This window comes from Pseudomonas sp. EL_65y_Pfl1_R83 (assembly GCF_963970695.1).
GTDB classification, from domain to species: domain Bacteria; phylum Pseudomonadota; class Gammaproteobacteria; order Pseudomonadales; family Pseudomonadaceae; genus Aquipseudomonas; species Aquipseudomonas tritici.
The window spans coordinates 111,576-167,154 of record NZ_CAXAQI010000014.1 but is presented as its reverse complement, the minus strand read 5'-3'; the positions used below and the strand labels follow the sequence as shown (position 1 = coordinate 167,154).

General features: G+C 61.6%; 52 protein-coding genes and 1 pseudogene (2 of these 53 only partly in view). 26 read left to right on the top strand and 27 right to left on the bottom strand.

Going from position 1 to position 55,579, the window contains the following annotated elements; genetic code table 11:
* From AACY08_RS20110 to tssA, 4 genes are all read right to left on the bottom strand, one after another.
* Positions 1 to 391 carry the 5' portion of an Hcp family type VI secretion system effector gene (locus tag AACY08_RS20110; protein ID WP_005792512.1) on the bottom strand. Its footprint begins 98 nt before the window's first position, so 391 of the gene's 489 nt are visible here — the first part of the coding sequence; the start codon lies at positions 389 to 391; its stop codon lies beyond the left edge, outside the window.
* Positions 392 to 577: 186 nt separating this feature from the next.
* The gene (gene tssC, locus AACY08_RS20105; protein ID WP_339415066.1) at positions 578 to 2,074 is read right to left on the bottom strand and encodes a type VI secretion system contractile sheath large subunit; all 1,497 of its coding nucleotides are present in this window, start codon (positions 2,072 to 2,074) and stop codon (positions 578 to 580) included.
* A 2-nt stretch (positions 2,075 to 2,076) separates the two neighbouring features.
* Positions 2,077 to 2,583 (bottom strand): type VI secretion system contractile sheath small subunit, encoded by a 507-nt coding sequence (tssB, locus tag AACY08_RS20100; RefSeq protein WP_003231688.1) that lies wholly within the window; start codon positions 2,581 to 2,583, stop codon positions 2,077 to 2,079.
* A gap of 54 nt (positions 2,584 to 2,637) precedes the next feature.
* Positions 2,638 to 3,657 carry a type VI secretion system protein TssA gene (gene tssA / locus AACY08_RS20095; protein ID WP_339471091.1) on the bottom strand — a complete coding sequence of 340 codons (1,020 nt, stop codon included), beginning with the start codon at positions 3,655 to 3,657 and terminating at the stop codon, positions 2,638 to 2,640.
* A gap of 393 nt (positions 3,658 to 4,050) precedes the next feature.
* Here tssA and tagH point away from each other — a divergent pair, with 393 nt between their 5' ends.
* The 13 genes from tagH (at position 4,051) to AACY08_RS20030 (ending at position 21,560) form a co-directional block, all read left to right on the top strand.
* A complete protein-coding gene (gene tagH, locus AACY08_RS20090) occupies positions 4,051 to 5,397 on the top strand; it encodes a type VI secretion system-associated FHA domain protein TagH (protein ID WP_339471090.1) in 1,347 nt (448 codons plus the stop codon).
* Positions 5,398 to 5,453: 56 nt separating this feature from the next.
* Positions 5,454 to 5,963 carry a type VI secretion system lipoprotein TssJ gene (gene tssJ / locus AACY08_RS20085; protein ID WP_339415069.1) on the top strand — a complete coding sequence of 170 codons (510 nt, stop codon included), beginning with the start codon at positions 5,454 to 5,456 and terminating at the stop codon, positions 5,961 to 5,963.
* 18 nt (positions 5,964 to 5,981) lie between these two features.
* Positions 5,982 to 7,316 (top strand): type VI secretion system baseplate subunit TssK, encoded by a 1,335-nt coding sequence (gene tssK, locus AACY08_RS20080; protein ID WP_339436645.1) that lies wholly within the window; start codon positions 5,982 to 5,984, stop codon positions 7,314 to 7,316.
* 6 nt (positions 7,317 to 7,322) lie between these two features.
* Positions 7,323 to 8,612: a DotU family type VI secretion system protein gene (locus AACY08_RS20075; protein ID WP_339428290.1), complete on the top strand. Its 1,290-nt coding sequence runs from the start codon at positions 7,323 to 7,325 to the stop codon at positions 8,610 to 8,612.
* Positions 8,609 to 12,109, top strand: coding sequence for a type VI secretion system membrane subunit TssM (gene tssM, locus AACY08_RS20070; protein WP_339471089.1), 3,501 nt, complete (start codon positions 8,609 to 8,611; stop codon positions 12,107 to 12,109). Before AACY08_RS20075 ends, tssM begins: the two co-directional genes overlap by 4 nt.
* Positions 12,106 to 12,759, top strand: a complete 654-nt coding sequence (gene tagF, locus AACY08_RS20065; protein ID WP_339471088.1) for a type VI secretion system-associated protein TagF — start codon at positions 12,106 to 12,108, stop codon at positions 12,757 to 12,759. The genes tssM and tagF overlap by 4 nt, the downstream gene beginning before the upstream one ends.
* Complete coding sequence (locus AACY08_RS20060) at positions 12,760 to 13,479, top strand: PP2C family protein-serine/threonine phosphatase (RefSeq protein ID WP_339415074.1); 720 nt, start codon at positions 12,760 to 12,762, stop codon at positions 13,477 to 13,479. It abuts the gene before it with no gap.
* Positions 13,476 to 16,454 carry a serine/threonine-protein kinase gene (locus tag AACY08_RS20055; RefSeq protein ID WP_339471087.1) on the top strand — a complete coding sequence of 993 codons (2,979 nt, stop codon included), beginning with the start codon at positions 13,476 to 13,478 and terminating at the stop codon, positions 16,452 to 16,454. The genes AACY08_RS20060 and AACY08_RS20055 overlap by 4 nt, the downstream gene beginning before the upstream one ends.
* On the top strand, positions 16,454 to 17,158 hold the full coding sequence (locus AACY08_RS20050) for an ABC transporter ATP-binding protein (protein ID WP_339471114.1): 705 nt from the start codon (positions 16,454 to 16,456) through the stop codon (positions 17,156 to 17,158). The genes AACY08_RS20055 and AACY08_RS20050 overlap by 1 nt, the downstream gene beginning before the upstream one ends.
* Positions 17,158 to 18,342: an ABC transporter permease gene (locus tag AACY08_RS20045; RefSeq protein ID WP_339471086.1), complete on the top strand. Its 1,185-nt coding sequence runs from the start codon at positions 17,158 to 17,160 to the stop codon at positions 18,340 to 18,342. Before AACY08_RS20050 ends, AACY08_RS20045 begins: the two co-directional genes overlap by 1 nt.
* On the top strand, positions 18,335 to 20,044 hold the full coding sequence (locus AACY08_RS20040; RefSeq protein ID WP_339471084.1) for a formylglycine-generating enzyme family protein: 1,710 nt from the start codon (positions 18,335 to 18,337) through the stop codon (positions 20,042 to 20,044). Before AACY08_RS20045 ends, AACY08_RS20040 begins: the two co-directional genes overlap by 8 nt.
* Positions 20,045 to 20,128: 84 nt before the next feature.
* Positions 20,129 to 21,055: a type VI secretion system-associated lipoprotein TagQ gene (tagQ, locus tag AACY08_RS20035; RefSeq protein WP_339471082.1), complete on the top strand. Its 927-nt coding sequence runs from the start codon at positions 20,129 to 20,131 to the stop codon at positions 21,053 to 21,055.
* Between the two features lie 124 nt (positions 21,056 to 21,179).
* Positions 21,180 to 21,560 carry a helicase gene (locus tag AACY08_RS20030; RefSeq protein WP_065948786.1) on the top strand — a complete coding sequence of 127 codons (381 nt, stop codon included), beginning with the start codon at positions 21,180 to 21,182 and terminating at the stop codon, positions 21,558 to 21,560.
* Between the two features lie 49 nt (positions 21,561 to 21,609).
* On the opposite strand, the gene AACY08_RS20025 is transcribed toward AACY08_RS20030, so the two are convergent.
* The 6 genes from AACY08_RS20025 to exbB form a co-directional block, all read right to left on the bottom strand.
* Positions 21,610 to 23,010, bottom strand: coding sequence for an aminoacyl-tRNA deacylase and HDOD domain-containing protein (locus AACY08_RS20025; RefSeq protein ID WP_339471080.1), 1,401 nt, complete (start codon positions 23,008 to 23,010; stop codon positions 21,610 to 21,612).
* 145 nt (positions 23,011 to 23,155) lie between these two features.
* Positions 23,156 to 25,231 (bottom strand): ATP-dependent DNA helicase RecG, encoded by a 2,076-nt coding sequence (gene recG / locus AACY08_RS20020; protein WP_339415080.1) that lies wholly within the window; start codon positions 25,229 to 25,231, stop codon positions 23,156 to 23,158.
* 8 nt (positions 25,232 to 25,239) lie between these two features.
* Positions 25,240 to 26,160, bottom strand: coding sequence for a hydrogen peroxide-inducible genes activator (locus tag AACY08_RS20015; RefSeq protein WP_003213305.1), 921 nt, complete (start codon positions 26,158 to 26,160; stop codon positions 25,240 to 25,242).
* 246 nt (positions 26,161 to 26,406) lie between these two features.
* On the bottom strand, positions 26,407 to 27,156 hold the full coding sequence (locus tag AACY08_RS20010; RefSeq protein ID WP_339415081.1) for an energy transducer TonB: 750 nt from the start codon (positions 27,154 to 27,156) through the stop codon (positions 26,407 to 26,409).
* Positions 27,153 to 27,578, bottom strand: a complete 426-nt coding sequence (gene exbD / locus AACY08_RS20005; RefSeq protein WP_017526806.1) for a TonB system transport protein ExbD — start codon at positions 27,576 to 27,578, stop codon at positions 27,153 to 27,155. Before exbD ends, AACY08_RS20010 begins: the two co-directional genes overlap by 4 nt.
* Positions 27,579 to 27,584: 6 nt before the next feature.
* Entirely contained in the window at positions 27,585 to 28,562 is a 978-nt protein-coding gene (gene exbB, locus AACY08_RS20000; RefSeq protein ID WP_339471078.1) for a tonB-system energizer ExbB, read from the bottom strand.
* A 187-nt stretch (positions 28,563 to 28,749) separates the two neighbouring features.
* Between exbB and AACY08_RS19995 the strand changes: the two genes are divergently transcribed.
* The gene (locus AACY08_RS19995; protein ID WP_339471076.1) at positions 28,750 to 29,601 is read left to right on the top strand and encodes an SDR family oxidoreductase; all 852 of its coding nucleotides are present in this window, start codon (positions 28,750 to 28,752) and stop codon (positions 29,599 to 29,601) included.
* A gap of 69 nt (positions 29,602 to 29,670) precedes the next feature.
* Here AACY08_RS19995 and AACY08_RS19990 read toward each other — a convergent pair whose 3' ends face one another.
* The 6 genes from AACY08_RS19990 to AACY08_RS19965 all read right to left on the bottom strand — a co-directional run bounded on the left by AACY08_RS19990 (position 29,671) and on the right by AACY08_RS19965 (position 34,981).
* Positions 29,671 to 30,411 (bottom strand): hypothetical protein, encoded by a 741-nt coding sequence (locus AACY08_RS19990; protein ID WP_339471074.1) that lies wholly within the window; start codon positions 30,409 to 30,411, stop codon positions 29,671 to 29,673.
* 58 nt (positions 30,412 to 30,469) lie between these two features.
* Positions 30,470 to 30,850 carry a RidA family protein gene (locus tag AACY08_RS19985; RefSeq protein WP_339471072.1) on the bottom strand — a complete coding sequence of 127 codons (381 nt, stop codon included), beginning with the start codon at positions 30,848 to 30,850 and terminating at the stop codon, positions 30,470 to 30,472.
* 39 nt (positions 30,851 to 30,889) lie between these two features.
* On the bottom strand, positions 30,890 to 32,995 hold the full coding sequence (gene spoT / locus AACY08_RS19980; RefSeq protein WP_339415086.1) for a bifunctional GTP diphosphokinase/guanosine-3',5'-bis pyrophosphate 3'-pyrophosphohydrolase: 2,106 nt from the start codon (positions 32,993 to 32,995) through the stop codon (positions 30,890 to 30,892).
* 60 nt (positions 32,996 to 33,055) lie between these two features.
* Entirely contained in the window at positions 33,056 to 33,319 is a 264-nt protein-coding gene (gene rpoZ / locus AACY08_RS19975; protein WP_003176920.1) for a DNA-directed RNA polymerase subunit omega, read from the bottom strand.
* Positions 33,320 to 33,486: 167 nt separating this feature from the next.
* Complete coding sequence (gmk, locus tag AACY08_RS19970; RefSeq protein WP_065875477.1) at positions 33,487 to 34,107, bottom strand: guanylate kinase; 621 nt, start codon at positions 34,105 to 34,107, stop codon at positions 33,487 to 33,489.
* 10 nt (positions 34,108 to 34,117) lie between these two features.
* Entirely contained in the window at positions 34,118 to 34,981 is an 864-nt protein-coding gene (locus AACY08_RS19965; protein ID WP_339471071.1) for a YicC/YloC family endoribonuclease, read from the bottom strand.
* Positions 34,982 to 35,167: 186 nt separating this feature from the next.
* Between AACY08_RS19965 and rph the strand changes: the two genes are divergently transcribed.
* Positions 35,168 to 35,890 carry a ribonuclease PH gene (gene rph / locus AACY08_RS19960; protein ID WP_003213280.1) on the top strand — a complete coding sequence of 241 codons (723 nt, stop codon included), beginning with the start codon at positions 35,168 to 35,170 and terminating at the stop codon, positions 35,888 to 35,890.
* 22 nt (positions 35,891 to 35,912) lie between these two features.
* A complete protein-coding gene (locus AACY08_RS19955) occupies positions 35,913 to 36,281 on the top strand; it encodes a DUF4870 domain-containing protein (protein WP_065875476.1) in 369 nt (122 codons plus the stop codon).
* 58 nt (positions 36,282 to 36,339) lie between these two features.
* On the opposite strand, the gene AACY08_RS19950 is transcribed toward AACY08_RS19955, so the two are convergent.
* Entirely contained in the window at positions 36,340 to 37,119 is a 780-nt protein-coding gene (locus tag AACY08_RS19950; protein WP_003195493.1) for an exodeoxyribonuclease III, read from the bottom strand.
* Positions 37,120 to 37,201: 82 nt separating this feature from the next.
* Between AACY08_RS19950 and pyrE the strand changes: the two genes are divergently transcribed.
* A complete protein-coding gene (gene pyrE / locus AACY08_RS19945) occupies positions 37,202 to 37,846 on the top strand; it encodes an orotate phosphoribosyltransferase (protein ID WP_339471070.1) in 645 nt (214 codons plus the stop codon).
* A 197-nt stretch (positions 37,847 to 38,043) separates the two neighbouring features.
* Here pyrE and argB read toward each other — a convergent pair whose 3' ends face one another.
* A complete protein-coding gene (gene argB / locus AACY08_RS19940; RefSeq protein WP_339471068.1) occupies positions 38,044 to 38,949 on the bottom strand; it encodes an acetylglutamate kinase in 906 nt (301 codons plus the stop codon).
* Positions 38,950 to 38,968: 19 nt separating this feature from the next.
* Positions 38,969 to 40,375: pseudogene (locus AACY08_RS19935) on the bottom strand (phosphomannomutase/phosphoglucomutase); the annotation flags it as partial.
* A gap of 33 nt (positions 40,376 to 40,408) precedes the next feature.
* On the opposite strand from AACY08_RS19935, the gene AACY08_RS19930 reads away from it, so the two are divergent.
* Complete coding sequence (locus AACY08_RS19930) at positions 40,409 to 40,549, top strand: hypothetical protein (RefSeq protein WP_339471066.1); 141 nt, start codon at positions 40,409 to 40,411, stop codon at positions 40,547 to 40,549.
* A gap of 80 nt (positions 40,550 to 40,629) precedes the next feature.
* Here the strand turns inward: AACY08_RS19930 and dut are convergent, their stop codons facing one another.
* Entirely contained in the window at positions 40,630 to 41,085 is a 456-nt protein-coding gene (gene dut, locus AACY08_RS19925) for a dUTP diphosphatase (RefSeq protein ID WP_003213270.1), read from the bottom strand.
* 5 nt (positions 41,086 to 41,090) lie between these two features.
* Positions 41,091 to 42,299: a bifunctional phosphopantothenoylcysteine decarboxylase/phosphopantothenate--cysteine ligase CoaBC gene (gene coaBC / locus AACY08_RS19920; RefSeq protein ID WP_043048060.1), complete on the bottom strand. Its 1,209-nt coding sequence runs from the start codon at positions 42,297 to 42,299 to the stop codon at positions 41,091 to 41,093.
* A gap of 160 nt (positions 42,300 to 42,459) precedes the next feature.
* Here coaBC and radC point away from each other — a divergent pair, with 160 nt between their 5' ends.
* The gene (gene radC / locus AACY08_RS19915; RefSeq protein WP_339415090.1) at positions 42,460 to 43,134 is read left to right on the top strand and encodes a RadC family protein; all 675 of its coding nucleotides are present in this window, start codon (positions 42,460 to 42,462) and stop codon (positions 43,132 to 43,134) included.
* Between the two features lie 27 nt (positions 43,135 to 43,161).
* On the opposite strand, the gene AACY08_RS19910 is transcribed toward radC, so the two are convergent.
* Positions 43,162 to 44,754 (bottom strand): ABC transporter substrate-binding protein, encoded by a 1,593-nt coding sequence (locus AACY08_RS19910; protein WP_339436652.1) that lies wholly within the window; start codon positions 44,752 to 44,754, stop codon positions 43,162 to 43,164.
* 458 nt (positions 44,755 to 45,212) lie between these two features.
* On the opposite strand from AACY08_RS19910, the gene rpmB reads away from it, so the two are divergent.
* Entirely contained in the window at positions 45,213 to 45,446 is a 234-nt protein-coding gene (rpmB, locus tag AACY08_RS19905; protein ID WP_003176907.1) for a 50S ribosomal protein L28, read from the top strand.
* An 11-nt stretch (positions 45,447 to 45,457) separates the two neighbouring features.
* A complete protein-coding gene (rpmG, locus tag AACY08_RS19900; RefSeq protein WP_003176906.1) occupies positions 45,458 to 45,613 on the top strand; it encodes a 50S ribosomal protein L33 in 156 nt (51 codons plus the stop codon).
* 71 nt (positions 45,614 to 45,684) lie between these two features.
* Here the strand turns inward: rpmG and AACY08_RS19895 are convergent, their stop codons facing one another.
* Positions 45,685 to 46,047 (bottom strand): cupin domain-containing protein, encoded by a 363-nt coding sequence (locus tag AACY08_RS19895; protein ID WP_339415092.1) that lies wholly within the window; start codon positions 46,045 to 46,047, stop codon positions 45,685 to 45,687.
* 230 nt (positions 46,048 to 46,277) lie between these two features.
* Between AACY08_RS19895 and AACY08_RS19890 the strand changes: the two genes are divergently transcribed.
* Positions 46,278 to 47,771, top strand: a complete 1,494-nt coding sequence (locus tag AACY08_RS19890) for an aldehyde dehydrogenase (protein WP_339471064.1) — start codon at positions 46,278 to 46,280, stop codon at positions 47,769 to 47,771.
* Between the two features lie 182 nt (positions 47,772 to 47,953).
* Complete coding sequence (locus tag AACY08_RS19885) at positions 47,954 to 49,096, top strand: MFS transporter (RefSeq protein ID WP_339471062.1); 1,143 nt, start codon at positions 47,954 to 47,956, stop codon at positions 49,094 to 49,096.
* A gap of 47 nt (positions 49,097 to 49,143) precedes the next feature.
* Here AACY08_RS19885 and AACY08_RS19880 read toward each other — a convergent pair whose 3' ends face one another.
* Together AACY08_RS19880 and AACY08_RS19875 are read right to left on the bottom strand one after the other, a co-directional pair.
* A complete protein-coding gene (locus AACY08_RS19880) occupies positions 49,144 to 50,712 on the bottom strand; it encodes a phospholipase D family protein (RefSeq protein ID WP_339471060.1) in 1,569 nt (522 codons plus the stop codon).
* A gap of 62 nt (positions 50,713 to 50,774) precedes the next feature.
* Positions 50,775 to 52,199 (bottom strand): aminotransferase-like domain-containing protein, encoded by a 1,425-nt coding sequence (locus AACY08_RS19875; protein ID WP_339471058.1) that lies wholly within the window; start codon positions 52,197 to 52,199, stop codon positions 50,775 to 50,777.
* A 167-nt stretch (positions 52,200 to 52,366) separates the two neighbouring features.
* Here AACY08_RS19875 and AACY08_RS19870 point away from each other — a divergent pair, with 167 nt between their 5' ends.
* Positions 52,367 to 52,591, top strand: coding sequence for a DUF1127 domain-containing protein (locus AACY08_RS19870; protein ID WP_339471056.1), 225 nt, complete (start codon positions 52,367 to 52,369; stop codon positions 52,589 to 52,591).
* 1 nt (position 52,592) lies between these two features.
* Here the strand turns inward: AACY08_RS19870 and AACY08_RS19865 are convergent, their stop codons facing one another.
* Positions 52,593 to 53,885 (bottom strand): NAD(P)/FAD-dependent oxidoreductase, encoded by a 1,293-nt coding sequence (locus AACY08_RS19865; RefSeq protein ID WP_339471054.1) that lies wholly within the window; start codon positions 53,883 to 53,885, stop codon positions 52,593 to 52,595.
* 114 nt (positions 53,886 to 53,999) lie between these two features.
* Between AACY08_RS19865 and AACY08_RS19860 the strand changes: the two genes are divergently transcribed.
* Complete coding sequence (locus AACY08_RS19860; protein ID WP_314564404.1) at positions 54,000 to 54,353, top strand: YkgJ family cysteine cluster protein; 354 nt, start codon at positions 54,000 to 54,002, stop codon at positions 54,351 to 54,353.
* A 43-nt stretch (positions 54,354 to 54,396) separates the two neighbouring features.
* Here AACY08_RS19860 and AACY08_RS19855 read toward each other — a convergent pair whose 3' ends face one another.
* Positions 54,397 to 54,885, bottom strand: a complete 489-nt coding sequence (locus AACY08_RS19855; protein WP_003176896.1) for an Lrp/AsnC ligand binding domain-containing protein — start codon at positions 54,883 to 54,885, stop codon at positions 54,397 to 54,399.
* Between the two features lie 156 nt (positions 54,886 to 55,041).
* On the opposite strand from AACY08_RS19855, the gene dadA reads away from it, so the two are divergent.
* On the top strand, positions 55,042 to 55,579 hold the beginning of the coding sequence (gene dadA / locus AACY08_RS19850; RefSeq protein ID WP_339471052.1) for a D-amino acid dehydrogenase. The gene runs 764 nt beyond the window's last position; only the first 538 of its 1,302 coding nucleotides appear in the window; the start codon lies at positions 55,042 to 55,044; its stop codon lies off the right edge, out of view.

Sequence of the window (55,579 nt, the reverse complement as noted above, 5' to 3'; positions counted from 1 at the left end):
GGGCGAAGTTCAGGGTCACGTTCTCGGTCAGGCGATCATCGGTGCCCGAACCGCCGGTGCTCAGCGAGGTGACGAGCACTTCTTCCAGGTTGATCACCATGTACTCGACTTGGCTTTCGCCACCGGCCTTGCGCACGGTCAGCTTGACCTTGTCGATGTGCTTGCCGCTGGCGCAGTGCATCATCAGGTTCGGCGAAGCCTTGTCGACGTACTTGGTCAGCGACAAGTCCTGGATATTAACCTTGCCCGCGCCGCCGCCACCGCCAACGTGCATGTTGCCGGACTGGGCCATGCCCCAGCTCCAGTTCAATACGTCGATTTCGTCCTTGTGGGCTTTGTCCATGGACTCGCCCTTGATGTCGCCGATCTTGATGAAAATATCAACAGCCATGTTTTCTCCCTGTGTGGCCCAAGCCACGAAATTTGGTTAAGCCCAATGGGCTTTGCTTTTCTGTAGAAGCTGGCTTGCCTGCGATTGCATCACCGCGGTCTGACTGGCAGACCGCGTCGCCTGCATCGCGGGCAAGTCGAAGCGTCGAACCGCCGGCTCCCACAGTAGAGCCGGTTCAACCGTTACTTATGCGCTTTTTGCCGAAGGCAGCTTCGATACCAGGCGCAGCGACACGGTCAGCCCTTCGAGCTGGTAGTGCGGGCGCAGGTAGAACTTGGAGTTGTAGTACCCCGGGTTGCCTTCCACTTCTTCCACGATCACTTCGGCGGCAGCCAATGGGTGCTGGGCTTTGGTGGTTTCGGTGGAGTGCGCCGGGTCACCGTCCACGTAGTTGAGGATCCAGTCCTGCAACCAGCGCTGCATTTCGTCCTTCTCTTTGAAGGAACCGATCTTGTCGCGCACGATGCACTTCAAGTAGTGAGCGAAACGGCAGGTGGCGAACAGGTACGGCAGGCGCGCGGCCAGGTTGGCGTTGGCGGTGGCGTCCGGGTCGTCGTATTCGGCCGGTTTCTGCAACGACTGCGCACCAATGAACGCGGCGAAGTCGGTGTTTTTCTTGTGCAGCAGCGGCATGAAACCGTTCTTCGCCAGTTCCGCTTCACGGCGGTCGCTGATGGCGATTTCGGTTGGGCACTTCATGTCCACGCCACCGTCATCGGTCGGGAACGTGTGGGCCGGCAGGTTTTCCACTTCGCCGCCGGACTCGATGCCACGGATGCGCGAGCACCAGCCGTAGTGTTTGAACGAACGGTTGATGTTCACCGCCATCGCGTACGCGGCGTTGGCCCAGGTGTACTTGGAGCTGTCGGCACCGTCGGTGTTTTCTTCGAAAGCGAAGGCTTCCACCGGGTCGGTCTTGGCGCCGTACGGCAGGCGTGCCAGGAAGCGCGGCATGGTCAGGCCGATGTAGCGCGAGTCTTCCGATTCACGCAGCGAGCGCCAGCCCGCGTATTCCGGGGTGGTGAAGATCTTGGTCAGGTCGCGCGGGTTCGACAGTTCCTGCCACGAGCCCATGCCCATCACGGTCGGCGAGGCCGCAGCGATGAACGGGGAGTGCATGGCGGCGCAGACTTTCGACAGCTCGCCCAGCAGCTCTACGTCGGGAGGCGACTGGTCGAAGTAGTAGTCGCCCACCAGGCAACCGTACGGTTCGCCGCCGAACTGGCCGTATTCTTCTTCGTACATCTTCTTGAAGATCGGGCTCTGGTCCCACGCGGTACCCTTGAATTTCTTCAGGGTCTTGTGCAGGTCCGGCTTGGAGATGTTGAGCACGCGGATCTTCAGCTGCTCATCGCTCTCGGTGTTGTTGACCAGGTAATGCAGGCCACGCCAGGCGCTTTCCAGCTGCTGGAAATCCGGGTGATGGATGACCTGGTTGACCTGGGCGGTCAGCTTGGCGTCGATAGCGGCGATGATCGACTCGATCGACTTGATCGCGTCATTGGACACCAGGTCGGTTTGCGCCAGAGCCTGTTCGGCCAGGGTGCGCACGGCCGTTTCGACGGCTTCGCGGGCACGCTCGGTCTTTGGCTTGAACTCTTGCAGCAGCAGGTTCGCGAACTCGCTGGCTTCTTCGGTGGCACCCAGGATCTGGGAGCCTTCGCGGGCGGTATTGTCAGTCATGATTACTGGTCCCCTGCAGGCTTAGGCGCGCTGGCAAGTGCCTGAAGCAATGCCGGGTCCTTGATCGCCTTCATGATGATTTCTTCAGCGCCGGTCTTGCCGTCCATGTAGGTCAGCAAGTTGGCCAGCTGGGTGCGGGCTTCAAGCAGTTGGTTCAGCGAATCGACTTTGCGCGCCACGGCAGCCGGGCTGAAGTCGTCCATGCTTTCGAAGGTGATGTCCAGGCTCAGGTTGCCTTCGCCGGTCAGCTCGTTCGGTACGTGGAAGGCCACGCGCGGCTGCATGGCCTTGAGGCGCGAGTCGAAGTTGTCGACGTCTACTTCAAGGAACTTGCGGTCAGCCACCGCCGCCAAGGGCTCGGCAGGCTTGCCGGCGAGGTCGGCCATCACACCCATTACGAAGGGCAGTTGGACCTTTTTCTCGGCGCCGTAAAGCTCGACGTCGTACTCGATCTGCACTCGAGGCGCGCGGTTGCGCGCGATGAATTTCTGAGAACTTTGCTTCGCCACGTTGCTGCTCCTGGTCGCTTGAGCGACGGTGTTGTTACTGGACTGCCGGGCGACTTACTCGCCGTCCGGGCCGCGCAGGTTTTCAAATTGGGACATGCCGTCGGGAATCAGATTGCGCACGATGGCCGCGAAGTCGGCGTGCACCAGATTCTTCGCGCGGTTCAACAGCACCGGCAGCGGGCTCGAAGGCTCGTGCCGGGTGTAGTACGCAAGGATCTTGTCGAGGCTGCGCAACACGTCGTCGCGATTGGCGATATCGCCAGCGGGGCGCGGTGCTGCGGGGGCGGCGGCGAAGTCGACCGAGGGGGCATTGTCGTCACTGACGGCCTCGGGTTCGCTGCTGCTGTCGGTGCCGGGCACCGCTTGATTGAGTATCTGCAACGCTTGTTTAAGCGGTTGCTTCAAGGCACTGAGGTCCACGCCCTGGGCGGAACCGACCTGATCATTGACGTGCTGTTCGATGGCTTCGCAGGCCGCGCGGGCAGTACTCAGGGCGTCGCGGGTGGCTTGCAGTTGCTCGGGGTCGCTGTCGAGGAACGCGGCATTGAGTTGCTGGGCGCCGAGTTGTTCATCGGGGAAACTCAGCAGGCCGCTGGCGTTGAGCGCGGCGCGCAGGCTCACGGGGCCGAAAGTGCGTGAGCGCGTGAGGATGCTTTCGCGCAGCAGGCGAATGTTCGTGTCACAGGTCAAGCCGGTGAGGGCGTTGATGCGTACGGTGGGATCGTTATCGTCGTCGGCATCCAGGCGCGGGTGCAGGTCGGCCCAGTAGTCGCGCAGCAACGCGTTGATCAGTGTCAGGGCTTCGGCTAAACCAGCCACGCCCTGCAGGGCGAGGGAGCTTTGCAGCAGGAAATGGGTGATGCGCAGGTCTTTGCTGCGCGCCAGCAAGTCGAGGCTTTGCTGCTGGATGCTGCGCCATTCCGGCGGTTCAGCGGGCAGGATCGAGTCGCCCATTCTGCGCTCGGGTTGGCCCTTGGCATCACGCTCCAATTGCAAAAATTGCGCGTCATATTCCATGTCTTCGCCACAAGGCGAAGTGGCAGAAACGGCGGTGAGCAGCAACGGCACATCCACTGAAATCGATCTCCCTATCAGCCCGTTAGATGGCGGGCAATTCATGCATTAGTTGTGCGAGGAACTTTGCATGTTTTCTTGGTTATATAGGTGCAATGCCATTAATGTGCCATTACTGGTGTTCAAGAAGTTGTGCATTTTTGGTGTAGTACTTATGGCTTGTCAAGGTAAGCTATTCGCCCTCTGTGACAGATGTGCGGTGCTTAACAACCTGCGCGACTGGTGGGTCGAGTGATGCACCGGGGCAGAATTTTTGTCATAGAACCCAGTTAAGATCAGCGATCATGCTGGCATTGGCAGGTTTTAGAGGGCCGATTGCTCGACCTGATGGGGATATCCCGGCGGCGCAGTTCCGGGAATCGACCGCGAGCGAAGTATCAGCAAGGAGGCAAGATGTCGCTGTGTTTGACTATCACTAGTTATCACAAGATTACCCCTGGGCAATGCTCCGAAAAGTCCATGAATCAGGGCGCGCTGGCTATCGGCCGCAGCGCTGAGAATGACTGGATATTGCCTGACCCTGAGCGGCTGGTTTCCTCGCAACACTGCGTTATTCAATACAAAGACGGCCGTTACTACCTAACCGATAACAGCACTAATGGTGTGGAGTTGGTTAAAGCGGGTGTTCGTATGCGTCGGGGTAACAGCGAGCCGCTGCAAGATGGTGAGTTGATCCGTATCGGCGATTACGAGATCCAGGCGCGTATCGATTTCAACGTGCAGGCCGTCGATAGCCAGCCGTTTGCCGGTGACTCACCGAATAGCTTTGAAGCGCTGATGGGCGCCGTGGTGAGCACACCCACGCCAATCCCAACACCCTCGATTGCACCCCAGTACCAGGGCGCCTCGTCGATGGACACCCTGCCGGACCTGTTCGACTTCCTCAGCCCCTCCGCCGTGCCGCCGCCGACCGTGGCGGATCACGTGCCTTCTGAACAACATGACTTTCGCCCGCCGACGCCCGTCGCCGTGCCCGCGCCTGTGGTTGAAACGCCTGGGTTGTCGGGCTCGGTGATTCCCGAGGATTGGGACCTGTTCGGCGACGCGCCGGCGCCAGTGACCAGCGCACCACCACCGCCTCCACCACCTGCTCCGGTGATCCAACCGCCACCGGTGGTCGAGCCCCCGGTCCCTGTTGCCGATACCCAGCAGCAACCCGACCTCCTGCAAGCCTTCCTGCGCGGCGCTGGTCTCGATCAGCTACGCCTCGACAAGGCCCAAGCGCAAGCCCAGATGGAAAGCATCGGCCGCAGCTACCGCCTGATGGTCGAGGGCCTGATCGACGTGTTGCGTGCCCGCGCCAGCCTCAAGGGCGAGTTCCGCATGCAGCAAACGATGATCCAGCCTGCTGAAAACAATCCGTTGAAATTCGCCCCGAATGCCGACGAAGCATTACTGCTTTTGCTACGCCACGGAAACCAAGCGTTTATGGCGCCGGACCTCGCCGTGCGCGACAGTTTCAACGATCTGCGCGCCCACCAGTTGGCGGTAATGGCCGGCGTGGAAGCGGCGATCAAGCACCTGCTCAGCCGTTTCGAGCCGGCGCAATTGGAAGAGCGCATGGGCAAGCCCGGCGGGTTGTCGAGCATTTTCAACGGCTCGCGCCAGGCCCAGTACTGGCAGCAGTTCACCGAGCTCTACAGCAATATTTCCCGCGAGGCCCAGGAAGATTTCCAGGACCTGTTCGGCCGCGAATTCAGCCGGGCCTACGAAGAACACAGCGCACGACAGCGTCGCTAAACCCGCGCGCAACACATGAATTAACGGATAGCTAAGTACGTCATTGAGGACGCAGGATGATTCCCAGGTTTTTACTCGCAGTCGCCACCGTGCTACTGCTGACGGCGTGTGCCAAAGACGCCGCGAAACCCGAAGCGGTGGCAGAAGCAGAGGCCGATACAGCTGCTGTCGAGCTGCACTTCCACGCGATCAACGGGCTTAACCCCGGCGCCAGCGGCCAGGCCGCTCCGGTGCGGGTGCGTATTTTCGAGCTGAAAAACGCCGCCACCTTTGCACGCGCCGATTACTTCGCCTTGGCTGACCGCGCGCAATCCACCCTCGGCCTGGACCTGTTGGACCAGGACGAAGTGACGGTGCAGCCCGGCGAGCAACTGAGCATTCAGCGCGACCTCGACCCGTCCACGCGCCAGATCGGGCTGTTGGTGGGCTATCGAGAGTTGGACCGCGCGCAATGGCGCACAGTGATCAAAGTGCCCGCGCGCCAATACACCGAATACCAGATCAGCCTCGATGTACGCGCCGTGCGCGCCGACCTCGTGGTCTCACCATCCAGCCCTGCCCAATAAGAAGCAATCGGAGCTCCCATGTCCTGGAACAATCGCGTGGTCTGGTCGGAAGGCATGTTCATCGGAACGCAGCACTTCCAACAGCATGACCGTTACCTGGAAAACCTGATCGACGCCCGCAGCCGCCCGTTGTCCGCAGGCGCCTGGGGTTTTTCCGAGTTGCTGATCGACCAGGGCCTGCTGGCCCAGGGCAAGCTGGCAATCGTCTCGGCGCGCGGCCTGTTGCCCGACGGTACGCCCTTCAACATTCCCCATGATGACCTCGCGCCAAGCCCGCTGAATATTGACGACAACCTGCGCGACGGCCTGGTGTACCTGGCCTTGCCGCTCAAGCGCGCCGGCGCCCGCGATACCGTGGACGAAGGCGAGGCCCTGGAAGCCGCGCGTTATGTGAGCCAGGTGCGTGAAGTACGTGACGACAACGCCCCCTTTGAAAACCGTGCGCCAGTGGCCGTCGGCTCTCGCGCCCTGCGCCTGTTGACCGCCCAGGATGGCATCAGCGATTACGCCGCTATCGGCCTGGTGCGCATCAAGGAAAAACGCGCCGACCGCGCGCTGGTGCTCGACGACACCTACATCCCGCCCGTACTGGACGTGGCCGCAAGCAAGCCGCTGACGGCGTTTCGCAGCGAACTGCTCGGCCTGCTGCACCAGCGCGGCGAAGCCTTGGCCGGCCGCGTAGTTGCCTCGGGCGCGGGTGGTGCGTCGGAGATTGCCGATTTCATGCTGCTGCAATTGGTCAACCGTGCCCAACCGCTGATCCAGCATTTGAGCCAGTTGAGCCCGCTGCACCCTGAACGCTTCTTCAGTGAATTGGTGAGCCTGGCCGGCGAGTTTTCGACGTTCTCGACCTCGGGCCGCCGCCCTCAGGAATACCCGCACTACCAGCACGACGACCTGGTGCTGAGCTTCGCCCCGGTGATGGCCGCGCTGCGTGAAGCGCTGTCGATGCTGATCGACAGCAAAGCCACGCCGATCCCGATTGTGGAGAAAGCCTATGGCATCCACGTGGCGATGCTGGCCGACAAAACCCTGATCGACAGCGCCAGCTTCATTCTTGTGGTGCGCGCCGATGTGCCCGGCGAAACCCTGCGCGCGCGCTTCGGCCAGCAGAGCAAAGTCGGTTCGGTGGAACACATCCGCGACATGGTCAACCTGCAACTGCCGGGCATTGGCCTGCTGCCGTTGCCGGTGGCGCCTCGCCAACTGCCGTACCACGCAGGCTCGACGTATTACGAGCTGGATCGTGGCAGCGAGCATTGGCAACAACTGAGTAATTCCGGCGGTTTCGCTTTCCACATCGCCGGGCAGTTCCCGGGCTTGAACCTGGCCTTCTGGGCGATCCGAGGATAATCCGCGATGCATCCCAATGATGATGACCGCACCCAGTTCATGCCGCGCCCCGGTGGCCGCGCGCCGGAACCTGTGCGTGCTGAGCCCTCGCCGCTGGCGATGCCGGCCGCGCCGATGCTCACTGGCAAGAGCCAGGGCCTCAACCCGCTGGAAAGTGCCGCCGGCCCGTTGCTCGCCTTGCTGACGCGCCTGCGCAACACCATCGCCCACCCGGCGCCGGCCAGCCTGCGCGCGCAGTTGCTGGCCTACCTGCGCCAGTTCGAAGAGCGCGCAGAAGCGGCCGGCATCGCCCGCAATGAAGTGCTGTTGGCGCGTTACGCGCTGTGCACCGCCCTTGATGAAGCGGTGTTGAGCACGCCTTGGGGCAGCACCAGTGATTGGGGCAAGCAAAGCCTGTTGATCACCGTGCATAACGAAGCCTGGGGCGGGGAAAAAGTCTTCCAGTTGCTTGATCACTGCCTGCAAAGCCCGCGGGAACGCCTGTATCTGCTGGAGCTTTTATACCTGTGCATGTGCCTGGGTTTCGAAGGCCGCTACCGCGTGATGAACGACGGTCGCAGCCATTTGGAAACCCTGCGCGAACGCACGGCCGCCGCTATCCGCAGCGCGCGTGGCGAACATGAGCGCGAGCTGTCGCCGCACTGGCGCGGCGTGACCGTGGCGCGGGATCGCCTGGCGCAATTCATGCCGCCGTGGATCGCCGTGGCCATCGGCGTCGCGCTGTTGCTGGCGTTGCTGTTTGGCCTGCGCCTCAAGCTCGCTTCGGATGCCGAGCCGGTGTTCAAGAATATCCATGCACTGGGCGAAATTCCGGTGCAGGCCATCGACCGTCCGGTGGCACAGCCGAAGGTGATCGAACGCCCGCGCCTGGCTGGCTTCCTGGTGGAGGACATCAAGGCCGGCCGCGTTGCCGTTGAAGATGCCGTCGACCGTTCTGTGGTGACCATCCGTGGCGATGAACTGTTTGCGTCCGCCAGCTCGAGCATCGTGGATGACTACCAGCCGCTGATGCTGCGCATCGCCGACGCCATCCGCAAGGTCAAGGGCCAGGTGCGCGTCACCGGGCACAGCGACAACCGCCCGATTGCCACGCTGCGCTTTCCGTCCAACTGGGCGTTGTCCGAGGCACGGGCCAAGTCAGTGCTGGAGATCCTCGCGGCCAAGACCGGCCAGTCGGATCGCTTCAGCGCCGAAGGCCGAAGCGACACCGAGCCGGTAGCCACCAACGCTACAGCCGAAGGCCGCGCCCGTAATCGTCGGGTTGAAATCACCGTATTGGCGGAGGGCGTCGAGTGAAGGCGTTTTTCAGTTTCATGATTCGCTGGGTGATCCCCGTGCTGGGCCTGATCGCCCTGAGTTTGATCATCTGGTTTGTCGGGCCGTTGCTCGACGTGCTGGTGCCGGAAGGGCGCCGTTGGGCGCTGATCATCCTGGTGTTTGCGGTGTGGATCGCCTACCGCATGTTCCGCATCATCCAGGCCCGCCGCCAGGCCGCCGAAGTGATGCGCAGCCTGGCCGCCGAAACCCCGGCCGACCCCAACAGCGTCGCCACGGCCGAAGAACTCACTACCTTGCGCCAGCGCATGGACGAAGCGCTGACGCTGCTGAAAAAGGCCAAGCTCGGTGGCGATGAGCGTCGCAATCTTTACGAGCTGCCGTGGTACGTGATCATCGGCCCACCGGGGTCGGGCAAGACCACCGCGCTGGTCAATTCCGGGCTGCATTTCCCATTGGCCGCGCAGTTGGGCGCCGGTGCCGTGCGTGGCGTGGGCGGTACGCGTAACTGCGACTGGTGGTTTACCGACCAGGCCGTGTTGCTCGACACCGCTGGGCGCTACACCACCCAGGACAGCAACTCCACGGTGGATAAAGCTGCGTGGCTGGGCTTCCTCGACCTGCTGAAAAAGCAGCGCTCGCGTCGGCCTATCGATGGCGCTTTTATCGCCATCAGCCTGTCGGACTTGCTGCTGGGCACCGATGCGGAACGTGCCGCCCACGCCGCGGCCATCCGCCTGCGTATCCAGGAGCTGTACACCCAACTGGGCGTACGGTTCCCGATCTACCTGATGCTCACCAAGCTCGACCTGGTGCCGGGCTTCATGGAGTTCTTCGACAACCTGAGCAAGGAAGACCGCGCCCAGGTGTGGGGCATGACCTTTGCACTGGACGATGGCAAGAACAGCGCCAGCCCGCTGGCGCACCTGCAGAGCGAATTCGCCGGCCTGGAACAGCGCCTCAACGAACGCCTGGTCGAACGCCTGCAGCAGGAACGTGACCCGGCGCGGCGCGACCTGATCTACGGTTTCCCGCAGCAGTTCGGCGCGTTGAAGGATTGCCTGCAGAGCTTCCTCGAAGGCGTGTTCAAGCCCAATGCCTTTGAAGAACGCGTGTTGCTGCGCGGTGTGTATTTCACCAGTGGTACCCAGGAAGGCAGCCCGATTGATCGCTTGATCGGCGCGATGGCCCAGAGCATGAACCTGGACCGTCAGCACCTGGCACGCCAGAGCGGCACCGGGCGCAGTTACTTCATCGAAAAACTCTTCACCGCCGTGGCGTTTGCCGAGCGTGGCCTGGTGGGGGTGAACCCCAAGGTCGAGCGGCGGCGCAAGTGGATTGCCCGTGGTGTCCTCGCCGCCACGGTTGCGTTGGTAGTGGTGGTCAGCAGCCTGTGGTGGGTGAGTTATCGCGCCAACCAGGCTTATATCGCCCAGGTTGACCAAAAGGTCGCGCCGCTGGGCCAGACCGTCCAGAACCTGAGCCCGGCGCAGCGCGAAGTGCTCGCCGTGCTGCCGTTGCTCAACGCCGTGAAGAACCTGGCAGGCGACTCGCCAAGCTGGTCCGAAGGGCTGGGGCTGTATCAGGGCGATATGCTCGAAGCCGAATCCGCCAGCGTCTATCGCAAGCTGTTGATCGCCGTGTTTGCACCACGCTTGGTGACGCGTATTGAAGAACAACTGCACGGTGGCGGTAGTTCCGACTTCCTCTACGAAGGCCTCAAGGCCTATTTGATGCTCGCCGACACTGAGCATTACGACCCGGACTTCATCAAAGCCTGGATCGCTCTTGACTGGGACCGCAACCTGCCGCGCGACCTGCCGGCCGATCAGCGCCAGGCCTTGGCCGGGCACCTGCAGGCGTTGTTCGAGCGCCATCCGCCGAGTGCGCGCCTTGACCCACGCTTGATTGATGACCTGCGCCGCCAGTTGCAACAACTGCCGGTGGCCCAGCGCGTCTACGACCGGGTCAAGCGCCAAAAACTGCCCGAAGGCATTCCGGATTTTCGTATCAACGAAGCCGCCGGCCGTGACGCGGCGCTGGTGTTCAGCCGTAAAAGCGGCAAGCCGTTGGGCGAACCGCTGAGTGGGTTCTTTACCGCCAAAGGCTATCGCCAGGCGTTCCTTCTGAGCAGCCTGAACCAGACCGGCACCCTCGCCGAAGAGCGATGGGTGCTGGGCCATGAGCAGGCCGACCAGCAGAACGTAGTGAGCCTCGCCGCTGACGTGCGTCGCCTGTATTTCCAGGACTACCAGCGCCAGTGGGATGCCTTGCTGGCGGACATCGACTTTGTGCCGATCACCAGCGTGGCCCAGGCGGCCGACGTATTGCGGGTGATATCCGGCCCGACCTCGCCGCTGAAAAAACTGCTGGTGGCGGTCGCCAAGGAAACCGACCTGCAAGCCGAAGAACGCCAGTTGGCCGCCAAAGGCGTGCCAGTGGAAGGCGGTGTCGACAAGCTCAAGGAGCGCCTGGGTAGCCTGCTCGGCCAGGAACAACCGACCACCCATGCGCCCGCCGCTACGGATGATCCAGTGACCGCGCACTTTGCCGAACTCAACAGCATCGTCAGCAAGAGTGAAGGCGAACCGGCGGCCATCGACGGCCTGCTCACGGACATGAACGCGCTGTATGTGCAGGTCAGCGCTATGGTCGGCGCCAGCGGCGATGCGTTGCTGGGCGAGGCGAAGAACCAGGCGGCGGCGGCGGCCACGCGGGTCAGCCTGAATGCCGAGCGCCAGCCGCCGCTGGTGCAGGGCATGGTCAAGTCGGTGGTCAATTCCACCACCAACAGCATGATGGGCGGGGTGCGTAACCAGCTGAACGCGGCGTGGGTCAGCGAAGTGGTCAACGTGTATCGCCAGTCCCTGGCTGGGCGTTATCCGATGTCGCCGGGCAGCGCCCGCGATGCCACCTTGGACGACTTCGGCCAATTTTTCGGCGTGGGCGGGGTGATGGATAACTACTTCCGCAAATACTTGCAGCCTTACGTCGACACCTCCACGCAAACCTGGCGCTGGCAGCCGGGCGCGGCGCAGAAACTCGGGATTGCACCGGGCGTGCTGCAAACCTTCCAACGTGCGGCGACCATTCGTGATGCGTTCTTCAGATCGGGGGGCACGCAGCCCGTTGTGCGTTTCGAACTCAAGCCCGTGTCGATGGACCCGACCATCACCCAGTTCCTGCTCGACCTCGACGGCCAGCAATTGAGCTACGACCACGGCCCAAGCCGCCCGGTTGCGATGCAATGGCCGAACCCCGGTAGCATTGGTGTGGTGCGTATTTCCATCATGCCGCCGTCGGCCAGTGGCCGCTCCGGTGTGACCCTCGATGGGCCATGGGCGTGGTTCCGTTTGCTGCAGCAATCGGACCTCACCGCCGGTAATTCGCCCGACCGTTTCAACCTGCGCCTGCGGGTCGACGGCGCGAGCATCGCCTATGAGTTGCGCGCCAACAGCGCCTTCAACCCGTTCAAGAGCCGCGTGCTCAGCGGCTTCAGCCTGCCGGAGCGGCTATGACGACGCTGGGTTTCTACGGCAAGTTGGCCAGCCGCGGCGACTTTGTCAGCCGCGCCTTGCCCCAGAGTTTTATCGGCCCGTGGGACAGCTGGCTGGCGGCAGGCTTGCTCGCCAGCCAGAGCAGCCTCGGCGGTGATTGGCTCAATGTGTACCTGGTCAGCCCGTTGTGGCGTTTTGTATTGGCGCCGGGCGTATGCGGGCCGGATGCGGCGGCGGGTGTGGTGATGCCGAGCATTGACCGGGTCGGGCGGTATTTCCCGCTGGCAGTGGTGGCGCTGCTTGATCACGACACCAATCCAGCGTCCCTCGTGGGCGGGCCGGACATCTGGTTCGAGCAGGCCGAAGAGCTGTTGCTCAGTACCCTGGATGCCGGCGCCACCTTTGAGCGTTTCAATGACGGTCTCGACACCCTGGGCTTGCCGGCGACTGAGCCGCGCGCAGTGGACAGCCGCTTCGCCGGCCTGCAGCGCGTGAGCGCTACCGTGCCCCATGGGCGCATGACCGCACTCGCCGAACAGGCCTGTGAAGGCGCGAGTTTGTGGTGGGGCCGTGGTTCGCAACGGATTTCCCCTGGTTTATTGCGGTGTCAGGGCCTGCCTGCCGCTGGCGATTTTGCGCAGTTTTTGCTCGGACAAGAAGGTGTGGTGTAGATGGGCGCGACGTACAAATCCGCGAGCAAAAGCCATGTGGGCATGGTCCGCCAGGTCAACGAAGACGCCTGCCTGGACCTGCTGGAAAACCGCCTTTGGGTAGTTGCCGACGGCATGGGCGGGCATGCGGCGGGGGATTATGTCAGCAGCCTGATCATCGACAGCCTGCGCGGTGTGGCGCTGGGCCGTTCCCTAGAAGAATATTGCGCGGCCTTGCGCAATGACCTGATCCGCATCAACGCGGCCGTGCGCGAAGAAACCGCCAACCGTGGCGTGACCATGATGGGCAGCACTGTAGTGTTGCTGGCGGCGCGAGGCTTGCGCGGCGTGTGCCTGTGGGCCGGTGACAGCCGCTTGTATCGCCTGCGTGACGGCGTGCTTGAAGGCATTTCCCGCGACCACAGTTACGTGCAGGACCTGCAAGATAGCGGCTTGCTCAGCGAAGCCGATGCGCGCACGCATCCGCGCGCCAACATCGTCACCCGCGCGGTGGGCGTGGAAGCCCAGCTGGAGCTGGCAGCGGTTGACCTGCTGATTGCCCCCGGCGACAGCTACCTGCTGTGCAGCGATGGGCTGAACAAGACCGTCGAAGACCATGAAATCCGCGAAGTCCTCAGCCATGACACGCCGGATGAAATCGTGCGCAGCCTGGTGCATCTCGGGCTTAGCCGGGGCGCGCCGGACAACATCACCGCCATCGTCGTGAAGGTATCGTCATGAACATCGTCATCCCGGGTTATGACATCGAAGGCGAGATCGGCGAAGGCGCCATGGCCAGCGTGTACCTGGCGACCCAGCGTTCGCTGGAGCGCAAGGTGGCGTTGAAGGTGATGGCGGCGGCGCTGGCCGCCGACCCGAGCTTTTGCGAGCGTTTCCTGCGCGAGGGCAAGACCCTGGCGCGCTTGTCGCACCCGCACACGGTGACCATCCATGACATCGGCAATGTCGGTGAGCTGTATTACATGGCGATGGAATACCTGCCCAATGGCACGCTCAAGGAGCGCATTGCCGCAGGCCTGACGCCGGAGCAGGGCGTGACGCTGATCCGCCAGATCGCTTCGGCGCTGGGCTATGCCCACGCTCAAGGCCTGGTGCACCGCGATGTGAAGCCAGCGAACATTCTGTTTCGCGCCGATGGCACGGCGGTGCTGTCCGACTTCGGTATCGCCAAGTCTTTGGATGACCGCACTCAATTTACCCAGGCCGGTTTTGCCGTGGGCACGCCGAGCTATATGAGCCCGGAACAGGCGCGGGGCCAGGAGATCGACGGCCGCGCCGACCTGTATGCGCTGGGCGTGGTGCTGTATGAAATCCTCGTCGGCAAGTTGCCTTACAGCGGCACCGACGCGCTCTCTACGGCACTCGCACACCTGACAGAGCCTTTGCCGGAGTTGCCGGTGCACCATGGCCGTTATCAGGGTGTGCTGCGCAAGCTGTTGGCTAAGGACCCGGCGGAACGCTTCCCGGATGCGGACGCGCTGTTGCTGGCGCTGGACGAACTGCCGGCGGATTCACCGGAAGCCACGCTGGTGCGGCCGCTGCCGATCCCGCTGAGCTTTGATCTGGCGGGCATGACCCCGGTCACCATCGATATTCCGACCGATAAACCACAGCCGCAACCCGTGGTACGCCAACCTGTGGTGACCCCGACGCAACACAAGGCCGTGGCCGAGCAACACCGTGGGCCGGTGTTGGCCCTGGCCGCTGTTGCAGTAGCGGTTGCATTGGCCATTGGTGGCGCCAGTTATTGGTGGTTGAGCGGCAGCGATGAGCCGGCCAAGCCGCCTGCTGCGGTGGTGCCCAAGGTGACGCAACCGCCACCTCCAGTCGCTGAAGTGGATGGCGGTCAGCGCCCGCTGCTGATGGCGGGTAAGAAGACCCTGTTCCAGCGCGTGCTCAGCAAGCCCGGTGCGAAGCTTTCGGCGCACGCAGGCAGCGCGCCAGGAAAGGCGCTGCCGGCGTTCTCCGTACTCTACGTTTACCAGCGCAAAGACATCGACGGCAGCCCGTGGGTACGCGTCGGCGCGGCCACCGATGGGCGTAGCGATGGATGGTTGCCGGCCGCGCAGGTCAGCGACTGGAAGCAGAGCCTGGTGCTGAAATTTACCGAGCGCTCGGGCCGGGCACCGGTGATGTTCCTGCGTCAATCCAGTGAAGTCGAAAAGCTCTTGGCTGACCCGGCCGCCGCCAAAGGCGTGCTGGCCAAGGCGCAGAAAAACAGCGAAGACAATAGCCAAGTCCTTGCGCTGGAACCGACTGCCAGCGCCGTGCCGCAGAACCAGTTCTACCTGTTGCCGATCTTCGACTCCAAAGAGAGCTTTGACGAAAACGGCCAGCTGGTGCAGTTGCTCAATGTGGCCTCCATCGACCCAGGCACCAGCGCGGTTAAACCGGCCACGCCTGTGATCAAGGCGAATGCCGACGCCTTCCGCACGGCCGTTGTATTGGTGGTCGACACCACCGTGTCGATGCAGCCCTATATCGACCAGATCCGCGATGTGGTGCACGAACTGCAAACCCGCATCGGCGAGCGCGGCGAGTTGGACAGTGTCAGTTTTGGCATGGTGGGTTTTCGCAGCAGCATCAAGAAAACCCCTGGCCTGGAATACGTCGCCAAGACGCTGATCAGCCTCGACCAGGGGCGCGACCCGCAACGCTTCCTCGACATGGCGCGCCAGGTCAAGGCTTCCACCGTGTCCAGCCATTCCTTCAACGAAGACGCGTTCGCCGGGGTGATGCAGGCGGTGGACGGCATGGATTGGTCCGGTTACGGCGGGCGCATTATCCTGCTGGTCACCGATGCTGGTGCGCTGCGCAAGAACGATCCGTTTGCCGCCACCCAGATGAACGAGGCGGAAGTGCGCCAGGCCGCGCTGGGCAAGCAGATCAAGATCTACGCCCTGCACCTGCGCACCGACGCCGGCAAGAAAACCCACGCCGGCGCCGAAAGCCAGTACCGCATCCTCACCGCCGACGCCAACCCGCAGATTGGCGACCTTTACACGCCGGTGCCGGATGGCGACGTGCGCAAGTTGGGCGAGCGCGTCGACGAGATCGGTACGGTGTTCGCCAACCTGGTGCATCAGGTGCGCAGCAACACGCCGCAGCCGGTGCCGTTGCTGAGTTCTGCGCCAACCCTGGCAGACAAATCCGCAGCGGTCGGCTATGCCATGCACATGGACTTTCTCGGTCGTAAGACCGCAAGCCAGGCGCCGCAACTGGTCAGCGCATGGACCGCCGACCGCGACCTTACCAACCCGGCGCTGCCGGCGTTCCAGGTGTGCGTGATGCTGACCAAATTGCAGCTTAACGACCTGCAGCAGTCGCTGAAACTGATCGTCGATGCGGCGCGCAAGACCCAGACCTCACCCAAGGATTTCTTCCAGGAAATCGCCAGCGCCTCGGCTTACATGAGCCGCGACCCGCAAGCCTTGCGCAAGGGCGGCAACCTGGCCGACGGCGGCGTCCTCGGCGAATACCTCGAAGGCCTGCCGTACCGCAGCAAGTCGCTGAGCATGACCCAGGACCTTTGGTTGTCGTTGAGCGTGGCCGAGCAGGAAGACTTTATCGACGAGCTGGATTCGAAAATCCGCCTCTACGAGACCTTCCACAATGACCTGGCCAACTGGGTCCGTTTCGGTGATGCCGAACCGGGTGATGCGTTGTACCGCGTGCCGTTGTCGACGCTACCGTGATGCTTAACCTGAGCGCGGTGCACAAGAGCCGGGGCGTCGGTAGCCAGCGCTATAGCCTGGTGATTCCGGCGCTGGCGCTGCGTGCGGGCGAGCAATTGGCGATTGTCGGGCCCAGTGGCTGTGGCAAAAGCACTTTGCTGGACCTGTTGGCGCTGGTGTTGGCGCCGGATCAGGCCGGGCAGTTTGAATTCAATCAGCACGATATCCGTGGGCTGTGGCGCAGCGATCAGCAATCCACGCTGGCCGCACTGCGTAGTCAGCATTTGGGCTATGTGCTGCAAACCGGCGGCCTGCTGGGTTTTCTCGATGTGCGCGGCAATATTGATTTGTCGCGGCAACTGCTGGGGTTGAAGGATGACGGCAGCGTGGTGCGTCTGGCCGAGCAGCTGGAAATCAGCGACCAGTTGACCAAGAAACCGGCGGCGCTCTCCGTGGGCCAACGCCAGCGCGTCAGCTGTGCCCGTGCGCTGGCGCATGCACCGCAACTGGTGTTGGCGGACGAGCCGACGGCGTCCCTCGACCCCTTGAATGCCGAGCGCGTGATGCAGGCGTTGCTGGCCCAGGCTCGCGAACATCGCTCAGCGTGTGTGATTGCCACCCATGACGAACCCTTGGCGCGCGCCAGTGGCTTGCAGGTGCGGCGTATCAGTTGCCGTCGCGACACCGACGGCGGCGTCACCGCCACCCTTGGGGAGGCGTGCTGATGCGCATCGGCCTGGTGGCGTCGCTGGCCTGGCAGGATTACCGCAACGATGCGTGGCTTTCGGCCTGTTCGGTGCTGGCGCTGGTGGCGGTGATCGCGCCGTTGCTGGTGTTATTCGGCCTGAAATTTGGACTGGTTAGCAGTTTGACCGAACGTTTGCAGACCGACCCCGCCACCCGCGAAATTATTCCGTTGGGCGGTGGTCGATTCAGCAGTGCATTTATCGAGCAACTCAGTCAGCGCAGTGACGTGGCGTTTGCCGTGCCGCGTACGCGGCAGATTGCAGCGACGGCGCAAGTGGGCGAGCTGAGCCTGGAAATGCTGCCGACCGCGGCGGGTGATCCGTTGTTGGGCGGTCTGCCGTTGCCAAAGGGCCTGGATCAGATCGTGCTGAGCCACACCGCGGCTGAGAAGCTCGCTGCGCGGCCTGGCGATTGGCTGGAGACCCGCTTTGCACGGCAAGTGGCGGGACGCGTAGAAGCCCAGCGCACGCGCTTGCAGGTGTTGGCGGTATTGCCGCTGGAAGCCTTTGCCCGTGACGGTTTGTTTGTTGAATTGAGTTTGCTGGAAGCCGTTGAAGATTACCGCGATGGTCGTGCAGTGCCGACGTTGGGTTGGGCCGGTGATGAGGTGGGTGTGAGCGCACAGCGCGTGTATCCCGCGTTTCGCCTGTATGCCCGCAACCTCACCGATGTGGAGCCGCTGCGGGTGTATTTCGCGAGGCAGAATGTGTTGGTGTCGACCCAGGCACAGACCATTGCGCAAGTGCAGTCGTTAAGCCGCAACCTGTCGATCATATTCTGGGTGATCTGCGGGCTGGCGTTGGCGGGCGCGTTTGCGGCGATCTTTGCCGGAGCGTTGGCCGCCGTGGCGCGCAAGCGTCGAGAGTTATCAGTGTTGCGCCTGTTGGGGTTTTCCACGGGCGGGCTGTTGGTGTTTGTGGTGGTGCAGGCGCTGTACAGCGCAGGTTTTGCTGCTGCGCTCAGTGCCGGGTTGTATGGCCTGGCCGAGGCCGCTTTGAATCAACTATTCGTGCAGGTGCCGGGCGAATACGCCAGCCACCTGCTGGCGCGTCATTACGGCCTGGCCCTGGCTGCCGTGCTCGGCGTAAGCGCCGTGGCGGCGGTTTGTGGCGGTTGGCGAGTGGCGCGTATCCAGGCTTCTGAAGGAATCAGAGATGTATAAGTTACTGGGCGCCGCCGTGGCGCTGAGCCTGGCCTCGATGGCCTGGGCTGATGACGCGAGTGACAAACTCGACAACCCCAAGCCGTTGCCGGATGACGTGAGCCTGCCGCTACCGTGTGAAGGCAACATGGTGTTCCGCTACGCCTATGTGCTGGCTCAAGGCACCCTGGACGATCGCGAAATCAGCCTCGGCTACCCCTTTGCCGAAGGCGAGGCGGGCTATAAGCAGTCGTTTATTTCCGGTTACCGCCGCGACTTCATCAACGGCCAGTTCACCCTCAAGGATTTGCCCAAAGGGTGGAACAAAGTCATCGCGCCGTTGATGCCGAAGACTGACGCCAAGACCCCGCTCAAGCCCATGCTGTACTTCATCGGCAAGTACGAAGTGACTGCACGCCAATACGCCCAAGTGATGGCCCAGGCGCAGTCACTGGCCAGTGGCGAACCGGCGCCTGCGTGCGATGCGCCCACCGGCATGGCCGGGCGTTTGCCCAAGGTGAAGCTGTCGCGCTTTGAAGCCGAGCGCTTCTCGGCGGTGTACAGCGCCTGGCTGATGAAATACCACCGCGAGTTACTGCCGGTCAGTGGGCGCGGTTCGTCAGCGGAGGATGGCGGGCTGGGCTTTGTGCGCCTGCCCACCGAAGTGGAATGGGAATACGCCGCGCGCGGTGGCCAAGCCGTGAGCCGTCAGGACCTTGAAGGGCGCCTGTTTCCGCGCCGTGTCGAAGGCAGCGAAAGCGACGGCCCGCTCGGTAATTACGCCGTGTTCAACCAGGTCGCCGGCGGCACTGGCCAGGCCGCACGCCTGATGCCCATCGGCACCAAATTGCCTAACCCGATTGGTCTGTTCGACGTGATCGGCAATGCGGCGGAAATGGTCCAGGAATCCTTCCAGCTGGTGCATGCCGGGCGCCGTCAGGGCACCTACGGCGGCTTTGTGGTCAAGGGCGGCAACTATTTGGAAGGCGAGGGCACGTTGTTCACCGGCATGCGCCGCGAGTACCCGTTGTTTGCGGCCGACGGCACCGAGCAAAGCAACGAGACCACCGGTTTCCGCGTGGCGATTGGCGCCTTGGCGGCGCCGCGTTCGCGCTACAAGGAACTGTTCGCGCAGTGGCAAAAGGAGGGTCGCCTGGCTTCGTTGACTGACGCCATCGACGACGCCCAGGAGCCGACCAAACGCCTGGACAGTATCATCGCTGCCAGCGTCGATCCCAAGCTGCAAGCCGAGCTTGGGCTGGTCAACGAAGAGCTTAAGCGCAACGTCTCGCTGATCGCCCAGCAACGCGAAGAAGCGGCGGGCAACCTGATTCAGTCCGCCGCGTTGGTGGCCGAAACCATCAGCAACTACAACATTCGCTTGGCCAATCTGCAGAAGAGTCGCCAGCAGGCTACCGACAACAAAGACGAGGCCAGCGCGCAGCTGTTTGACATGGCGATTGCCAACGGCCGCAGCGCGCTGGATGGCGCAGTGGCGATCTACATCGACAACCTGGCCACCGGCACGCGCTATACCGATGCGGTGATCCAGGCGCAGTTTCAACGGATCAAGGAAGAGTTGGATCGCAAGCCTGTGCTCGGCAAGAGCCTGGTGACGCGCGCAACACTGTTCGTTCGTCATGTTGGCAACTACCGCAAGCAACAGCGGGCCGACCCGGCAACGATCTTGAAGGAACTGCTCGCAGCGAGCGGTCAGCGATGATCGCTGGCTGTATGGCGAGCTTGGAAGGGACTCAGGCGGCGGTGGGCCGTGCTGGGCAATTCAAACTTAAAAGAGAACACATCTATGTTTTTTTCCCGTAAGGCGGTTTCCAAACGTCACTTGCTGCTGATCGCGGCCGGCTTCAGCACAGTGCTGACCGGTTGTGCTACGTCGCCGGCCTCCAAGGTCGCGTCGAGCACCAAGGTCGAGTACTACCCGAACTGCTACGAGCCGGTGCAGCACCTGCGCGCGACTGATTCGGACATGACCAAGTCGGTCGTCACTGGCGCGGCCATCGGCGCGGCCGGCGGCGCACTGCTGGGGGCTTTCACTGGCGACAAGGAAAAGCGCGGCCGCAACGCCGCGATTGGCGCTGCGGGCGGCGCCTTGGCTGGCGGCGCGGCGGGTTACTACACCGAGCGTCAGAAGCAGATCAGCGATGACAATCAACGCATTGCTTCCTACTCCACCGACTTCAACAAAAGCGCGTCCGACATCGACCGCAGCACCGCCTATGCCAAAGCCTCGCAGCAGTGCTACCAGGGCGCATTCACCAAGCTGGTGGCCGACCGCAAGGCCAAAACCGTCAACGAGACTGAAGGCCGCAAGCGCCTGGCGGAAATCGTTTCGGGCCTGAAGGAGTCCAATGACCTGATCGTCGCGGTCAACGGCAAAGCCAGCGAAGACCTGAACAATTACACCCAGGCCTACGAGAAAGACCTGCAGCAAGTAGGCGTGCAGCGTAATGACGTAGTCACCGTGGCCCAAGCCGACGTGGCGCCGCTGGTCGTTCCGGCCAAGAAAGGCAAGAATCCGCCAAAAGTCGCGAAGAAGAAGAAATTGCCGGTCGTGCCTAAAGAAGCGGTCACCACCGAGAAGAGCATCCAGGCCGTTCAGGCCAAGCAAGCTGAAAGCAAGCAGGTCGCCAGCGCTGGCAAGGCTCAGATGGAAGGCGCCTGCCGCGATCCAAACCTGGCCGACTGGGCCCCGGTACCTTGCCCAAACGTTTAAGTAACATGCTGCTATAAGCGTCAAACGCCAGCCGATCTTCCGCTAATGCGCAAGATCGGTGGCGTTCTCTTAGCAAATCGTTAAACTGCTGCGGCCACTCAATAATTACACCGAGGCCGTGTGCATGAAATTTCGTCTTCTGCTGTGGGTGCTGGGCCTGATGATGGGCAAAGCCAGCCGCACCAATCCTGCCTTCCAGCAGCAACTGGGTGATAAAGACCTGGCTTTCCAGCTGCAGACCCTCGACGGCAAGGTTGCCCGTCACTTCATCGTCAAAGACCAGCGCATCACCAGCCGCTCAGGTGTTCACCCTGCGCCGGCGTTTGCCATTGCCTTTAAAGATGCCGCCTACGGCTTCGCCACGATGCAGGCGAAGAACAAGCAACTGGCGTTCATGACGGGGATTCAAGACAAGTCGATCCAGATCAAGGGTAACCCGGCGCTGGTGATCTGGTTCCAGGGGTTGACCAAGTATTTGGGGCGTAAGCGCAGCTCCAAGCGATGAGCCATAAGCTGCAAGCTTGAAGCTGACTACTTGAAGCTTGCAGCTGCTGTTAAGCCTGACTGAATTGCGACGCCAACTCACGCAACAACACCTCGGCATCCAGCACTTTGCCGACCACCTCTTCAGCCTTGTCCCGCGTCAGCCCCAAGCGCTCAAGCAGCGCATCCGGAATCGTCTCATCCGGCCCCGAACCAATCCCTCGGCTGCGCAACAAGCGCACGGCCAAACACACCAGGTTCGGATACTCAGCGTATTGCCCGTCATAAGTCGGGTCGTGCTGGAAGCGCAGCGCGGTGGATAACTCATCCGGCATGTCCCAGTAGCGCATCAGCCAGGCACCGATCTGCTCGCGGCTGATGCCCAGCAGGTGTTGCTCTACATAGCTGTGGCACAGGTGCGGGTTGACCTCCAAGTGACGGCAGATCAGCGAGAAGTGCGGCGGGAACACGTGGGCCAGCAGCAGGTAACCGAAGTTGTGCAGCAGGCCGGCGAGGTAGGTCAGGCCGGCTTCCGGGCGCTGGGCGCGCGGCATGGCGCGGGTCAGACCCTCGATTACGGCGGCGGTGTAGATCGACTGATGCCAGTACGGCGTGGCTTGGTGCGGGTTGTCCTTGGGCAGGCTCAAGGTCTTGCCCAGAGCCAGGCCCAGCGCCAGGCTGATCACCAGGTCAAAGCCGAGCACGCGCACGATGGCGTCCTCAACGGAGCGGATCTTGCCCGGCGACGCGTAGTAGGGCGACGCGGCCCAGCTCACGACTTGCGCGGCCAGGGCCGGGTCGGTCTCCACTACGCCGGTGATGTCATCGATGGTGGCGTTGGGGTCGACACGCAGCTTGATAATCTTCTGCGCAGTGTCGGCCAGCGGTGGAATCTCGATGGTCGCTTCCAGGCGCTGCTGGATGCGGCGCGCGGTGAACGCCTGCATGGCCTGGGTGATTTCCTCACGGTCATCATTCGGGCGGTCAAGGTTGGGGCGGATGTTGCTCAGCTGCTCGCCGAAGTGGCCGGCGCTGGCCTTGGTGAGCATGGTCTTGAAGGCGTCGCTGGAGATCTCCAGCAACAGCCCAGCTTCACCCGAATGCACCAGCAGACTCGGCTCGTTGAGCAGGCTGCCTTCGTACAGGCACGGCGAGCTGGTGAGCGGCGGCAGGCCCGGCAACAGGCTCAGGTCATGTTTGCCGAGCATGCGTGCGACGCGGTCCGGCGACACGGCGATCAGGCGGCGGCCAGTGAGTTCGGTGAGGCGGTTGAGGTCGAGCAGCTGGTTCTGCGGGAACAGCACCATCAGTGCGCCCACCGCATCTTCCAGCAGCACCGCCTGGACCTTTTGCGCAGGATTCAGGCCCTGTAGATCGCTGACTTCCGTGTAGGGGATGGCGAGTTTTGCGAGCAGAGCCCGAATGACCGGCGGGGCGGTCAGTGGGGCTGTGGCGAGGGCAACTTCTGACATGGCCTGATCCAATTTCTTACATTCAACGAAGTATAACCAGCTTGATACATAGTTGGTCGACTAACTGTGGTTTGTGACGCGGTTGGCTATGGGGGCTGTCGTTCCTGCTGGCGCCATCGCCGGCAAGCCAGTGCCTACACGGTCTTCAGACCTGGCCGTATTGCTGCCCATGGCGCAACCAGCGATCCAGCAACGGGCTGACATGTTCCGGCCAGCGCTCCATCAATGCTTGCGCCGCATCGCGCACGGCGGGAAGCAAATCGGCGTCGCGCATCAGGTCGGCGACCTTGAATTGCAGCAGGCCGGTTTGGCGGGTGCCGAGCATTTCGCCGGGGCCGCGCAGTTCGAGATCCTTTTCGGCGATGATAAAACCGTCGTTGGTTTCGCGCATGATGCCCAGGCGCTGGCGCCCGATCTGTGACAGCGGCGGATGGTACAGCAGCACGCAATGGCTGGCTGCGCTGCCCCGCCCGACACGACCGCGTAACTGGTGCAGTTGCGCCAAGCCCAGGCGCTCGGGGTTTTCGATGATCATCAGGCTGGCATTGGGCACGTCCACCCCCACCTCGATCACGGTAGTGGCCACCAGCAGTTGCAGGTTGCCGGCCTTGAATTCGGCCATCACCGCGGCCTTTTCCGCAGGCTTCATGCGCCCGTGGATCAGCCCGACCTTGAGCTCACCCAGGGCGCTGGTGAGGTCTTCAAAGGTGGTCTCGGCGGCCTGGCAGGTCAGCTCTTCGGACTCTTCGATCAGCGTGCACACCCAGTAGGCCTGGCGGCCTTCGGCACAGGCACCGCGTACGCGCTCGATCACTTCGACACGGCGGGTGTCGGTGACCAGCACCGTGTTGACCGGGGTACGGCCGGGCGGCAATTCGTCGAGGATCGAAGTGTCGAGGTCGGCGTAGGCGCTCATGGCCAGGGTGCGCGGGATCGGCGTCGCGGTCATGATCAACTGGTGCGGGTTCATCCGGCCACCCACGCCTTTCTGGCGTAGGGCCAGGCGCTGTTGCACGCCGAAGCGGTGCTGTTCGTCAATGATCACCAGGGCGAGGTTCTTGAACTTCACTTCCTCCTGGAACAGTGCGTGGGTGCCCACCACCATCGGTGCGCCACCGGCGATTTGCTCCAGCGCGGCGGCACGCACCTTGCCCTTGAGCTTGCCTGCCAGCCACGCGACTTCCAGGCCCAGCGGTTCGAGCCAGCGCTTGAAGGTGATGAAGTGTTGCTCGGCGAGAATCTCGGTGGGTGCCATCAGCGCCACCTGGTAACCGGCTTCCAGGGCTTGCAAGGCAGCGAGGGCGGCGACCACGGTCTTGCCCGCGCCCACGTCGCCCTGGATCAGCCGCAGCATTGGCTCTTTCTGGCTGAGGTCGTAGGCGATTTCATTGCCGACGCGCTGCTGGGCACCGGTCGGCGCGAAGCCGAGGTTGGCCAGGTATTGGGCAGGCAAACGCGTTGCCTTGGGCATCGCCGGGGCGCGCAGGGAACGCATGCTCTCGCGCAGGCGTTGCTGGGACAGTTGGTGGGTCAGCAGTTCTTCAAAGGCCAAGCGGTGCTGGGCCCAGTGATGACCCAGCGCCAGTTCATCGACATCGGCGTCGGCGGGCGGGTGATGCAGGTAGCGAATCGCATCGTCCAGCGGCGCCAGTTGATAGTCGCGGGCCAGCTCCAGGGGCAGCCAGTCGGGCAGGCTCTTCGGGCCAAGCATCGCCAGGGTCTGCATGCACAGTTGGCGCAGGCGCTGCTGGGTCAAGCCCTCGGTGAGCGGGTAGATCGGGGTAAGTGTAGTGTCGACCGGCGGCGGTTCGTCGCCCGTGATGGCGCGGTATTCCGGGTGGTAGATCTCCAGGCCCGACGCGCCGGGCCGCGCTTCGCCATAGCAACGCACGCGTGTGCCGCGTTTGAGGCCTTCCTTCTGCGCATTGCTGAAATGGTAGAAGCGCAGGCTCAGGCCACCGGTACCGTCCTGCAGGCGCACGACCAGGCTACGGCGCTTGCCCATCACCACGTCGGCGCCGCTGACGGTGCCTTCGACCACCGCATCCTGCCCAGGGCGCAGATGGCCGATGGGCACCACGCGGGTACGATCCTGGTAGCGCAGGGGCAGGTGAAACAGCACGTCCTGGAGGTTCTCCAGGCCGACCTTGGCCAGCTTCTCGGCCATGGCCTCGCCGACACCCTTGAGTGCCGTCACCGACACCTGCGACAGCTCCGTCATATTGTTGCTCAGCTCGCGGCAGGCGGCTTGGCCACCGAACACAGGCGGATCGAGTCGGCGAGGATCTCAATCGCTTTGGGCCGTGGGAAGCTGGCGCGCCAGGCGATCGCCACGGTGCGGAACGGCACCGGCGGCGTCAGTGGGCGCACTGCGATGACGCCGGGGGCGTAGTGATGGCTGTCCACCGCCGACAGCGGCAGGATTGAAATGCCCAGGCCGGAAGCGACCATGTGGCGAATGGTTTCCAGGGAACTGGATTCCACGGTGGTGTGCTTGGCACCGTCGTTGCCCTTGGTCAGGGTCGGGCAGGCTTCCAGCACCTGGTCGCGGAAGCAGTGGCCTTCGCCGAGCAGCAGCAGGCTCTTGTCGTTGAGCAGGCCGGCATCGATGGTGTCTTTTTGTGTCCACGGATGGGAGGCGGGCATCAACACGTAGAACGGCTCGTCGTAGAGCGGCAGGGTCAGTACGTCTGCTTCGTTGAACGGTAAGGCGATGATGATCGCGTCCAACTCGCCGTTGCGCAGTTTGTCGCGCAATACGTGGGTGAAGTTTTCTTCGATATACAGCGGCATCTGCGGCGCAACGCGATGCAGTTGCGGGATCAGGTGCGGAAACAAGTATGGGCCGACGGTGTAGATGGCGCCGACTTTCAGCGGTGCGGTCAGCTGGTTTTTGCCGGCCTGGGCCAGTTCGCGAATGCTTTGCGCCTGCTCCAGCACCTTCTGGGCCTGGGCCACGATGCCTTCGCCCACCGGGGTGAGGCGCACGGCGCTCTTGCTGCGCTCGAAAATCAGCACACCGAGTTCGTCTTCAAGCTTTTTCACGCCCACCGACAGCGTCGGCTGGCTGACGTGGCAACGCTCGGCCGCGTGGCCGAAGTGCTGCTCTTGGGCGAGGGTAACGATGTAGCGTAATTCTGTAAGAGTCATAGCGGGCGTCCATGAGGTTGCGGGCCAAGCATACCGGCTGCAATCGATAGACGCACGTTATCAGAACTTTGGTTGGGATTGAGCGGGGAGTGCGGAGGATTTAGCTGAAAAACGGATTTTTTGAGGCAGTGAAATCAAATGTGGGAGCGGGCTTGCCAGCGATGCAAGCACCTCGGTCTATCAGTTGCACCAAGGTGATGCTATCGCAGGCAAGCCCGTTCCCACACAAGCTGACTCCTGCAACCTTCAGCGGCGACGCTTCTCAATGTTGTACACGAACGGTGCAACGATCTCGATGCTGCCGCCTTTCAACATATAGGCTGGTGGCTTGGGCAGCGGCTGGGCACGACGGATCATGTCCAGGGTCGCGCGGTCCAGGTCGGCATTGCCGGAGCGGCCCACCAACTCATAGGACAGCACGTTGCCTTCGGCATCCACCACAAACTTCAGGCGGTTCAGGCCTTCTTTGCCACGAGCCTGGGCACCTGGTGGGTACTTCTTGTACTTCTGCAAGTGCGCCAACAGTGCGCCTTCCCAAGACGCTTTGGCGGCGACCTGTTGCGGCGAAGGGCCAGGCACGGGCTGGGCCGATTTTTCCGCTGGCGTGTTAGTTGGTGGAGCGTCGCTCGGCGGTTCCTCGGAGGGTTTCTCCTTGGGTGGCTCGATCTTTTTCTCCACAGGCTTGGGCGGCTGCGGTTTTGGCTTGGGCTTGACCGGCTTGGGCGCCTGGATCGTCGGCTTGGGTGCCTCGGCCATTTTCGGCAGGGGCAGCTCTTCGACCGGTGCAGGCGGTTGCGGCGGAGTGACCACCTTGGGCGGTGCAGGCGGCGGTGGGGCTGGCATCGGTGCCAGGTCGATGACCATGGCGGCCGGTGGCAACTGCACCGTACGCGGCGCTGACCAATGCAGCGCGATAGCGATCGCGACGGCATGCACGCCCAGTACGACGGCGAGGCTGGTGCCATAACGCGTCAGTTTGTGGCGCGTTGTGATCATTTCTTGGCTGCCGTCTCAAGTCCAACCAGGCCTACCTTGAGGTAGCCGGCTGCCCGCAGGGCGTCCATCACGCTCATCAGGTCGCCATAGTCCACGCCTTTGTCAGCCTGGAAGAAGATCGTCGTGTCTTTCTTGCCTTGGGTCTTGGCGTCGAGCACCGGCCCCAGGGTTTCCGTCTTGACTTCTTCTTCACCCAGGAACAGGCGTTGGTCCGCCTTGACGCTGAGGAAGATGGGTTTTTCCGGCCGCGGCGCCGGCTTGGCGCTGGACGCGGGCAGGTCAACCTTGATGTCCACGGTCGCCAACGGTGCGGCCACCATGAAGATGATCAGCAGCACCAGCATCACGTCGATAAACGGCGTGACGTTGATTTCGTGGTTCTCGACGAGTTCGTCGTCGCCTTGATTCAAATGCAGGCCCATGGCCGATTACCCCACTTTCACCATGTGCGGTTGCGAGCTGCGCTCGGTAGGCAGGTGATCGAGGTCGCGGCTGACCAGCAGCAGGACTTCAGCCGACGCGTCCGATACCTGGGCCTTGTAGCCGGCTATCGAGCGGGCGAAGACGTTGTAGATCACTACCGCAGGAATCGCGGCAACCAGGCCCAGTGCAGTAGCCAGCAGGGCTTCGGCGATGCCGGGGGCAACGACGGCAAGGTTGGTGGTTTGGGTTTTGGCGATGCCGATGAAGCTGTTCATGATGCCCCACACGGTACCGAACAGGCCGACGAAGGGTGCGGTCGAGCCGATGGTTGCCAGCACGCCGGTGCCGCTGCTCATGTTTCGACCGCAGGCCGCCACTAGGCGCTCCAGGCGGAAGGCCACGCGTTCCTTGATGCCTTCTTTTTCGCGGGCGTTGGCCGACAGGCGCATTTCTTCCAGCGCGTCGTGCACCAGGGTGTTGGCCAGAGTGCCTTTCTTGGTCGCGCTTTCGCTCGCTTCCTTAAGGGTGGTGGCCTTTTTCAGGTGGACGATTTCGCTGCGCAGGCGACGCTTGGCACCCAGCAGTTCGAGGCCTTTGGCGATCCAGATGGTCCAGGTGATGATCGAGGCAATGGCCAGGCCGATCATGACGGCTTTCACCACGACGTCGGCGTTCTGATACATGCCCCACGGCGACAGGTCGTGGGCCATGCCCAAGGTGTTGTCTTCTTCCAGAACTACGCCGGTGTCGTCGGCGGAGGCTGGGTCAGCAGCCTGGGCCGGGTCGGTAGCGGCTGGCGCGGCGGCCGGTGCGGCAGCAGCTGCCGGTGCGGCAGCAGCAGGCGGGGTAGCTGGCGCGGTGGCATCAGCCAAGGCGGCGGTCGGTGCCAGCAGAACGCTGAACAGCAGCGCAGCAATCGCGCGCCAAGCGCGGGACGGGCTGTGAAGCTTGGTTGGCGAAGCGGGGGTTGTATTACGTGTCATGCTGGCCGGACCTGAGTAAAAAAATGAGTGATCGTCCTTCCAGACCCAAGGGGTCGAGGACAAATGGGCGGTTATTATTGCAAGTAATTCTTGTTAACAAAAGTAATACAGTAACTTTATTTATGCTTTTTCTGGCCGGCGATCCACCGAGGCGGCTAACCTAGACCTTTCAATACGGAGTTTTGTGATGTCAGCGCCTTCTGTTGTGATTGCCGGCTGTGGCGATGTAGGTAGTCGGCTGGCAAGCCAATTGCTCGCCTCGGGATGGGAGGTGCATGGCTTGCGGCGGGATATTTCGCGGCTCCCTGACGGTGTGATAGGCATTGCTGGCGACCTGTTCAACAAGGATTGCCCTGACACCTGGCCGATCGGCGGGGTGGATTACCTGGTGTACTGCGCCGCCGCGACTGACCACGACGAAGCCGGCTATCGCGCCGCTTATGTAGAAGGGCTGAAACACGTACTGGAGTGGTTGGGCGACTACGGTCAGGAGCCGAAACATTTGTTGTTTGTTTCCAGCAGCAGCGTCTATGGGCAGCAGAATGGAGAGTGGGTCGACGAAACGTCGGAGACTCAAGCCAAGGGTTATTCCGGGCAAGTGATGCTGGAGGCTGAGCAAGTGGCGCTCAATAGTGGCATTCCGGCCAGCATCGTCCGATTGACCGGTATTTATGGCCCAGGCCGCGAATGGCTGCTGACCCAGGTTCGCCAGGGCTACCGTGTCGCAATTGATCCGCCTTTATATGGCAACCGGATTCATGCGGATGATGCGGCGGGCTTGTTGGCGTTTTTGTTGCGGCATGTGGAGCAGGGTGGCTCGCTGGATGAGATCTACATCGGCGTCGACGATGCGCCCGCTCCGCTGGCGGAAGTGGTGGCGTGGTTGCGCGAGTATCTGGGTGTGACGGAGTGGTCCGAGGATGCGAGTGTGCGTCGTGCGGGCAGCAAGCGATGCAGTAATCCGCGGGCGAAGGCGCTGGGTTGGACGCCGACCTATCCAACTTACCGCGAAGGCTACGCGGCGATCCTCAGAGGCTGAAACACAGTTAAAAAATATGGGAGCGGCGGTGCGCCGCGCCCACATTTGAATCTGTGTTTGGCTGCTTAATTACTTTTCCAGCAACCACTGCCGCGGTCCGGGCGTAAACGAAGGCACTTCATCCGCTCCCGCAGTATTGATCGCCTGGAAGATTTCCAGCTGCTTGCCCTTGCGCACAAAAATCCACGGGTTGCCCTGGCCGTTGAGTTGCAGCCAGATGCTGTCATAGCCGCCGCTCATCGAGGCGCAATCACCGGCCAGGCACAGCGAGTACCGATCAACATTAGGCAAGCCGACAACCTTGCCGTCAGCCTGGAACTGCACGATGGCGCCGCTACCGAAGCCGTCGGTGATCTTCCAGTCGCCGCCCATGTAGGCCGCGTAAAGCGCACGCTCAAAGTTCGCGCCGATGGGAGCACCGTCCGGCGCGGGGTCCTTGGGGCGGGCAAGCAGCTGTGCTGGCTCGTTGTCGTTGGCCGATTGCAGCAGTTGTTCACCTTTACGCTTGAGCTCGGTGGCTGAGCTGCCGTAGAAGTCTACGCTCCAGGCGCCGGATTTCTCACCCAGCAACTTGCCTTCGGCTACTTCAAAACCGTTGTAGTAGCGCGCCTGCGCGGCCTTGGTATTAACCTCCCATTCGAGGTTAGGGCCATAGCTTTGCAGGGCTTCACGCAAAGGGCCGCCCTTGGCTGCCGCATCGATGGCGACCTGGTTGATCCAGGTGCCGCTCACGTCCAGGTCGGCAGGGTTGCTGGCGCAGCCGCCGAGCAGCAGGGCGAGCAATGATGAGGCTACAAGCGCTTTGCGCATCATGAAATCCTTTTAAAACGAAGTCGGCGCAGCCTATGGGAGGGCCGCGCCGGGTGTTTTACTCGATGACCAGAATCGCGTCCATCTCAACCTGCGCACCCTTTGGCAGGGCAGCAACGCCGATAGCGGCGCGGGCTGGGTACGGCTGTTCGAAGTACTTGCCCATGATCTCGTTGACCTTGGCGAAGTGGCTCAGGTCGGTGAGGAAAATGTTCAGCTTGACGATGTCCTTGAACGAACCACCGGCAGCTTCAGCAACCGACTTGAGGTTTTCGAAGACCTGCACAGTCTGTGCTTCAAAGCCTTCCACCAGTTCCATGGTCTTCGGGTCCAGTGGGATCTGGCCGGACATGTAGACGGTGTTGCCCGCCTTGATCGCCTGGGAGTAAGTGCCGATCGCGGCCGGGGCTTTCTCGCTGGTGATAACGGTCTTGGTCATTTATGACTCCTTGTAAGAGGTGGTGACGTATTTGAAGCCCTATGCCCGCATACGGGTGATGCGGATCACACCGATCAGGGCGCGCAGTTTCTTGATCACGCGGGCTAGGTGCACACGGTCGTGCACGCTGACCACCAGCTGGACCACGCTGATGCGACCATCGCGCTCGTCCATGCTGATTTTCTCGATATTGCCGTCGGCCGCGTTGACGCTGCTGGCCAGCAGGGCGATCAGGCCGCGTTGGTGTTCCAGCTCCACGCGCAACTCGACGTTGAATTCGCCGGTGACATCCTTGGCCCACGAGAGCTGGATGCATTTTTCCGGGTTGTGACGGACTTCGGTGATGTTCCGGCAGTTGTCCAGGTGCACCACCATGCCTTTGCCCGCCGACAAGTGGCCGACAATCGGGTCGCCCGGGATCGGCGTGCAACACTTGGCGTAGCTGAGCACCAAGCCTTCGGTGCCGCGAATCGCCAGTGGGCCTTCCGGGCTTGGTAGCTGTTCACCTTCGCCGAGCAAGCGGCGGGCGACGACGTAGGCCATGCGGTTGCCCAGGCCGATATCTTCCAGCAGGTCTTCGATGGTTTCCTGGCGATACTCGTGAAGCATCGCTTGCACGCGCTCTGTAGGAACTTTGTCCAGGGCACTGTCGAAACCATTAAGTACCTTGTTCAGCAGGCGTTCGCCGAGGCTGATGGATTCGGAGCGGCGCTGCAGCTTCAGGGCGTGACGGATATGTGTGCGCGCTTTGCCGGTGACCACAAAGTTGAGCCAGGCTGGGTTCGGGCGTGCGCCCGGTGCGCTGACGATCTCGACCGTGGAGCCGCTTTGCAGCGGTTCGGACAGCGGCGCGAGGCGGCGATTGATCCGACAGGCAATGCAGCTGTTGCCCACGTCGGTGTGCACTGCGTAGGCAAAGTCGACCGCCGTGGAGCCTTTGGGCAGTTCCATGATCCGGCCTTTGGGCGTGAACACGTAGACCTCGTCCGGGAACAGGTCGATCTTCACGCTTTCGATAAATTCGAGGGAGTTGCCGGCACGTTGCTGCATTTCCAGCACGCCCTTGACCCACTGGCGGGCGCGGGCATGTGTGCCTTTGGGCTGCTCGTCGCCGCTGGATTTGTACAGCCAATGGGCGGCGATGCCGTTGTTGGCCATCTCTTCCATTTCGCGGGTGCGGATCTGGATTTCGATCGGCACCCCGTGCATACCGAACAGCGTGGTATGCAGCGACTGGTAGCCGTTGGCCTTGGGAATCGCGATGTAGTCTTTGAAGCGGCCGGGCAGGGGCTTGTACAAATTATGTACAGCGCCGAGCACGCGGTAGCAGGTGTCGACCTTGTCGACGATGATCCGGAACGCGTACACGTCCATGATCTCGTTGAAGGCCCGACGCTTGCCGCGCATCTTTTTGTAGATGCCGTAGAGGTGCTTCTGCCGCCCGCTGACTTCGCCTTCGATCTCGTCGATCGCGAGGCAATGGCTCAGCGACTCTTCGATTTTGTTGACGATTTCCTTGCGGTTGCCCCGGGCGCGTTTGACCGCCTGGTAGATGCGCGCCGAACGCATCGGGTGCATGGCTTTGAAGCCGAGGTCTTCGAACTCGATACGAATGGCATGCATGCCCAGCCGGTTGGCGATGGGCGCGTAGATTTCCAGGGTTTCCTTGGCGATGCGCCGGCGCTTTTCGCCGGACAGCACTTCCAGCGTGCGCATGTTGTGCAGCCGGTCTGCCAGCTTGACCAGAATCACCCGAATGTCGCGGGCCATGGCCATGGCCATCTTCTGGAAGTTTTCCGCCTGGGCTTCGGCCTTGGTCTCGAAGTTCATCTGGGTCAGTTTGCTGACCCCGTCGACCAGTTCGGCCACGGTTTCACCGAACTGCGCTTGCAGCGCTTCTTTGGCGATACCGGTGTCTTCGATCACGTCATGCAGCATTGCGGCCATCAGGCTTTGATGGTCCATGTGCATGTCGGCAAGAATATTTGCCACCGCAAGGGGATGCGTGACATACGCCTCGCCACTACGGCGGCGTTGCCCGTCGTGGGCTTGTTCGGCGTAGAAATACGCTCGGCGGACCAGGTTGACCTGGTCTGGGCCGAGGTAGGCCGATAAGCGATCGGCGAGGGCGTCTATGCTCGGCAAAGTGTTAACTCCTGCCGTTGGCTGTGACCCCGCGCCGTGCTACGTCGACCAGGCATAGGCTTAGACGGCCTCGTTGGACTCGTCCTCGAACGCTGCAAACAGCGGTTCGTCTTCAACGATTTCGGCGTTGGCGATGAACTCGTAGCTCATCAGCCCTTCAGCGATTTCACGCAGCGCCACAACGGTAGGCTTGTCGTTTTCCCACTGGACCAATGGCTCTTTGCCGCCAGTGGCCAGTTGACGGGCACGCTTGGTAGAGAGCATGACCAGCTCAAAGCGGTTATCCACGTGTTCTAGGCAGTCTTCAACGGTTACGCGGGCCATGGTATTCCTCGGAGCGAATGCAAGATGCGCGCTGCCCGGTTGGGCAAGCGGACTAAACAGTTTAAAAAATCACCAGCGTTTAGGGAAGCGCTGATTTTTCTCAGGCCCTCGCAAAACCGCTACAAGCGCCAATGTAAAGCCCTTGCAGCGGTTTTGGGAAGAGCCAATCAGCCGAGCAGTTCGGCCAGTAATTTGCCGAAACGCTGTTGTTGGCGCTTTTGCTGGAGCTGGTTGGTGCGGAAAATCGCCTTCAAATCGTCCAAAGCGTGGGCAAAATCGTCGTTGATGATCAGGTAGTCATAGTCGACGTAATGGCTCATTTCGCTGACGGCCTCACGCATGCGGCCTTCGATGATCTCGTCGCTGTCCTGGCCGCGATTTTTCAAGCGCTGGTGCAAGGCTTCAAGCGAAGGAGGCAGGATAAAGATCGAACGCGCCTTGGGCATCAGCTGGCGCACTTGCTCGGCGCCCTGCCAGTCGATTTCCAGAATCAGGTCGTGGCCTTCGTCCAGGGTCTGCTGCAAGTGGCTTTGCGACGTGCCGTAGAGGTTGCCGAAGACTTCGGCGCGCTCGAGGAAGTCGCCGTGCTCGATCATCTTGACGAACTCGGTGCGTTCGACGAAGTGATAGTGCACGCCGTTCACCTCACCCGGGCGCATGGCGCGGGTGGTGTGGGAAACCGAGATGCGGATCTGCTCGTCAGCGTCGGTCAGGGCCTTGACGAGGCTGCTTTTGCCCGCGCCCGAGGGGGCGGAAATGATGTAAAGGGTGCCGGTGCTGTGGGTCATGGAGGTTGCCTTACTCAATATTCTGTACTTGTTCGCGCATCTGCTCGATCAACACTTTGAGGTTGACCGCAGCCGTAGTGCTACGCGGATCGAACGCCTTGGAGCCCAGTGTATTGGCTTCGCGGTTGAGTTCCTGCATCAGGAAGTCCAGGCGCCGACCGGCGGCTCCTCCCGATTTGAGCACGCGGCGCACTTCAAGGATGTGGGTGCTCAGACGATCAAGCTCCTCGGCGACGTCGCTCTTTTGCGCCAGCAACACCATTTCCTGTTCCAGGCGCACCGGGTCGAGATCAGCCTTCATGTCGGTAAAGCGGTCGAGCACCTTCTGGCGCTGGGTGGCGAGCATCTGCGGCACCAGCTCGCGCAGGGTGACCACGTCTGCTTCGATGGAGGTAAGACGCTCGCTGATCAGGCGTGCCAGCTCGGCGCCTTCGCGCTCGCGGCCGGCCTTGAGCTCCTTCAAGCCCTGGTTGAACAGGGCGAGGGCTTCGGCGTTGAGGGCTTGCGGGTCGGTGGCGTCGGCCACCAATACGCCAGGCCAAGCCAGCACTTCCAGTGGGTTGAGCGCGGCAGGTTGCTTGATCAGGCCGGCGATGGTCTCGGCGGCGGCCACCAATTGTGCCGCGCGGTCGCGATCAACCTGCAGCGGCTTGCCGGTGGTTTCCTCGGTAAAGCGCAGGGTGCATTCCAGCTTGCCACGGGAGATGCCCTGGCGCAGCGCCTCACGCACGGCGCCTTCGAGGTCGCGGAATGACTCCGGCAGACGCAGGTGCGGTTCCAGGTAGCGGCTGTTGACCGAGCGCAGCTCCCAGCTCAGGGTGCCTTGTACGCCGGCTTTTTCGACGCGGGCGAAGGCGGTCATGCTGTGCACCATGGAGGTACCTCGCGTTGCAGTCCCGCAATCACGGGCTGATGGTTAAGAAGGCGCAGGATTGTAGCGCAGTGGGGCGAGCACGCCCAAACTCGACCATTCGTAACAGGATTTTTTAGCAGTGCCCCGAATCGGCTCGCGGCTCTATAATGCTCGGCAGTTTTTCGTCCTCAGTACAGGTGTCTCCCTATGAAACGTCCAAGTGGTCGCGCTGCCGATCAGCTCCGCTCGATCCGCATCACCCGCAACTACACCAAACACGCCGAGGGGTCTGTACTGGTCGAGTTTGGCGATACCAAGGTGATCTGCACCGTCAGCGTCGAAAACGGCGTACCGCGTTTCCTTAAAGGTCAGGGCCAGGGTTGGTTGACCGCCGAGTACGGCATGCTGCCGCGTGCCACCGGTGAGCGTAACCAGCGTGAAGCCAGCCGTGGCAAGCAAGGCGGCCGCACCCTGGAAATCCAGCGCTTGATCGGTCGTTCCCTGCGCGCAGCCCTGGATATGTCCAAGCTGGGCGACGTGACCCTGTACGTCGACTGCGACGTGATCCAGGCCGACGGCGGCACCCGCACCGCGTCCATCACCGGCGCCATGGTCGCCCTGGTTGATGCACTCAAAGTGATCAAGAAGCGTGGCGGCCTGAAAGGCGGTGACCCGCTCAAGCAAATGATCGCTGCCGTATCGGTAGGCATGTACCAGGGCGAGCCTGTGCTGGACCTCGACTACCTGGAAGACTCGGCCGCCGAGACCGACCTGAACGTGGTGATGACCAGCACGGGTGGCTTCATCGAAGTGCAGGGCACTGCCGAAGGCGCGCCGTTCCAGCCGGCTGATCTGAACGCGATGCTGGCCTTGGCCCAGAAAGGCATGACCGAGATTTTCGAACTGCAGAACGCCGCCCTGGCTGACTGAGTCGGCCTCAAGGAGAAACGCCATGAATGACAGCCAGATGCCGGTGCCTACGCCTTCCTACGAAGTGCGTCAGGGGGCAATGTTGTGCCATCTCGCGGCGTTTCTGGGGTTTGTGTTCCCCTTCGGCAGTGTCGTGGGGCCGCTGATCCTGTGGCAGATGAAGAAGGAAGTGGACCCGTTCATTGATGATCAGGGCAAGGAAGCCCTGAACTTCCAGATCACCGTGGCCATCGCCTGGATGGTTTGCATCGTGCTGGCCTTCGCGGTGGTTGGGTTTTTCCTGATGTTCGCCCTGGCGATCGCCACGGTGGTGCTGACCATCATTGGTAGCATCAAGGCCAACAAGGGCATTGCCTATCGCTATCCCTTGACCTGGCGCGTGATCAAATAATGAACAGGCACAAAAAAACCGACAGCGATGTCGGTTTTTTTGTGCCTGGAAAAAGACCTTAGATAGTCAGTGTCCAGTCGTAGTCCACGATCAGCGGCGCGTGCTGCGAGAAGCGCGGCTGGCGCGGCAGGCGTGCGCTGCGAACGAACCGGCGCAGACCTGGGGTCAGCAACTGGTAGTCGAAACGCCAGCCCAGGTTAAGCATCTCAGCCTGTTCGTTGTCCGGCCACCAGCTGTACTGGTCGCCTTCGCGGCTGACTTCGCGCAGGGCATCCACATAGCCCATGTTGCCGACAATCTCGTCCATCCAGGCGCGCTCTGGCGCCAGGAAGCCCGGGGATTGCTGGCTGTCGCGCCAGTTCTTGATATCCAGCTTTTGTTGCGCCACGTACAGCGAGCCACAATAAATGTACTCGCGACGTTTGCGCCGCTGTTTATCCAGATAACGGGCGAAATCGTCCATTAGCTTGAACTTCTGGTTCAAGTCTTCATCGCCGTTCTGCCCCGAAGGGAGCAGCAAGGTCGCGATGCTGACCTTATCGAAATCGGCTTGCAGGTAGCGCCCGTAGCGGTCGGCTGTCTCGAAGCCGAGGCCGCTGATGACCGCCTTGGGTTGCAACCGCGAATACAAAGCCACGCCACCTTGGGTGGGCACTTCGGCATCGCAGGCATAAAGGAAGTAGCCATCCAGTTGGAAGGCTGGGTCGTCCAGTTCAAAGGCGGAGGCGCGGGTATCCTGCAGGCAGATGACGTCGGCATTCTGGGCTTGCAGCCAACTGAGCAAACCACGCTCGACTGCAGCCTGAATACCATTAACGTTCACACTGATGATCCGCATAAATGGCCCCAAAAATCGCGTGCGTGTATGATACACGCCGTCTACCTAATTAGCTAAATCCGTGGTATCTGAGGCTTTTTTCATGCAGGCGTATCAACGCGATTTCATTCGTTTTGCCATCGATCGCGGCGTTTTGCGCTTCGGTGAGTTCACTCTGAAGTCCGGGCGCACCAGCCCGTACTTTTTCAATGCAGGCTTGTTCAACTCGGGTTCGGCCCTGGCTCAGTTGGGTCGTTTCTACGCGGCAGCCATCGTTGAAAGCGGTATTTCCTTCGACGTTTTGTTCGGTCCGGCCTACAAGGGCATTCCCCTGGCAGCTGCGACTGCCGTGGCACTGGCTGAGCATCACGGGCGGGACCTGCCGTGGTGCTTCAACCGCAAAGAGGCCAAGGCCCATGGCGAAGGTGGCAGCCTGGTGGGCGCGCCGCTCACCGGCGATGTGTTGATCATCGATGACGTGATCACTGCCGGTACTGCCATCCGCGAAGTGATGCAGATCATCGCGTCCCAGGACGGCGCCAAGGCCGCCGGTGTACTGATCGCGCTGAACCGCCAGGAGCGTGGCAACGGAGCGTTGTCGGCAATTCAGGAAGTGGAGCGCGATTTCGGTATTCCGGTAGTGAGCATCGTGTCGCTGAACCAGGTACTGCAGTTCCTGGAGGATGATCCTCAGCTCAAGCAACACCTGCCGGCTGTGCGTGCGTACCGCGAGCAATTCGGCGTCTGACACAGTAAATCCTGTGGAGTGGGCGTGTGTGCGGGCTTGTTCGCGAAGGCGGTCTTTCAGTGATACGGGTGCTGACTGATCCACCGCTTTCGCGAGCACGCCCGCTCTCACAGGGGATCTCCCCATTGCTGCAAAATCAGTGTCCAAAAAAAGGCCCCGCTCAATCAAATTGAGCGGGGCCTTTTTGTTTGCAGTGTTTAAGGACGCTTGCGGTTACTGATCAGTGTGCCCACACCCGTGTCGGTGAAGATTTCCAGCAGGATCGCGTTCGGTACCCGGCCATCCAGGATCAATGAGCTGCCCACGCCGCCTTGCACCGCTTCCAGCGCGCAACGGATTTTCGGCAGCATGCCGCCGTAGATGGTGCCGTCGGCGATCAACTCGTCCACTTGTTGAGTGGTCAGGCCGGTCAACACCTTGCCTTCCTTGTCCATCAGGCCGGCGATGTTGGTCAGCAGCATCAGCTTTTCAGCCTTCAGCGCTTCGGCCACCTTACCGGCCACCAGGTCGGCGTTGATGTTGTAGGACTCGCCGTTTTCACCCACGCCTATTGGCGCGATCACCGGGATGAAGTCACCTTTCACCAGCAGGTTCAGCAGGTCTGTGTTGATGCCGATGACTTCACCCACCTGGCCGATGTCGATGATTTCCGGTTGGGTCATCTCCGGCGTCTGGCGGGTCACCGTCAGTTTTTTTGCGCGGATCAGCTCCGCGTCCTTGCCGGTCAGGCCAATGGCGCTGCCGCCGTGGCGGTTGATCAGGTTGACGATGTCCTTGTTGACCTGGCCGCCGAGGACCATCTCCACCACGTCCATGGTTTGCGCGTCAGTGACGCGCATGCCATCGATGAAGTGACTCTCGATCGACAAGCGCTTGAGCAGATCGCCGATTTGCGGGCCACCACCGTGGACTACCACCGGGTTGATCCCCACGGCTTTCATCAACACGATGTCGCGGGCAAAGCCGGTTTTCAGCTCTTCGCTTTCCATGGCATTGCCGCCGTACTTGATCACCAGCGTCTTGCCGACGTAGCGTCGGATGTAAGGCAACGCTTCGGAAAGGACCTTGGCAGTGTTGGCAGCGGCTTCGCGTTCGAGGGTCATTCAGGGCTCCGGTTAAAAATCAGAACGGTAATTGGAGATCAGGGGCAACACGTTTCAACTGGGCGTGGAACACGTCCTTGATGCGCTGCAACTCAGCCTCGGTATCCGCCTCGAAACGCAGGACCAGCACCGGTGTGGTGTTGGACGCGCGAACCAGGCCCCAGCCTTTGGCGTAATCGACTCGCACACCATCAATGGTGGTCAGGTTAGCGCCTTCGCCCCATTGCGCATCGTGCAGTGCGTCAATGATGCTGAATTTGCTCTCCTCGGTCACATGGATATTGATCTCTGGCGTAGAAATATCATTCGGGAAGGTCTGAAACAGCTCTTCGGCTGTGGATTTTTCCTTGCTGAGGATCTCCAGCAGACGGGCGGCGCTGTAAATGCCGTCGTCAAACCCGAACCAGCGCTCCTTGAAGAACACATGGCCGCTCATTTCGCCGGCCAACAGCGCGCCGGTTTCCTTCATTTTCTTTTTGATCAACGAGTGACCGGTCTTCCACATTAGCGGGCGACCGCCATATTCCTTGATCAGTGGCGTGAGGCGGCGGGTGCACTTCACGTCGAAGATGATCTCGGCGTTGGGGTTGCGCGCCACCACATCGCGGGCGAACAGCATCAGCAGGCGATCCGGGAACACGATTTCGCCGGTTTCGGTCACCACACCCACGCGGTCGCCGTCACCGTCGAAGGCCAGGCCCACGTCAGCCCCGGTTTCCTTGACCTTGGCGATCAGGTCCACCAGGTTTTCAGGCTTGCCCGGGTCTGGGTGATGGTTCGGGAAGTTGCCGTCGACGTCGCAGAACAAGGGGATCACTTCGCAGTTAAGGGCTTCGAGCAACTGCGGAGCGATCACGCCGGCCGCGCCGTTGCCGCAGTCCACCACCACTTTCAGGCGGCGTGCGAGTTTGACGTCGCCGGTGATTTCATCAGAGTAGCGCTGCAGGATGTCGACTTTGGTGACGGTGCCCTGGCCGCTGGCCAGGTTGTTGGTCTTCAGGCGGTTGTGCAGGGCCTGGATCTGTTCGTTGGCCAGGGTGTCGCCAGCGATGACGATCTTGAAGCCGTTGTAGTCCGACGGGTTATGGCTGCCGGTGAGCATCACTCCGGACTTGCCGGCCAGTACGTTGGCTGCGTAGTACAGCGCAGGCGTCGGCACCAGGCCCACGTCGCTGACATGGCAACCGCTGTCGGCCAGGCCCTGGATCAACTGTTCCACCAATTCCGGGCCGGACAGGCGACCGTCACGGCCAACCGAGACGTTGGGCTCGCCCTGGGCCTGGCTCTGTGAGCCGATGGCACGGCCAATCCAGTAGGCTGTTTCGGCAGTCAGGGTCTTGGGCACCACGCCACGAATGTCATAGGCGCGAAAGATGCTGTCGGGGAATGTCGGGGCTACGCGGGCTGCGGTACTCATCGCGGGGGGAAACTCCATCTGAAGGGGGCAAGGCTAGCCTCAATGTGGCTGACCGGCAGGCTCAAACTGAAGGGTATGACGGTGTTTTCGGCAGAGAGTTCGTGGTGCAAAAATGCCATCGGCGTGCTGGCTCCGACTTGTTTTCTGCGTAATGCGTTGATTTATATGGAGAAATCTCGCTGATAAAATCCGCGCATTCTTCGTCCTGAAAGCCCAGCGGTGGCGTCGGGCCGGGCAACGGCGCCCGGCCAGATTCAGCTTAGTCAGTGGCTGCCGGAATGCCCGAACCCGCCCGCGCCGCGCTGGGTTTCGTCGAACTCCTCTACCAGTTCGAAATGCGCCTGTACGACCGGCACCAGTACCAACTGGGCAATGCGCTCGCCGACGGCGATGTTGAACGCGGTCTGGCCACGGTTCCAGCACGACACCATCAGTTCGCCTTGGTAGTCCGAGTCGATCAGGCCCACCAGGTTGCCCAGCACGATGCCATGTTTATGGCCCAGGCCGGAGCGCGGCAGGATCAGCGCAGCCAAGCCAGGGTCGCCGACATAGATCGACAGGCCCGTTGGAATCAGAATGGTCTGGCCCGGCTCAAGCACCGTGTCTTGCTTGAGCATGGCGCGCAGGTCGAGGCCGGCGGAGCCCGGGGTGGCGTAGGCCGGCAGCGGGAATTCGTTGCCGATGCGTGGGTCGAGAATCTTGGCTTGCAAAGCGTGCATGGACATTAAACCTGGTTCAGCCGTTGGGCGATAAAAGAGATCAGTTGGCGGGCAATCTTGCCCTTGCTGGTCTGGGCGAAAAGGGTGGCGTGCAGCTCGCGGTCGATCACGCTGCACGCGTTTTCCTCACTGTTGAAGCCGATGCTCGGGTTGGCGACATCATTGGCAACGATCAGGTCGAGGTTTTTGTCTTTCAATTTGCGTGCTGCGTAGTCCAGCAAATGCTCGGTCTCGGCCGCGAAGCCGACACTGAACGGACGGTCCGGGCGCGTGGCGATGGTGGCCAGGATGTCCGGGTTACGCACCATTTGCAGGAGCAGGCCGTCACCGCTCGTAGGGTCTTTCTTGAGCTTTTGCGGGGCGACGACTTCCGGGCGGTAGTCCGCAACCGCTGCCGAGGCGATAAACAGGTCGCACGGAATGGCCGCCTCACAGGCCGCGAGCATGTCGCGGGCGCTGACTACGTCGATTCGCGTGACCCGATCCGGGGTCGGCAAATGCACCGGGCCGGTGATCAAGGTAACGCGTGCGCCTGCCTCGACCGCCGCTTCGGCCAGCGCAAAGCCCATTTTTCCTGAGCTATGGTTGGTGATGTAGCGCACCGGGTCGATGTTTTCCTGGGTCGGGCCAGCCGTGATCAGCACATGCTTGCCGGTGAGCGCCAAGTGCTGGAAGCACTCGGCGGCGCACTGGGCCAGGTCGGTGGCTTCAAGCATGCGACCCATGCCGACATCGCCGCAGGCCTGGCTGCCGGACGCCGGGCCGAATACCTTGAGGCCACGGCTTTGCAAGAGTTGGGTGTTGGCCTGGGTGGCCGGGTCGCGCCACATGGCCTGGTTCATGGCCGGGGCGATGGCGACGGTGGCGTCCGTGGCCAGTACCAGGGTGGTCAGCAGGTCATCGGCGATGCCTTGGGCCAGGCGCGCGATCAGGTCGGCGGTGGCCGGGGCGATCAGCACCAGGTCGGCCCATTTGGCCAGCTCGATATGGCCCATGGCGGCCTCGGCCGCCGGGTCCAGCAGATCCAGGTGAACCGGGTGCCCGGACAAGGCCTGCATGGTCAACGGCGTGATGAACTCACTGCCGCCGCGAGTCATGACCACGCGCACTTCGGCGCCTTGGTCCAGAAGCCTGCGGACCAGCTCTGCGCTCTTGTAGGCGGCAATGCCGCCGCCAACGCCGAGAACGATGCGTTTCCGATACAGACGCTGCATTGGTTTGCCTTTCCAGTTCAGTGATGCCAGTTCAGTGGCGCCTGCGATGCCCCCTCCCCAGGGGAAATCGCGGCAAAAAAGAGGGCCTACGATAACACAGCGTCCGCGAGGCAACAGCGGTGCACGTGGCGCACAGGACGCATATGGAAAGGGAGGCGGGATGAGTATTCGCGATTGGCCAGCAGCAGAGCGGCCGCGAGAGAAGCTTTTGGAATGGGGCGCAGCGAGCCTGTCGGATGCCGAGTTGCTGGCGATCTTCCTGCGTACCGGGGTCGCTGGCAGGAGCGCGGTGGACCTGGCGCGCCATCTGTTGGCGCAATTCGGTGGCTTGCGCCCATTGTTGGAGGCCAGCCAGGCGCTGTTCAACCAGCAATTGGGCCTTGGGCCGGCGAAATTTGCGCAGTTGCAGGCAGTGCTGGAAATGTCCCGGCGACATATGGCCGAGCGCCTGCGTAAGGATTCGGTGCTGGAAAGCCCGGTAGCCGTGCGTGATTACCTGAAGGCTTTGCTGCGCCATGAGCCTCACGAGATCTTCGGTTGCCTGTTTCTCGACTCAAAACACAGGGTGCTGGGTTTCGAAGCGTTATCCCAGGGCACCATTGACGCGGCGATGGTTTACCCCCGGCAAGTGGTCAAGCGCGCCTTGGCATATAACGCGGCGGCATTGATTCTGTGCCACAACCATCCTTCCGGCAGCGCAGAGCCCAGTGCGGCTGATCGAAAATTGACCAAGTTGCTGCAAAAGGCCTTGGAAGTAGTGGACGTGCGGGTACTGGATCACATCATCGTGGGGGATGGCGATCCGTTGTCGATGGCTGAATATGGGTGGATGTAAGCCCGCCCATTGGGGCGGGCTTGGTTGTCAGGGCTTGATGCTGACCTTGGAGAAATCCTGGCGCCCGAACGGGCTCACCTGATAGCCCTCGACATTCTTGCGGGTCAGGGCAAATGCCGTAGGGTGCGCCAATGGCAGCCACAACGCTTGCTGCTGGATCTGCGCCTGGGCCTGCTGATACAGCTTGCTGCGTACCCCCTGCTCGCTGGTGGTCTTGCCGGCGCTGATCAGCTTGTCCAGGGCTGGGTCGCAGTAGCGGGCGAAATTGGTGCCGGACTTGACTGCCGCACAGGAGAACTGTGGGGTAAGGAAGTTATCCGGGTCGCCGTTGTCGCCGGCCCAACCCATGAACAGCAAGTCGTGCTCGCCGGCTTTGGCGCGGCGAATCAACTCGCCCCATTCGATCACGCGGATCTCGGCCTGGATGCCGACCTTGGCCAGGTCAGCCTGCAGCAGTTGTGCGCCGAGGTTGGGGTTGGGGTTCAGCAGGCTGCCGGTGGGGCGGGTCCAGATAGTGGTCTTGAACCCATCCTTGAGCCCGGCACGGTTGAGCAGCGCCTTGGCCTTGGCGAGGTCCTGTGGATAACCGGGCAGCTCTTTGGCGTAGCTCCAGGTGTTGGGCGGGAAAGGCCCGTTCGCGGCTTCGGCAGTGCCTTCAAACACGGCCTTGAGGTAGCTGCCCTTGTCGAAGGCCAGGTTGATCGCTTGGCGTACTTCGGGCTTGTCCAGGGGCGGGTGCTGGGTGTTGATGGCCACGAAGGCGGTCATGAAGGCGGCGGTTTTCTCCACCTTGAGCGCCGGGTCTTTTTCGGCCTCGCCCACGTCCAGCGGCTTGGGCGAAAGGGCAATCTGGCATTCATTGCGGTGCAATTTCTGCAGGCGCACGTTGGCGTCAGGCGTGATCGCGAAGATCAAGTTATCCACAGCCGGTTTGCCGGCGAAGTAGTCCGGGTTGGCCTTGTAGCGCACCACGGCGTCTTTCTGGAAGCGGCTGAAGATGAACGGCCCGGTGCCGATGGGCTGGCTGTTGAGCTTCTGCTGCGTGCCGGCCTTGAGCAGTTTGTCGGCGTATTCGGCCGGGTAGATCGAGGCAAAGCCCATGCTCAGGGCGGCGAGGAAGGTGGAGTCGGCGTGATCCAGGGTGAAGCGCACGGTCAGCGGGTCGAGGGCGTCGATCTTCTTGACCAGTGCGGGCAACTGCAGCGACTGCGCATGGGGGAAACCGCTCTGGGCGATCTTGTGCCAAGGGTTGGCCGGGTCGAGCATGCGTTCGAAGCTGAAGCGCACGTCTTCCGCGGTCAGTGTACGGCTAGGGGTGAAGTATTCGGTGCGATGAAATTTCACATCCGGGTGCAGCTTGAAGGTATAGGTCAGGCCATCCGCTGAAACGTTCCAGCTGTCTGCCAGGCTTGGCACCAATTTGCCGCTGGCCGCGTCGTAGTCCACCAGGCGGTTCATCAGCACGTCGGCTGAAGCATTGGTGGTGGTCAGTGAGTTGTATTGCACCACATCGAACCCTTCGGGGCTGGCCTCGGTGCAAACGCTCAGATTGGTGGCAGCAACAGCCGCCGGAGCGATAAATAGAGGGGCAAGCAAGAGCGGTAGGGCAGCGAGGCGCATGTTCGGTTTCCTTTGCAGATCGAAGGCCCATCTGCGAGTGCAGTCTGGAAAAGTTCTACCGTAGAGGTCTGATAGATAAATGACTAGCCCATTTTTGCCTGTGCTTTTGCCTGAAATGCTGTTTTGATGGCGCCTCAGCGCGTTCCGCCGTGCACTTCACTGCGCGCGCGGGCGCTGTAAATCATTCTGTGCGACGAGTGGTCGATTGTTACTGCGGCCCCTATTAGCAACGGTTCAGGCGTTTGCCGCCGAGATTTACGCCGGTAAAAACACACGGGCTGTTGTTGCAATAGGGTCTTTCTGGTATAAAGCAGCGCTCTTTTCTAGGGGCCCGGTTCCTTCGCTTGTAGGTGTAGCCGGTAAGACCCTAAAGAAACGCGGCGCCTGGCGCCAAATGACTGAGAGATTAAGCGGCCAACCCATGCCGGGTTGGGCATGTGGTTTTAGAGGGCTGAGGCATGTCGAGAGTATGTCAAGTTACCGGTAAGGGTCCGGTGACTGGGAATAACATTTCCCACGCAAATAACAAAACCCGTCGTCGTTTCCTGCCAAACCTGCAGCATCACCGCTTCTGGGTTGAAGAAGAGAAACGTTTTGTCCGTCTGCGCGTATCTGCTAAAGGCATGCGTATCATCGACAAGCGTGGCATCACTGTCGTGCTGGCCGAAATTCGTGCCGCTGGCAAGATTTAAGGAGCTATATCATGCGTGAATTGATTCGAATGATCTCTAGCGCCGGTACTGGTCACTTCTACACTACCGACAAGAACAAGCGTACTACCCCGGACAAGCTCGAAAAGAAAATGTTCGACCCGCGCGTTCGCAAGCACGTGATCTACAAAGAAGGCAAAATCAAGTAATTGGTTTTCTTCAATGTGAAAAAAAGCCCGTCTCTCACGATTCGGGCTTTTTTTTGCCTGCGATTTACTGATCAGGCCTTTTGTTCGAACACCACGTAGATCTTGCGGCACGGCTCCAGCACTTCCCAGGTGCCGCTGAAACCAGCCGGGATCACGAAGCGGTCACCAGCGCGCAAGGTCTTGGCGTTGCCGTCCGCATCACGTAGGACAGACACACCCTGCACAATCTCGCAGTACTCATGCTCGCTGTAGTTGACCTTCCAGTGCCCCACCTCACCTTCCCAGACCCCGGCGCTCATTTGGCCGCACGGGCTGTTGTAGTGGTTGTAGATCGTTTGCTCGGGATCGCCCTTGAGGATTTTTTCGGCAGCAGGGCGGTAGCGCTCGGCGGCGGTCTTGGCTTGGCTGAAGTCGACGATGTCCTGGATGCTCATGTGCGTTTCCCGTCTGGCCTGCGGTTGGAGAGCCCAAAGTCTATGTTTATTAAAATGAACATCGCAAGGGCGTTTACTGGCGTTATGTCAAATATATTGAAACATCCCCAGCCGCTGGTTTAGGGTGGCAGCTGCCTTGAGCCGAACAGATGGCTGGCCGGGCAAGCATTCTTTGAGGCTGCCGGGGGACATCGCCTGGCCCTCGTATTCAATAAGAGGAGGACACTCGCATGACCACCCTGACCCGTGCCGACTGGGAGCAACGCGCCAAGGATCTGAAGATCGAAGGCCGCGCCTACATCAATGGCGAGTACACCGCCGCCGTTTCCGGTGACACCTTCGAATGCATCAGCCCGGTCGATGGCCGCCTGCTGGCCGCTGTTGCCAGCTGTGACGCCACCGATGCCCAGCGCGCTGTGGAAAACGCCCGCGCCACGTTCAATTCCGGTGTGTGGTCGCGCCTGGCACCGGCCAAACGCAAAGCCACCATGATCCGTTTCGCCGCGTTGCTCAAGGCCAATGCCGAGGAGCTGGCGCTGCTCGAAACCCTGGACATGGGCAAGCCGATCAGCGACTCCCTGAACATCGACGTACCCGGCGCGGCGAATGCCCTAAGCTGGAGCGGCGAGGCCATCGACAAGATCTACGACGAAGTTGCCGCCACTCCGCACGACCAGCTGGGTCTGGTGACCCGCGAGCCAGTCGGCGTGGTGGGCGCTATCGTGCCGTGGAACTTCCCGCTGATGATGGCCTGCTGGAAGCTCGGCCCTGCGCTGTCCACCGGTAACTCGGTAATCCTCAAGCCGTCCGAAAAGTCCCCGCTGACCGCCATCCGTATCGCAGCCCTGGCCGTTGAAGCCGGTATTCCAAAAGGCGTGTTCAACGTGCTGCCGGGTTACGGCCACACCGTGGGCAATGCGCTGGCGCTGCACATGGACGTCGACACCCTGGTGTTCACCGGTTCGACCAAAATCGCCAAGCAACTGTTGATTCGCTCCGGCGAGTCGAACATGAAGCGCGTGTGGCTGGAAGCCGGCGGCAAGAGCCCGAACATAGTGTTTGCCGATGCTCCGGACCTGCAAGCGGCCGCCGAATCTGCCGCCGGCGCCATCGCCTTCAACCAGGGCGAAGTGTGCACCGCGGGTTCGCGCCTGCTGGTGGAGCGTTCGATCAAGGACACTTTCCTGCCGTTGGTGATCGAGGCCCTCAAGGGCTGGAAGCCCGGCAACCCGCTGGACCCAGCCACTAACGTGGGGGCGCTGGTGGATACCCAACAAATGAACACCGTGCTCTCGTACATTGAAGCCGGCCATGCCGATGGCGCCAAGCTGGTAGCTGGCGGCAAGCGCACCCTGGAAGAGACCGGCGGCACTTACGTCGAACCGACGATTTTCGACGGCGTGACCAACGCGATGAAGATCGCCCAGGAAGAGATCTTTGGCCCAGTGCTGTCGGTGATCACCTTCGACACTGCAGAAGAAGCGATCAAGATCGCCAACGACACTGTCTACGGCCTGGCTGCCGCAGTGTGGACGTCAGATATCTCCAAGGCTCACCTGACCGCTAAAGCCTTGCGTGCCGGTAGCGTGTGGGTCAACCAGTACGATGGCGGCGACATGACTGCGCCGTTTGGTGGCTTCAAGCAGTCGGGCAACGGTCGCGACAAGTCGCTGCATGCGTTCGACAAGTACACCGAGCTGAAGTCGACCTGGATCAAGCTCTAAGCCACACCGCAGTCCAAATGTGGGAGTGGGCTTGTGTGGGAGTCGGCTTGCCTGCGATAGCATCACCAAGGTGTGACTGACACACCGAGGCATCTGCATCGCGGGCAAGCCCGACTCCCACACAAGCTCGCTCCTACAGTTCGTTTGCAGCCCTTGAAATAATTATCCACAGGAGCGTGGACATGCGTTGGGCGACCTATTTCGCCGTCCTGGCCTCGGTGCTCAGCGTCGGCCTGGCCCTGGGCGTCAGCATGCCGCTGGTGTCCCTGCACCTGGAAAGCTGGGGTTATGGCAGTTTTGCCATCGGCGTGATGGCGGCGATGCCGGCCTTCGGTGTGCTGCTCGGTGCGAAGGTGTCCAGTCGCATGGCCTCATGGCTCGGCACCGCCAACCTTATGCGCCTGTGTTTGTGGGCAGGCGCGATTTCCATCGGCTTGTTGGCGATCCTGCCCAGCTACCCGGTGTGGCTGGTGCTACGGCTGATGATCGGGGTGATCCTGACCATCGTATTTATCCTGGGCGAAAGCTGGATCAACCAGTTGGTGGTGGAGCAGTGGCGTGGCCGTCTGGTGGCACTGTATGGCTGCACTTATGCCCTGAGCCAACTGTCCGGCCCACTGTTGCTGGGCTTGATCGGCACCGACCATGACTACGGTTTCTGGGTCGGCGTCGGTCTGTTAGTGGTGGCGCCGTTGCTGTTGCTGGGGCGTTCCGGCGCACCGAGCGCCGAGTCCTTCAGTGTGACCTTCGCTGACCTGTGGCGTTTCTGCCTGAGCCTGCCGGCGATTGCGTGGGCGGTGGCGTTATTCGCTGCGTTCGAGGCGATGATTCTGACGTTGTTGCCGATTTACTGCCTGCAACAAGGCTTTACCGCCGAAATCGCCTTGGTCATGGTCAGTACGGTGGTGGTCGGCGATGCGCTGCTGCAATTGCCCATTGGCGCACTGGCCGACTACCTGCCTCGGCGCACGCTGTTCCTGAGTTGTGCGGTGCTGTTGCTGGCGTCGAGCCTGGCGATTCCGTTGTTGATGCATACGCCGCTGATCTGGCCGATCTGGGTGTTGTTCGGCGCGAGTGCTGGAGGCTTGTTTACCCTGTCGCTGATCCTGATCGGCGAGCGTTATCGCGACGATGCACTGGTGCGCGCCAATGCCCACGTGGCGCAGCTGTGGGGTATCGGTTGCCTGATCGGCCCTTTGGTGGCAGGGGCGGGCAGCCAGTGGATCAGCGGGCATGCGTTGCCGCTGCTGATGGCAGCCGGTGCGTTGGGGTTGGTGGTGCTGTTGCTGCGCCAAGGCGCGTTCGGCGTGGCGCAACCGGCCTAATAGGTGGGAGCTGGCTTGCCAGCTCCCACAGTTGATCTCCTCTGGCTTTAGAGCATGCGTTCCAAGCCAACTGAGGTAGCGAACCACGCATTGAACCGCCGCCACCAACTGCCCGGCTCGCGGGTCAGGGTGTGCAGTTGGCCGTTATCTTCGGTCGTCCACACTATTTGGCCATCCTGCAATTTCGCCTCATAGCTCAAGTCCGGCGCCATGCCTTGCAGCGCCAGGTTACGCACGTGCTCCGCCAGCTCGGGGCTGTCGACCAACACGCCGACTTCGGTATTCCACAGCACCGAACGTGGGTCGAAGTTGAACGAGCCGATAAACGATTTCTGCCGGTCAAAGATCATCGCCTTGCTGTGCAGGCTGGAGTCCGAGCCGCGGAAGGTGCTGCGCCGGAACAGATGCGGCCCGCTGCCCGCGCTGGGGTCACCGGGCTGACGGCGCAGTTCGTAGAGCTTCACGCCGTGCTCCAGCAGCGCCTTGCGATAGGGCGCATAACCACCGTGCACGGCCGGCACGTCAGTGGCTTCCAGGGCGTTGGTCAGCAGGCTGACCGACACCCCCGCATCGGCGCGCCCGGTCAGGTACACCAGCCCCGGTTGCCCCGGCACGAAATACGCCGAGATCATCATCAGCTCGTGGCTGACCCCTTCCAGTTCCGGCGCCAGTTGAGTGGTGAGCAGCAACCGAGGGTCTGGGTCGGCCTTGGACAGCACCTTGCTCGGTGCGTCCCACAGGGCCTGGTTCCAGGCCCAGATCAGTTCGCGGCGCCAGATGTCCATGCGCGGTTGGGTCTGGTAGGTGCGCAAGCGGTTGTACAGCGCATGGTTCTGCTGGCGCGATTCGGCCAGCGACGCTTCCAGGTAAACGCGCGCGTCGGCCAGGTCGCCTTTGGACGGTGCATTGGAAACGAAGTTGTCGATAGGCTTGCTCAGGGCGCTGTTCCAGTATTGGTCGAAACTGTGGCCAAGCTGCTCGGCTACCGGGCCCACGCTGAGCATGTCGATATCGGTGAAGTTCAGGTTGGGCTCGGCATCGAAATACTCATCCCCCAGGTTGCGCCCGCCGACGATGGCCACGCTGTTGTCCGCCAGCCATAGCTTGTTGTGCATGCGCCGATGCTGCAGCGACAGGTTGAACAAGCGGCCCATGGCGCGCGTCACGCCGGTGCTGCGCCCCAGGTGCAGGGGGTTGAACAGACGGATTTCGATCTTGGGGTGGGCGGCGAGCGTGGCGATGATCTGGTCGAGGCCGTCGCTGGTGGTGTCGTCCAGCAGGATGCGCACGCGCACACCACGGTCGGCGGCCTTGAGCAGTTCGTCCACCAGCATGCGCGTGCTGATGCCGTCGTGCACGATGTAGTACTGCAGGTCGAGGCTGGTCTGGGCGTTGCGGATCAGTTCGGCACGGGCCATGAAGGCCTCGCTGCTGTTGGGCAGCAGGCGAAAACCCGAGCGCCCTTGATACGGTGCGGCCTGGGTCTGGATCGAGCGGCCGAACGACGATTGCGCGGCGGGCAGGGCGTCGCTGGGGATGCGCGGTGCAGGCACCGTGGCGCAGCCGCCCAGGGCCAGGGCTCCCAACAGGAAAAACGGGAATAGCCGTTGAATCATCAAGGGAGTTGCTTCCAGATCAGGGCGGTTGTCGGCATATGACGGCAATTTCCTGCGAAAGGTCAGTCGGCCGCCTCGGCCAGCATTTTGCTCGCGGCAGCCCCCACCTTGCGCACAGCTTCTTCAATCTGCGGCGTAGGTTTGGCAGCGTAGTTCATGCGCAGGCAGTTCCGGTACTTGCCCGATGCAGAAAAAATGCTGCCTACGGCAATCTGGACGCCTTGCTCCATCAGCACGCGGTTGAGCTTCAAGGTATCAAAGCCCTCCGGTAGCTCGACCCATAGCATGAAGCTGCCCTGGGGCCGGCTGGCGCGCGTGCCTGTCGGAAAATAGCGGCTGATCCAGTCGAGTATCAAGTCGCGATTACGTTGGTATTGGGTGCGCATCCGCCGCAAATGCGGCTCGAAGTGCCCGTTTTTCAGGAATTCGGCAATGGCGATCTGCGGTTGTGTCGCCGTGGAGCCCGTGCTGATGTATTTCATGTGCAGCACGCGCTCCAAGTATCGACCGGGAGCCACCCAACCAATGCGCAAACCAGGCGCCAGGGTTTTCGAGAACGAGCTGCACAGCAGTACACGGCCGTCTTCGTCGAAGGACTTGATGGTGCGCGGGCGCGGGTAGCTATAGGCCAATTCGCCGTACACATCGTCTTCAATGATTGCCACGTCAAAGCGCTGGGCCAGGGTGAGTAGTGCACGCTTGCGCGCCTCCGGCATGATGTAACCCAGGGGGTTGTTGCAGTTGGGGGTCAGTTGGATGACCTTGATCGGCCACTGTTCCAGCGCCAGCTCCAGTGCTTCGAGGCTGATGCCGGTGATCGGGTCAGTAGGGATTTCCAAGGCTTTCATGCCCAGGCCCTTGAGGGTCTGCATTGCACCGTGAAAGCTCGGCGAATCCACTGCGACGATATCGCCAGGCTCGCAAATGGCGTGGATACTGGCGGACAGCGCCTCATGGCAACCGGTGGTGATCACGATGTCCTCGGCGTTCAGCTGGCAGCCAGAATCCAATGACAGTCGCGCAATTTGCTCGCGCAGCTCCATACAGCCGAGGATGTTGTCGTAATACAGGCCGGGCAGGTCCTGGCGGCGGCTCACGCGGGCGAGGCTGCGCAGCAAAGGTTTCAAGGTCGGGGACAGCACATCTGGCATGCCTCGGCCCATCTGTATGACATCTTTGCGCGGCACCGCGCGAATCAGCTCCAGTACCTGGTCCCACTGGGATATCTCTACCGGTCGTTGGGCCGGGCGACCAATCTCCGGCAAGGCCGGCAGCTCGCGGCCGACGGGTACAAAATAGCCTGATTTCGGCTTGGGCATAGCGAGGCCGTTGTCTTCCAGTAACCGATACGCCTGCTGCACGGTGCTCAGGCTGACCCCGTGTTCCACACTCAAGGCCCGTACAGAAGGCAAGCGATCACCGGGGCGATAGAAGCCTTGTTCGATGCGCGTGCCCAATAATTCGGCGAGGTTCACATAAAGGGTCATGGCGGTCGCTCCTAGGGGGCCAGTACAGATGAGGCGAAAATACAGGATTCAGCCCCCCATAGGCAGTATCTGTATGGATTTAATAAAGTCGGGTTGAATCTGTATTGGTTTGTGTTGCGCACTCATGCTTGTCACTCAAGGCAACAACGTAAATGAGGGGCAGCAAAATGAACGGTATGAGCGATGTGCGGCTGGCGTTACACAGTCAGGAACTGGAGGCTGGGCATGAGCGGGCAACGGCGCCGCGCAACGTCAGCCACTGGAACCTGTTCTGGCAACGCCGTCAAACGCGCAAGGCGTTGCTGCACTTGACCCGTGAGCAACTGCGCGACGTCGGGCTGACTGCCGAACAGGCGCGCCAGGAAGGGTTGAAACCTTTCTGGCGCAACTGATTCACACCAGCTCTTTGAAGCGGTGCCAGAGCATCCCAAGCGCCAACAGCGGCGAGCGCAGGTGCTTGCCGCCAGGGAAAGTCATGTGCGGCACCTGGGCAAACAGATCGAAGCGGCCCTGTTGCTGGCCGCTGATGGCTTCAGCGAGCAGCTTGCCCGCCAGGTGTGTGGCGTTGAGCCCATGGCCGGCGTAGGCCTGGGCGTAATACACGTTGGGCTGCTCCGCGAGACGGCCGATCTGCGGCAGGCGGTTGGCGCCGATGCCGATCATGCCGCCCCATTGGTAGTCGATTTTCACATCGGCCAACTGCGGGAATACCTGCAACATTTTCGGGCGCATATAGGCGCTGATGTCCTGGGGATCACGGCCGGAATAATGGCAGGCACCGCCGAACAACAGGCGACGGTCGGCGGACAGTCGGAAGTAATCCACCGTTACCCGTTGGTCACACACCGCCATATTCCGAGGCAGCAGTTTGCTGGCCTGCGCTTCGCTTAACGGCTCGGTGGCGATGATGTAGCTGCCGGCGGGCAACACCTTGCCGCTCAGGTGCGGGTTGAGGCTATTGAGGTAGGCGTTGCACGCCAGCACCAAGGTCTTGGCGCGCACGCTGCCCTGGGCGGTGTGCACGTTGAGGTCGGGGCCGTAGTCGATGCGCGTGACCTGGGAGTGCTCGAACAGCTTCACACCCAATTGCTGCGCGGCGGCGGCTTCGCCGAGGGCCAGGTTGAGCGGATGCAAGTGGCCCGAGCCCATGTCGATCATGCCGCCCACGTAGCGCTCGGAGCCGATTACGCTGCTCATCTGGTCTGCTTGCAGCAGGCGCACCTCATGGCGATAACCGAGGCTGCGCAGTTCTTCGGCGTCTTCGGCCAGGCCTTTGAGGTCTCGGGGTTTGTTGGCGAGGTCGCAGTAACCCCATGTGAGGTCGCAGGGGATCTGAAAACGTTCGACGCGCTCACGTACGATCTCCACGGCTTCCAGGCCCATCAGCTTCATTTGGCGCACACCATCGGTGCCGATCACATTGGCGAACTGGTCCAGGCCATGGCCGACGCCACGAATCAACTGGCCACCGTTACGTCCGCTGGCGCCCCAGGCGATCTTGCGCGCCTCCAACAGCACTACGCTGAACCCGCGCTCGGCAAGCTCCAGAGCCGTGTTCAGCCCGGAAAAACCGCCGCCGACCACGCACACATCGGCAGTGACTTCGCCTGCCAACACGGGGTAATCCGGTTGCGGCACGCTGCTGGCGGCGTAGTAAGAGGCGGTGTGCCGGGCGCTGGCGGTCATGGGAGCATCCCTGTTTGGAAAATTTGACGCAGGATACAGCGGTCGGACGAAGCTGTCTGCGCAGAGCGTTTTACGGCAGAATCCACACTTATTCGCCGTTCGGTAAATGTTTAGATGAGTTGCAACAGTCAGAAGATCAGCGCGCTGCGTCGGCAGATACCTTCGTTCGAGTGCGTCCCCGGTTGCCACGATTGCTGTGGGCCGGTGACCACTTCGCCCGAAGAAATGTCGCGCCTGCCGCGCAAGACGGCTGCAGAGCAGGACGCGGCCATGGATGAGCTGAACTGCGTACACCTGGGGCCCGATGGTTGCACGGTGTATGACGAGCGGCCGTTGATCTGTCGGCTGTTCGGCACCACCAAGACGTTGCCGTGCCCTAACGGGCGGCGGCCGGTGGAGCTGATTCACCCGCGGGTGGAAAAGCAGATCCACGAATACATGGCGAGTACCCGGCAGGTGCTGGTTTAACGGCTGGGCTCGGTCCAAATGTGGGCTGAGTCGTGTCAGTGAGTCAGTCCGGGATAGGCAGATTCAGGCTCTCCTTCACTTCTTCCATCACGATATAGCTCTTGGACTCCCGCACATGGGGCAGTTTGAGGAGGATATCGCCGAGCAGTTTGCGGTACGACGCCATCTCGGAGATCCGCGCCTTCACCAGATAGTCGAAGTCTCCAGACACCAAATGGCACTCCAGCACATGCGGCAGTTTCAGCACGGCGCGGCGGAATTCCTCGAAGGTGTCGCCAGATTTGTAATCGAGGCTGATCTCGACAAATACCAGCAGACTGCCCTTCAAGTGCTGAGGATTGAGGCGCGCGTTGTAGCCCATGATGATCCCTTCACGCTCCAGCCGGCGCACTCGCTCGGTACATGGCGTGGTCGACAGCCCGACCTTTTCCCCCAATTCCGTGAACGAAATACGTCCGTCGGTTTGCAGGATGCGCAGGATGTTGCGGTCGATCTTGTCCAGCTCCCGCTTGGTCTGGGTGTTGGTACGCATAGGGGATACGCCTCTGTGAAAAGGGTTTTTGCCGAGAATTGTCGCCAAATATAGGTAGTTATATAGTGAAATGCACTGGCAATTGTTTTTTACACTGAGCTCATCATTGCTCGAATAACACACGTCAGCGGCCATGCCCGCGATGAGGATATAAAAATGCGCGTTCTGGTCTTGGGTAGCGGCGTGATTGGTGTGACCAGTGCCTACTATTTGGCGCGGGCCGGCTTTGACGTCGTGGTGGTTGACCGCCAACCTGCCGCCGCCATGGAGACCAGTTTCGCCAACGCCGGCCAGGTGTCCCCAGGCTATGCATCGCCATGGGCCGCGCCGGGCGTGCCGCTCAAGGCCATCAAGTGGCTGCTGCAACGCCACGCACCGCTGGCGATCAAGGCCACCGCCGATATCGACCAATACCTGTGGATGGCGCAGATGCTGCGCAACTGCACCGCCAGCCGTTATGCGGTGAACAAGGAGCGCATGGTCCGCCTGTCCGAATACAGCCGCGACTGCCTCGACGAACTGCGCGTTGAAACCGGCATTGCCTACGAAGGCCGCAGCCTCGGTACTACCCAACTGTTCCGCACCCAGGCACAACTTGACGGTGCCGCTAAAGACATCGCCGTGTTGAAAGAGTCCGGCGTGCCGTTCGAACTGCTCGACCGCGCCGGTATCGCCCGTGTTGAGCCGGCCTTGG

Bases quoted from the DNA above. Each gene is read 5' to 3' on its own strand.
- tssC (WP_339415066.1), bottom strand. From the start codon at position 2,074: ATGACTGACAATACCGCCCGCGAAGGCTCCCAGATCCTGGGTGCCACC.
- tagH (WP_339471090.1), top strand. From the start codon at position 4,051: ATGTCGCTGTGTTTGACTATCACTAGTTATCACAAGATTACCCCTGGG.
- tssJ (WP_339415069.1), top strand. From the start codon at position 5,454: ATGATTCCCAGGTTTTTACTCGCAGTCGCCACCGTGCTACTGCTGACG.
- tssK (WP_339436645.1), top strand. From the start codon at position 5,982: ATGTCCTGGAACAATCGCGTGGTCTGGTCGGAAGGCATGTTCATCGGA.
- AACY08_RS20075 (WP_339428290.1), top strand. From the start codon at position 7,323: ATGCATCCCAATGATGATGACCGCACCCAGTTCATGCCGCGCCCCGGT.
- tagF (WP_339471088.1), top strand. From the start codon at position 12,106: ATGACGACGCTGGGTTTCTACGGCAAGTTGGCCAGCCGCGGCGACTTT.
- AACY08_RS20060 (WP_339415074.1), top strand. From the start codon at position 12,760: ATGGGCGCGACGTACAAATCCGCGAGCAAAAGCCATGTGGGCATGGTC.
- AACY08_RS20055 (WP_339471087.1), top strand. From the start codon at position 13,476: ATGAACATCGTCATCCCGGGTTATGACATCGAAGGCGAGATCGGCGAA.
- AACY08_RS20050 (WP_339471114.1), top strand. From the start codon at position 16,454: ATGCTTAACCTGAGCGCGGTGCACAAGAGCCGGGGCGTCGGTAGCCAG.
- AACY08_RS20045 (WP_339471086.1), top strand. From the start codon at position 17,158: ATGCGCATCGGCCTGGTGGCGTCGCTGGCCTGGCAGGATTACCGCAAC.
- AACY08_RS20040 (WP_339471084.1), top strand. From the start codon at position 18,335: ATGTATAAGTTACTGGGCGCCGCCGTGGCGCTGAGCCTGGCCTCGATG.
- tagQ (WP_339471082.1), top strand. From the start codon at position 20,129: ATGTTTTTTTCCCGTAAGGCGGTTTCCAAACGTCACTTGCTGCTGATC.
- AACY08_RS20030 (WP_065948786.1), top strand. From the start codon at position 21,180: ATGAAATTTCGTCTTCTGCTGTGGGTGCTGGGCCTGATGATGGGCAAA.
- AACY08_RS20025 (WP_339471080.1), bottom strand. From the start codon at position 23,010: ATGTCAGAAGTTGCCCTCGCCACAGCCCCACTGACCGCCCCGCCGGTC.
- recG (WP_339415080.1), bottom strand. From the start codon at position 25,231: ATGACGGAGCTGTCGCAGGTGTCGGTGACGGCACTCAAGGGTGTCGGC.
- AACY08_RS20015 (WP_003213305.1), bottom strand. From the start codon at position 26,160: ATGACTCTTACAGAATTACGCTACATCGTTACCCTCGCCCAAGAGCAG.
- AACY08_RS20010 (WP_339415081.1), bottom strand. From the start codon at position 27,156: ATGATCACAACGCGCCACAAACTGACGCGTTATGGCACCAGCCTCGCC.
- exbD (WP_017526806.1), bottom strand. From the start codon at position 27,578: ATGGGCCTGCATTTGAATCAAGGCGACGACGAACTCGTCGAGAACCAC.
- exbB (WP_339471078.1), bottom strand. From the start codon at position 28,562: ATGACACGTAATACAACCCCCGCTTCGCCAACCAAGCTTCACAGCCCG.
- AACY08_RS19995 (WP_339471076.1), top strand. From the start codon at position 28,750: ATGTCAGCGCCTTCTGTTGTGATTGCCGGCTGTGGCGATGTAGGTAGT.
- AACY08_RS19990 (WP_339471074.1), bottom strand. From the start codon at position 30,411: ATGCGCAAAGCGCTTGTAGCCTCATCATTGCTCGCCCTGCTGCTCGGC.
- AACY08_RS19985 (WP_339471072.1), bottom strand. From the start codon at position 30,850: ATGACCAAGACCGTTATCACCAGCGAGAAAGCCCCGGCCGCGATCGGC.
- rpoZ (WP_003176920.1), bottom strand. From the start codon at position 33,319: ATGGCCCGCGTAACCGTTGAAGACTGCCTAGAACACGTGGATAACCGC.
- gmk (WP_065875477.1), bottom strand. From the start codon at position 34,107: ATGACCCACAGCACCGGCACCCTTTACATCATTTCCGCCCCCTCGGGC.
- AACY08_RS19965 (WP_339471071.1), bottom strand. From the start codon at position 34,981: ATGGTGCACAGCATGACCGCCTTCGCCCGCGTCGAAAAAGCCGGCGTA.
- rph (WP_003213280.1), top strand. From the start codon at position 35,168: ATGAAACGTCCAAGTGGTCGCGCTGCCGATCAGCTCCGCTCGATCCGC.
- AACY08_RS19955 (WP_065875476.1), top strand. From the start codon at position 35,913: ATGAATGACAGCCAGATGCCGGTGCCTACGCCTTCCTACGAAGTGCGT.
- AACY08_RS19950 (WP_003195493.1), bottom strand. From the start codon at position 37,119: ATGCGGATCATCAGTGTGAACGTTAATGGTATTCAGGCTGCAGTCGAG.
- pyrE (WP_339471070.1), top strand. From the start codon at position 37,202: ATGCAGGCGTATCAACGCGATTTCATTCGTTTTGCCATCGATCGCGGC.
- argB (WP_339471068.1), bottom strand. From the start codon at position 38,949: ATGACCCTCGAACGCGAAGCCGCTGCCAACACTGCCAAGGTCCTTTCC.
- AACY08_RS19930 (WP_339471066.1), top strand. From the start codon at position 40,409: ATGTGGCTGACCGGCAGGCTCAAACTGAAGGGTATGACGGTGTTTTCG.
- dut (WP_003213270.1), bottom strand. From the start codon at position 41,085: ATGCACGCTTTGCAAGCCAAGATTCTCGACCCACGCATCGGCAACGAA.
- coaBC (WP_043048060.1), bottom strand. From the start codon at position 42,299: ATGCAGCGTCTGTATCGGAAACGCATCGTTCTCGGCGTTGGCGGCGGC.
- radC (WP_339415090.1), top strand. From the start codon at position 42,460: ATGAGTATTCGCGATTGGCCAGCAGCAGAGCGGCCGCGAGAGAAGCTT.
- AACY08_RS19910 (WP_339436652.1), bottom strand. From the start codon at position 44,754: ATGCGCCTCGCTGCCCTACCGCTCTTGCTTGCCCCTCTATTTATCGCT.
- rpmB (WP_003176907.1), top strand. From the start codon at position 45,213: ATGTCGAGAGTATGTCAAGTTACCGGTAAGGGTCCGGTGACTGGGAAT.
- rpmG (WP_003176906.1), top strand. From the start codon at position 45,458: ATGCGTGAATTGATTCGAATGATCTCTAGCGCCGGTACTGGTCACTTC.
- AACY08_RS19895 (WP_339415092.1), bottom strand. From the start codon at position 46,047: ATGAGCATCCAGGACATCGTCGACTTCAGCCAAGCCAAGACCGCCGCC.
- AACY08_RS19890 (WP_339471064.1), top strand. From the start codon at position 46,278: ATGACCACCCTGACCCGTGCCGACTGGGAGCAACGCGCCAAGGATCTG.
- AACY08_RS19885 (WP_339471062.1), top strand. From the start codon at position 47,954: ATGCGTTGGGCGACCTATTTCGCCGTCCTGGCCTCGGTGCTCAGCGTC.
- AACY08_RS19880 (WP_339471060.1), bottom strand. From the start codon at position 50,712: ATGATTCAACGGCTATTCCCGTTTTTCCTGTTGGGAGCCCTGGCCCTG.
- AACY08_RS19875 (WP_339471058.1), bottom strand. From the start codon at position 52,199: ATGACCCTTTATGTGAACCTCGCCGAATTATTGGGCACGCGCATCGAA.
- AACY08_RS19870 (WP_339471056.1), top strand. From the start codon at position 52,367: ATGAACGGTATGAGCGATGTGCGGCTGGCGTTACACAGTCAGGAACTG.
- AACY08_RS19865 (WP_339471054.1), bottom strand. From the start codon at position 53,885: ATGACCGCCAGCGCCCGGCACACCGCCTCTTACTACGCCGCCAGCAGC.
- AACY08_RS19860 (WP_314564404.1), top strand. From the start codon at position 54,000: ATGAGTTGCAACAGTCAGAAGATCAGCGCGCTGCGTCGGCAGATACCT.
- AACY08_RS19855 (WP_003176896.1), bottom strand. From the start codon at position 54,885: ATGCGTACCAACACCCAGACCAAGCGGGAGCTGGACAAGATCGACCGC.